Below are 56,544 nucleotides of genomic sequence, written 5' to 3'. Positions count from 1 at the left end.
GCTGCGGGTTGACGGCATAACCCGGATCGGTGGCCGCGACGATGCGGTGCACCTTGATCTTGCCATCCTTGCCCACCGACACTTCGGCACAGGCCGCCACATATGAGCCGAAGCCCATGCATTGGGCCAGGCCACGGAAGATGCCGGCAGGTGCCGGCTTCGACCATTCGACCTTCTCAGCCACCGCGTTCAGCACGGCCAGGTGCTTGGGGTGATTGACCATCAGCTTGCGACGGAATTCCAGCGGATCCGTCTTGGTCTCATGGGCCAGCTCGTCGACGAAGCTTTCCAGATAGATCGTGTTCTGGTTCAGGTTCACCCCGCGCCAGAAGCCCGGCGGCACATGCGGGTTGCGCATGGCGTGATCGATCAGCAGGTTCGGGAAGGTATAGCCGATGGCCGCTTCCGGGCCGCCGGGATTGAGCCCCTGGAACACCACCGGATCGAGCCCGTTGCGGATATTCTGCGGGAAGATGCCGGCGACGATGGACTGGCCGGAGATGCGCATATGCAGGCCGGTCACTTCATTCTTGTCGTTCAGCGCCGCCGTCATCTTGCACTGGGTGATCGGGTGATAGCGGCCATGGGTCATGTCCTCTTCACGCGACCAGATCAGCTTGACCGGCGTGCCGGGCATTTCCTTGGCAATGGCCACGGCCTGCCGGACCCAGTCATGCACTGCGCCGCGCCGGCCGAAACCGCCGCCAAGGTGCAGCTTGTAGACTTCGCATTGCGCCGGCGGCAGACCGGAGGCTTCCGAAGCGGCGGCCAGGGCGGCCTCACCATTCTGCGTCGGCGTCCACACCTCGCAACGCTGCGGCGTGTATTTCGCCGTGGCGTTCATCGGCTCCATGGTGGCGTGATTCTGGAACGGATAGGAGTAGGTGGCCGTGACCTTGCGTGCCGCACCGGCGAGCGCCGCTTCCACGTCGCCGACCTTGTTGCCGGGCGCCGCCTCCTTCGCATCCAGGCCTTCCTTCAGCGTGGCGGCGATGGTGGCGCTGGAGACATTGGCATTCGCGCCTTCATCCCAGACGATGGGCAACTCATCGAGTGCGGATTTTGCCCGCCACCAGGTATCGGCAACCACGGCAACGGCGCTGTCGCCGACCTGCACAACTTTTTTCACGCCGGGCTTTTTCATCACCGCGGTGGCATCGAAGCTTTTCACCTTGCCGCCGAAGACCGGGCAATCCTTGATCGCCGCATTGAGCAGGCCGGGCAGCTGCAGATCGACACCATAGACCTGCTTTCCGGTCAGCTTGTCGACGGTATCCAGCCGCTTGACCGGCTTGCCCACCACCTTCCAGTCCTTCGGGTCCTTGAGCGGCACATCGGTCGGCGGCGTCAACTTCGCCGCCGCATCGGCCACCTTGCCGTAGGAAGTTTTGCGGTTCGACGGCTTGTGCGTGATGACGCTCTTCTCCGCCACGCATTCCGTCACGGGCACTTTCCACTGTTCGGCCGCAGCCTGTACCAGCATCATGCGCGCCGCGGCACCACCCTTGCGGACGTAGTCATGCGACTCACGGATGCCGCGGCTGCCGCCGGTGGAGAAATTGCCCCAGGCGCGGTTGCGTGCCAGGTTCTGGCCAGGTGTGGGATATTCGGTGGTCACCTTCGACCAGTCGCATTCCAGTTCCTCGGCCACGAGCTGGGCCAGGCCGGTGAGCGTGCCCTGCCCCATCTCGGAACGGGCGATGCGGATCACCACGGTATCGTCGGGCTTGATCACCACCCAGGCATTGATCTCGGGCACGGCCTTCGGCTGCGCCAGTGCATCGAAGGGGATATGGAAGCCGATGGTCAGGCCGCCGGCAGCGGCAGCCGATCCGGCGATGAAGCCGCGGCGAGAGACTTTCTTGCGGGACAGGGATGTCATGGCAGTCATGATGGCTCTCCTCCCGCTTAGCTGCGCGTGCGCGGCGCGGCGGCGCCCATGCCGGCGGCCTGATGAATGGCGCTGCGCACGCGGTTATAGGTGCCGCAGCGGCAGATATTGGTGATCTCGTTGTCGATATCGGCGTCGGTGGGCTTCGGCGTCTTTTTCAGCAGCGCCGCCACCGCCATGATCATGCCGACCTGGCAATAGCCGCATTGCGGCACATCCTGGTCAAGCCAGGCCTTCTGCACCGGATGGCCGCCATTCGGCGACAGGCCTTCGATGGTGACGATCTTCTGCTTCTCATTGATGGCGGAAGCCGGCATGGCACAGGAGCGCACCGCCTCGCCATCCACATGCACCGTGCAGGCGCCGCATTGCGCGACGCCGCAGCCGTATTTGGTGCCGGTCAGCTTGAGCTGTTCGCGGATCACCCAGAGCAGCGGCGTATCCTCCTCGGCTCGGAACTCGCGCACTTTGCCATTCACATTGAGCTTGGGCATTGCCGTCCTCCTGGTCCGCCGCGGGGCGCGGCGCTGCTGCTATTCGGGCTTTAGGGCGTCGTCAGTATACAACCGGGACCGGTTGCAGCGCCGAGGCACATGTTTGTGATAGGCGGCGAAACATGGGCCGGCCCGTGTGCACTGCACCCAAACCCTGCGGCGCGCCATCCCGTTTGGATTGCAGTTGACAGGTCTGGGGCAATTTAGATAAATCGATTTAGTAAATCGATACACCAAATCATAAAAAGACCACCAACCGGGAAGGAAACCAACCATGTCGATCACGCGTCGTCACTTTGTCGGCGCTGGCGCCGGCCTCGCCGCCGCCAGCCTGTTCCCCGCGCCTGCCATCCTGGCCCAGGGCGCGCCGATCACCTTCCGCGTTTCGTCCAGCATGCCGATCGACCCCAATGCGGCGCATCATGCCTGGTTCGACATCTTCCAGAAGAATCTGAAGGCCAAGGTCGGCGACAAGATCCGGCTGGATTTCTTCCCCAACGGCCAGCTCGGTAAGGAAGCCGATGTGGTGCAGCAGGTCATCATCGGCTCGGTCGACATGATGATCACCGGCTCGTCGATCTGGGCCACCGCCGTGCCCGAACTCGGCGCGCTGGATCTTGGTTTCCTGTTCGACAACTACGCCCATGGCGCCAAGGCGCTGGATGCCGGCGTGGGCAAGACCTTCGAGGCCATGCTGGATGAGCGCAAGGGCGTCAACGTGCTGGGCTGGGGCTTCCATTTCGGCGCCCGCAGCGTCTACACCCGCACCAAGGCCGAGAACCTGGCCGGCCTGAAGAGCGTCAAGCTGCGCGTGCTGCCGGCGCCGGCCTTCATCGAGACGTTCAAGCTGATGGGTGCCGTGCCGGTGCCGATCCCGGTCAACGAGCTGTATACCGCGCTACAGACCGGCGTGGTCGATGGCTTTGAGCATGATCCGGCCACCGTGCTGTCGAACCGCTTCTACGAAGTGGCCAAATTCTGCCTGCGCACCGACCATCTGTTCAGTCCGATGATCTGCGCCATCGGCAAGCGCGGCCTGGCCAAGGTGCCGAATGACATGAAGGCCGCCTTCATGGCCGCCGCCCGCGACGCCACCGTGGCCGAGCGCGCCATCGCCGATGCCAAGGCGACCGAAGCGATGAAGGAGCTGGAGAAACTGGGCGTCACCTTTACGCCCTTCCCGGCCGCTGACCGCGCCGCGATCTCCAAACCGATCTCGGATACACTGTATGCGCAGTTCATGACCCAGTATCCGGCGACCAAGCCGGTGTTCGACGCCATCGCCAAGGCGCGCGGCTAAACATCCTGGACCCAGGCTCCGGTCACGCCCTGCAAGGCGGACCGGAGCCGACAAGGAAAGTATTGTCATGAACAGCAGTGCGCCGCTTCCCGATGCTCCCCTCCTGTATGCCCGCTACGGCCGCATGGGCGGCGTGCTGCGCCACGGCCTGAGCGTGATCGAACACGCCGCCGGCCTGGCCCTGGCGGTCGACGTGCTGGTGGTCTTCGCCTCGGTGATCTATCGCTATTTCCTACATGACCCCGTCGACTGGGCCGAGGAAGTGGCCCGCGCCCTGATGGTGCTGCTGGTCTTCTTCGGCGCCGCCACGGCGCTCGGTCGCAGCCACCATGCCGGCATCGACGTTTTCCGCGCTGCCTTCCCGCTGCACTGGCAGGCGGCCCTGGTGCAGTTCGGCCGCTGGGTTGTCGTCGGCGTGGCGCTCGCCCTGCTGGCCACGACCTATTCCTTGATCGAGGAAAGCGCCGGCCAGACCACACCGCTGGGCCTGCCGCACGGCATCTATATCTATCCGGTGCTGGTCGGCAGCCTGTGCATGGTGGTCTTCGCGCTGGCCAATGCCTTCGAGGCGTCGCGTGCCCTGGCCTTCGGCACCCTGGCCGTTGCGATCATCCTGGGCGCTGGCCTCTGGCTCTGGCACACGCTGGCCTGGGCCTCGGCACCTTCGCCGCTGGTTCTGCTGCTGGTCGGCTTCATCGGCAGCGTGGTGATCGGTGTGCCGATTGCCTTTGCCCTGGCCTTCGCATCCCTGGCGTATTTCCTCGCCGATCCCTCCCTGCCGATGGTGATCTATTCGCAGCAGGTGTCGGCCGGCGCCGATCATTTCGTGCTGCTGGCGATTCCCTTCTTCGTGCTGGCCGGACTGGCGATGGAAGCGAACGGCATGTCCTCGCGCCTGATCGAGCTGCTGTTGCGCATGATGGGTCGCATGCGCGGCGGCATCAACCTGATCACCATCGTCGCCACCGCGGTTTTCTCCGGCATCTCCGGCTCCAAGCTGGCCGATATTGCCGCCGTCGGCGGCATCATCATGCCGGCGGTGCGGCGCAGCCGGCAGGATCCCAATGAAACCGCAGGCCTGCTCGCATGCACGGCCGTGATGGCGGAAACCATTCCGCCCTGCGTCAACATGATCATCTTCGCCTTCGTCGCCAATGTGTCGGTCGGCGGCCTGTTCGTGGCCGGCCTGGTGCCGGCGGCTTTCCTCGCCTTGCTGCTGGCAGCCGTCGCCATCTGGTTTGGCGGCAAGGTCGATCCGCAGTATCTGAAAGCCAGCGACCGCTCGATGGCGCAACTGATCGTTGGCTCCCTGGTGGCCCTCATCATGATCCTGATGATCGGCCGTGGCGTCATGGCCGGCCTGGCGACCTCGACCGAGATTTCCGCCTTCGCCGTGGTCTATGCCCTGGTCGTCGGCGGCCTGGCCTTCCGCGAGCTGACCACGCGCATAACCATAAAGCTGTTCGTGCAGTCAGCAGCCATGGCCGGCAGCATCCTGTTCATTGTCGCCGCCGCTTCGGGCTTTGCCTATGCGCTGACCATCGAACAGATTCCCACCCTGATCTCGCAGACCATGATCGAGTTCGGTCACAAATACGGCAGCGTCATGTTCGTTCTGCTCGCCACCGTGGTGATGATCTTCTTCGGCGCTGTGCTGGAAGGCGCGCCGGCGCTGATCATCTTCGGCCCGCTGCTCACCCCCATCGCCGCCCAGCTTGGCGTCAGTCCCCTGCATTTCGGCACCGTGATGGTCATCGCCATGGGCTTTGGGCTCTTCGCCCCTCCCGTCGGCCTGGGGCTGTTCGCCACCTGCGCGATGACCGGCACCCGGGTTGAGGATGTGGCGCGTCCGATGGCAAAATACCTTGCCATCCTGGCTTTGGGGCTAATTATACTGGTGCTGTTTCCGACCTTCTCGCTCTGGCTTCCTGCAAAATTCGGCATGAACTGATCCCATGTCCACTATCAGCGATGTTGCCAGACTGGCCGGGGTTTCCACATCGACGGTGTCGAATGTGCTGAACGGCCGTGTCGAGCGCATGAGCAAGGAAACACTCGACCGCGTGCAGCAGGCGGTGGCCGAACTCGGTTTCCGCCCCAACCGCACCGCGCGCCAGCTTAAGACCGGCGAGACCCAGCTGCTCGGCCTGCTGGTGCCCTCGATGGGCAATCCGTCTTACGGCCTGCTGGCCCGCGAGATCGAGCGGGTGTCGCGCGAGCGCTACGGCTATCGCGTCATCGTCGCCAACACCTATCGCCAGCCGGACCAGGAACGCGCTTTCCTCGACGACCTGTGGTCGCAGGGCGTACGCGGCGCCATCGTCATCTCCTCGCTGGCCGACGAAGCCCATTTCGAGGAGCCGGTGGCGCGTGGCCTGGTCACGGTGAGCTATGACAGCCATGCCCGTCGCGACCGTCAGCCGATCCTGGATTATGTCTCGGCCGACAACGTGGCTGGCGCCAGCCTCGCCGTGCAGCATCTGGTGGCCGAGGGCCACCGCACCATCGCCTTCCTCACACCCTCGGGCTGGACCTTCAGCCGTGCTGAAAAACGCGAGGGCTTTCTCCATGCCGCGAAAGAAGCCGGCATACAGGGCGTGATCATCGCCGGCAGCACGGCGTCGCATTACGCCGATGAGGAAATGGCCGAACTGGGCCAGAGCCTGGCCGCACCGCTGGCCGGGCACCCCGATAAACCGACGGCTGCCGTCGCCATCAACGACATGATGGCCATCGGACTGATGGCCGGCCTGCGCGATCTGGGCTTCTCACTGCCAGGCGATATGTCGGTGATCGGCATGGACGGCATTCCACTCGGCGCCTATACGGCACCGCCCCTGACCACCGTCTGCCTGCCGCTGCCGGAACTGGCCCAGACCATGGTCGACCGCATCATGCTGCGTCTCAAGCAGCCCGATACCGCACCGGGCGAATTTCGATTTGCCTCTTCCCTGCTGCTCCGCGATTCCGTTGCCGCGCCAGCCAAGCGGCGCGCCAGCGTCAAGCCATCCCGGTGATCCGACCCATCATGCGTATCCTGCTCACCCACACGCCCGATGCTTTCCAGAACTATTATGGCGAAGATGCCCTGGCCGGCCTGCGCATCCATGGCGAGGTGCGACTGCACAAGGGCGCGACGCCGCTCGACACGGCAGCGCTGATCGCGGCGGCCCATGACTGCGATGTGATCGTGTCCGACCGCCAGACGCCCGGCGAAGCCGCCGTCTTCGAATCCCTGCCCAACCTGGTCGCTTTCCTGCGCTGCGCCATCGATATCCGCACGATTGACCTGGCGGCGGCGAGCAAGGCCGGCGTGCTGGTCACCCAGGCCACCGCTGGCTTCATCGATGCGGTGGCCGAACTGGCGGTCGGCTTCATGGTCGACCTGTCGCGCGGCGTCAGCGCCGCCGTGCACGCCTATCAGACCGGACAGCCGCCCGCCATCCGTATGGGCATCCAGCTGTCGCGCGCCAGTGTCGGCATCATCGGTTATGGCGCCATCGGCCGGCGCACGGCCGCACTGGCCCATGCCTTGGGCATGACGGTTCTGGCCTGCGATCCGTTTGCGCAGATCACCGAGCCTTATGTGGAACAGGTGGCTATGCCCCATCTGCTACATGCAGCGAAATTCGTGATCTGCCTGGCCCCAGCCAATGCCCAGACCGAAAAGCTGATGGATGCGCGGGCCTTCGCCGCCATGCAGCCGGGCAGCTATTTCATCAACCTGTCGCGCGGCGACCTGGTGGATGAGGCTGCCCTGGTGCAGGCGCTGGACAGCGGCCATCTGGCCGGCGCAGCGCTGGATGTCGGCCGTGCACCGGACCAGATGCCGTCACCCCTGCTGGCCCGGCGCAGCGATGTGATCGCCACGCCGCATATCGGCGGCCTGACGCCCGAAGCGGTGTCGCATCAGGCCTTCGACACCGTGAAACAGGTAGCGGCGCTGGCCGCTGGTCAGGTGCCGCCGGGCGCCGTCAATGCTACGGCAGCACGGCGGCTGGTTCGCCTCGGCGTCACCGTCGCGTAATCCGCTCAGCTGCGGCGCTTGGCCCGCAGTTTCAGAGTCTGCAGCAGCATCATATCGCGTTCGGCGCTCAACTCTGCAATCGAGCGGCCATTCGCTTCGGCTTCCACGCCGCGCACGATGGCCTCCTTCACCGCAGGCGTGAGCGATGGATTGCCCAGCGAGGCCCAGCGCTTTTCCTGGCTGGGACCGAGATGGTCGAGATAATGGCGGATGCCGCCGTCGCCGCCACCCAGGTGATAGGTCATATGCGCGCCCTGGATCGACCAGCGCAGGCCCGGCCCTTCCACCAGCGCCCTGTCGACATCTTCGACATCGGCGATGCCCTCGGCGACGATATTGACCGCTTCGCGATACAGCGCCGAGGCCAGCCGGTTGGCGATATGGCCGGGCGCTTCCTTCTTCATGCGCACCGGCACCTTGCCCATCGCGGTGTAAAAGGCGATCACGCGGCGCACCACGGCATCGTCGCTGCCGAAGATTTCCACCAGCGGTACCAGATGCGGCGGATTGAAGGGATGCGCCACCACCACCTGCGCAGCTTTCGCCACGCCTTCGGTCAGATCGGACCAGGCAAAGGACGAGGTGCTGCTGGCAATGATCGTATCGGGCGCTGCCGCGAAAATATCGGCATAGAGCCGACGCTTCAAATCGATCTTTTCCGGCGCATTCTCCTGCACCAGGTCGGCGTCCTTCACCGCGGCTGACAGGCGGCGCAACAGCTTCACCTTACCGCGACCGCGCAGGCCAAGCTGGGCGAGCTGCCTGCGCGCCACCAGCATGCGCGGACGGAAAGCAGCGAGCGCGGTTTCGTCGGGATCCCAGACCGTCACATCGATGCCACCGGCCGTGAACAGCGCCGCCCAGCTCACGCCGATCAGGCCGCCGCCAACGATGGCCACGCGCTGCACAGGCAGATCGATCTGCGTCATGGGTCTTTATCCTTTGAATATTAAGCGGCAGCCGGCGGAAAAACCTGCGCGGCAAAGCGCGGGTAGGTCTCGGCGATCTCTGCGGCAATACGCGTCCGCATCAGCCCCAATACATCGGCATCCGGCGCCGGGGTCTGCGGCACGGTGTCCGGGCAATCGAAATCGAAGCCGGTATTGTCGCGCACCTCTTCCACACTGTGACCCGGATGCACGCTGTCCAGCCGGAACCGCAGCCTGCTCTTGTCGAAGGCAAACCAGCACAGGTTGGTCAGCAGGCCGATGGGGCCGCCGGGCCGATACGTACCGTCATTCTTCGGACCGGCCGAGGAAATGAAATCCACCTTCGGCACCAGCACGCGGCGCGAATGCTCCTCGCGGAACAGGATGACGCGTGGCACCAGGTAATAGAGATAGCCCGAACCGAAGGAGCCCGGCCAGCGCACGTCAGTCTGCGGATATTCGCCGCCGGCACCGACGAGATTGATATTGGCCTGGCCATCAATTTGCCCGCCGCCAAGGAAGAAAGCATCCAGCCGACCCTGGGCTGCGATATCGAACAGCTCGACGCCGCCGTTGCAGAAGAAATCGTTGCGCACGCTGCCCAGGATATTCACGCGCAGCCGACCACCCGACTGCGCCCGCGCCAGCAGCGCGCCGGCACCGGGGATCGGCGAGGAGGCGCCAGTGGCGACAATGCGACAGCCCTGCAGCAGCCGTGCGATGGTGTGGATCAGCAATTCCTGGCGGCTGAAGGACATGGCTTACTCGGCTGCCCGCCGATCATGCACGAAGAGATCGAGATAGCGCCGGAAACCCTCCTCCGTGCGCGCCAGTTCGCCATATTGTTTCAGATGCGCCTCGTCGTAATCGTAGATATCCCAGAGCTTGAGCGGCCATGCGCCGCGCGGCGCCTGGGCGATGCCACCAATGTAAGCTGCCGTCAGCGTACCGGCGGCGCTTTCTTCGGTGGCCAGCAGATCGAGATCACGGATTTCCTCCACCGTCACCAGCGCCTGGGCGGAGGCATGCGCCATCGCCACCAGCTCGCGGCGGCGGCCGATGAACACATTGCCGTTGCGGTCGGCATAGGGCGCGTGGAAGACGGCGAAATCCGGCCGGATTGCCGGCAGCAGCACGATTGGGTCTTGTTCGGTATTGAACGGATTGTCGATCACCTGCCAGTCCGGGCGATTGGCCAGAAGATCGGTACCGAGCAGGCCACGCAGCGGCATGAAGGGTAGCCCCTTGCCGGCGGCCTGGATGGCGGCATGGATGGCCGGACAGGTGGCGTCCATCATGCGGAACTGCTTTGCCTTCAGGCCGACCTGGAAGCGGTGCGCCGTGCCGTATTCGCCGAGCGTGATAGCCGAGGTTTCCACCGTGGCCACGCAGCCGGCGCCGATCAGCATCTCGGTCTGCAGGCCCGAGGCCGGCACACAGACCACATGGAGGCCGCGGATACCGCGGCGGATCATGGCGCGGGTCATCTCCATGGCGACACCGGAATAATCCGGCGGCACGGCGATCTTGGAGCCATCGGGGATCATCGCGGCAAGCTGGTCGAGACCGGTCATGGCGCCTCCTGTTGCTTCCTCCCGTTCTATTTAGGGGCAACAGGGCGCGTCGTCTATCGGGGACGGTGCTGCGCCGCCTCATATGGCGGCGCAGCATGGCGGAATCAGCCGCGCAGCTTGTTGATCCAGGCTTCCAGTGCCACCATCAGCTTCTGGATGAATTCGCGGGTCGGCTGGTCGGTCAGCTTGCCTTCGGCATCGAACTTGGTCTGCGCCATGCCGATAAAGACTTCCGGCTTGTTCACCGGGAAAGCATTCAGGAACACCATCATCTTGCGCAGGTCATACTGCGCGCGGCCGGTACCCAGCGGCCCCATGGCGGCGCCCATGATGGCGACCGGCTTGCCGTCGAACGGCTGGGGCTGCAGGCGCGAGACCCAGTCGATGGCGTTCTTCAGCACGCCGGGGATCGAGAAATTGTATTCCGGGGTGACGATCAGGATGGCATCGGCCTCGCCCAGCGCCTTGCCCAGGCGCTGCACCGGCGCCGGGAAGCCCTGCTGCTTGATGTCGTCATTGTACAGCGGCAGATCGCCAATCTCGGCCGGCGTGATGGTCATGCCGGCCGGCGCTTCCGCGATGGCGACGCGCAACGCCGCGGCGTTGTAGGAAGCCTTGCGAAGACTGCCGCACAGGGCGGCGACGCGGATCGGTGCAGTCATGGGAAACCCTTTCGTTTCTGAAGGCGGTTATTGTTCCGCCTGGAAGATTTCGCTGCGGCGCTTGCCGAGCTGCGGCAGCAGTACCAGACAGGGCACCAGCAAAGCCAGTACGATCAGCGTGGCGGCCAACGGCCGGGTGACAAAGACGCTGGCATCGCCATCGGACAGCGCCATGGCGCGACGCAGATGCTCCTCGATCAGCGGCCCGAGTACGAAACCCAGTACCAGCGGCGCCGGCTCCAGGTCGAGCTTGGACAGCAGATAGCCGAGCAGGCCGAAGCCGACCGCCAGCCAGACCTCGAAGGCGCTGCCATTCACGCCATAAACGCCGATGCAGCAGAACAGGAAGATCGCCGGGAACATCAGGCGATACGGCACCTTCAGGAACTGAATCCAGATCCCGACCAGCGGCAGGTTGATGATCACCAGCATGATATTGCCCAGCAGCATGCTGGCGACCAGGCCCCAGAACAGATCCGGCCGCTCGGTCATCACCGTCGGGCCCGGCGCGATGCCATGGATCATCATGCCGCCAACCAGCAGCGCCAGTACGGCATTCGGCGGAATGCCGAGCGTGAGCAGCGGAATGAAAGACGCCTGGGCCGCGGCATTGTTTGCCGATTCAGGGCCGGCCAGGCCCTCCACGGCACCATGGCCGAATTCTTCCGGATGGCGCGACAGGCGCTTTTCCAACCCATAGGAACTGAAGGAAGCGAGGATCGCGCCACCGCCGGGCAATACGCCCAGGATGGTGCCGAGAATGGTGCCGCGCAGCACGGCCGGGACCGCGCGCCGGGCCTCCTCGCGCGAGGGCCACAGGCGGCCGACCTTCTTCACCATACCGCCCTGCGTCTGGGTACCGTCGAGATTGCGCATCACTTCGGCGATGCCGAACAGTCCAACCGCCAGCGGCACGAAGCCGATGCCATCGGACAGCTCGGGGATATCGAAGGTCAGGCGGGCATAGCCCGTATTGACGTCACGCCCCACCGTACCCAGCACGACGCCCAGGCCGACCATGGCGATGGCTCCCAGCATCGAACCATGCGACATCGCAATCGAGATCGACAGGCCGAGCAGCATCAGGCCGAAATACTCGGCCGAGCCAAAAGCCAGCGCCAGTTTGGCGAATTCCGGACCGAACAGCACGTTCAGCATGGTGCCGACGATGCCGGCAAAGAACGAGCCGAGCGCTGCAATCGCCAGCGCCGAACCGGCGCGGCCGCGCACCGCCATCTGGTAACCATCGAGACAGGTGACCACGGAGGCCGTCTCGCCCGGCACCTTCATCAGGATCGAGGTGGTGGAACCGCCATATTGCGAGCCGTAATAGATGCCGGCCAGCATGATGAGGGCCGCGACCGGCGAGAGATAGAAGGTGACCGGCAACAGCATGGCGATGGTGGCAACCGGTCCGATGCCCGGCAGCACACCGATCAGCGTCCCGCATAACGCACCGAGAAAGCAGAACAGCAGGTTGCCCGGCTGTAACGCAATGCCGAGGCCAGTGGCGAAATGCTCCAGCGATTGCATCATGTCAGCGGAACTCCGGCCAGATCGGCACCTGCAGACGCAGGCCGTAGCCGAACAGCAATGTCACGAAAGCGGCGAGCACGACAGCAGCCGTGACCCGCTCCTTCAGCGACAGGTCACGCGAGGCGAGACCGGCAATGAAAGTGGTTACAGCCGCCGTCAGCGCCAGGCCGAGCCAGGACAGCAGCAGGGCGAACATCGCCATGGCTGCCGGGATGACGAAAGCGCGCGGTGTGAAACCGCCGGTCGAGGCTGCAGTGACGGGAGCGCGGAACAAAGCACGGAGCGCCATCAGAATGCCGAGCAGCAGCAACAGGCCACCGGTCAGTTGCAGCATGAGCCCTGGGCCGATATCCGAGAGATCGCCGCTCGGATATCGCCAGGTCAGAACAAGCACCAGCGCGCCGGCAAGTGTGGAAAACACGCCGGCGCGGAAGTCCCTGGCGGCAGGCAGGCTGGTCACTGCCGGTTCCCGTTTACTGCTGTTGCTGCTGGATGCCGTCATCCTGCATCACCTTCGCCCAGCGCTGGATCTCGGCGCCGAGATGGGTGTTGAAGGCGGCCGGCGTGCCGGTCTCGGGCAGGAAGTAGGCATCTTCCACCTGCTTGCGCACCTCGGGCTTGCCCAGCGCCGTGGTCACGGCGGCGTTCATCTTGGTGATGATGGCATCCGGCGTGCCGGCCGGGAAAGCCAGACCATACCAGGTGGTGACGTCGTAGCCGCGCAAACCGGCTTCGGCCACGGTGGGCGTGTTGGGCAGCGCCGGGAAACGCTTGGCCGACGTGACCGCCAGCGCCTTCAGCTCGCCGCCCTTGATCTGACCGATCACCGGGGCTGCCACTTCCACCAACAGCTCGACTTCGTTGCTGCGCACGGCGGCGATGGCGGCCGGCGTGCCGCGATAGGGAATGTGGCGGATTTCGCCGCCGCTCATGTTGCGGAAGACTAGGCCGGCGAAATGCTGGGTGCTGCCGACGCCGACGCTGGCGAAGCGGATCTTGCCCGGCTGCGCCTTGATCAGGTCGATCAGGGTCTTGCCGTCGGTTGCGGCCACGTCGTTGCCCGCCACAATGATCAGCGGCATGGTGGCCACCAGCGAAACCGGCGCAAACGACTTGTGCGAGTCATAGGGCAGCGATTTGTAGAGGCTGGCCGAAACCGCATGACCATTGTTCATCATGAAGATCGCCGAACCGTCCTTCGGCGATTTGGCGACAAAGTCGGCGCCGATGGTCCCGCCGGCGCCCGGCTTGTTTTCCACCACCACCGGCTGGCCGAGAATTTCCGACAGCGGCTGAGCAATGATGCGGGCGATGATATCGGTGCCGCCGCCGGCGCCGAAGCCGACCACCATGCGGATCGGCCGTGACGGCCAGTCCTGCGCCAGAACCGGCAGAGCGGCAAAGGTCGCGGTGAGGGCAACAGCCAGGGCGGTGAATGTGGTCTTCTTCATGGGTTCCTCCTCTATCGGCCGGCCCTGTGCCGGCTCTCTTTGTGGGTCAGTGCTGAAACTTACTCGCGAGCGGCCAGCCGGAAGTCGTAGTGCAGCCGCGCATAAGGCGTATCCAGTTTGCGTCCGGCCACCGTCTCGCCGGCCGGACGCTGCTCATACGGTGCGACCAGGGCGTCCTTGACGCCGAAGACCACATCGCTGTCGAGATAACTGTCGCCCTGTTCGAAGACATGGGTGACCAGCTTGCTGTAGCCGGGCGCCTCGATCATGAAATGCACATGGGCCGGGCGATACGGATGCCGCCCCTGGACGCGCAGCATGTCGCCGACCGGACCATCATCAGGGATCGGATAAGATGACGGCTTGACGGTCCAGAAATGGAAATGGCCCTGCTCATCGGTGAGGAAGCGCGCACGGCCATTGAGGTCGTCTGGATTCTGAAGTTGCTGCACGTCGTAGAAACCGGCTTCGTCGGCATGCCAGATATCGACGGTGGCACCGGCCAGCGGTTTGCCGTCAGCGCTGCTGACGCTGCCCTCGACATAGAGCGGCTGGCCTTTCATGCGGCCGCCGACATCGGCGCCCAACGGATACTGCGGTGGCTCGTCGACATAGAACGGCCCGAGCACGGTGGACAGCGTGGCGCCGCGGTCGCGGCGGTGGTTGATGGCATCCACCAGCATCGACGCACCCAGCGTATCGGACAGCAGGATAAATTCCTGGCGATGCTGGTCGCACATATGGCCGGTGCGGGTGAGGAACTTGATGCCCTCGAACCATTCTTCCTGGGTCGGCTCGACCTCGCGCAGGAAGGCGTGCAGATGCCGCACCAGCGCCTGGCTGATCTGCCGCGTGCGCGGATCGGCCCCCTGCCCCACCTTCTCCAGCACGGCATTGGTAATGGAGGCTTCGTCGAACTGGCGGGTCGGGGAGGCTTCACTCATCACGGCAACTCCGGGGCTTCGCCGGCATGGGCCCGGCGCAGCAGCGAGAGCAGCGGCGCGCGATCCAGCGGACGGGGATTCCAGTAGGGATTCTGCAAGGCGATATCGGCGGCCCGTTCGATGCCATCGGCTGGCATGCCGATGACAGCCAGCGAGACCGGGGCGCTCAGGCTGCGCGCCAGTCGCCACAGGCCAAGCGACGCGTTGTCGGCATCCAGCGCACGGGCGATGCGCTGCATCGCCTCGGGCATCGCCGGCGCGTTGTAGGCCAGAGCATAAGGCAGGATCACGGTATGGGTTTCGGCATGCGGCAGGTCGAAGCTGCCACCCAGCACATGGCAGAGCTTGTGATGCAGCGCCATGCCCACCGTGCCAAGGCAGACGCCGCAGAGCCAGGCGCCATAGAGCGCGGCAGCGCGGGCATCCATATTCTGCGGATCGGCCTGGATGGCCGGCAGCGCGGTGGCCAGGGCGCGAATACCCTCTTCCGCCATCAGGCTGGTCACCGGATTGGCGTCTTTGGCATACAGCGCCTCGGCCGCATGGGCGATGGCATTCATGCCGCTGGTGACAGAGACATTAACCGGCAGTCCAGACGTCAGATCGACGTCGTAGATCACCGCGCCGGGCCGGATCGACTCTTTCCGCTGAACGGTCTTCAGGCCGTCCTTGGTCTCGCCCACGGTCGGCGTCATCTCCGAGCCGGCATAGGTGGTCGGCACGGTGACCTGGGGCAGACCGGTGCGTAAGGCGAGTGCCTTGCCCAGACCGGTCGTCGAACCGCCGCCGACCGAGACCAGCGCATCGGCCTTCATATTTTGCAGCACGACCAGCGCCTGTTCGGTGACTTCGACCGGCGTATGCATGCGCGCGCCGGCAAAGCGGCCGGCGACCCGGCCGTCGGCAGCCGTTTCGGCCTGGTCGGCCAACCCGCCGCGCCCCGGCGTCGACAGCAGCAGCGCACGCGAGGCGCCGATCCGCACCAGTTCGGCGCCAAGCTGCGACAGCGTGCCCCGGCCGAAGATCACCTTCGACGGCAGGCTGCTGTAGACGAAGCTGCCGGGATTGAGCATCGACATGTCGGCGTCCGCGACCCTCAGGCGGCCGGCGCGAAGAACATCTGCGGCGACACGGTCTCGCCGCGCAGCCAGGCGGCACCGCGGGCATAGAGGGCCGTCACTTCCGGCCCCTTCAGACCCGGCATGTCGCGTTTCACCTTGTAGCCGATCTCCTCCTGGATATAGGCGAGATGGCGATAGCCTTCCGGCAGGGCCGCCAGCTTGGCCGGGTCGATGGCCGGAGCCTGCGACGGATCGATCGGATCGATGCGATCCTTCTCGTAGATCGGCTGGCGGACCACGATACCCCACTTGCCGTTCCGCTTTTCGATGAAGTCATAGAAACGGCCGGTGCAGACCACGTCGCAAGGCACGCCATGCACGGTGGAGCGCTGCGAGATGGTCATCTTGGTCTGCGAGATGGCGCGGCTGCCGTTCAGGTCGACCGAAATGCCGCCCAGGAAATGCAGGATGCTGACACCCTTGGCCCAGCCTTCCTGGCTGACCCGGATGAATTCGGCTGCCGGCCCCTGGAACCAGGTGGCCATCATCCAGCCGTCGTCATGCCAGACCGTGCGGAACCGCTCCCAGTCACCGGCATCGCGCCACACCGCCCAGTTCTGCAACAGCTCGGCGATGGTCAGGCGTTCGATCTGATCCGGATGCATTCTTTGTCCTCCCGCAGGAGCGCCTTGCTTGTCACGGCGCCTTCCTGTAAGTTCACATATATAAACTAGTTCAAATCTATGAAACCCGATAGCCCTGCCACTGTCAAGTCAGCCGACCGCGTCCTCGATATCCTCGAGGCGGTGGCCGCCGCGTCCGGCCGCGCCTCCTTTTCACAACTGATGAGCGATCTGGGGATTCCGCGCAGCAGCCTGTTCCAGCTGCTGGGCAACCTGACGGCGCGCGGTTATCTGGAGCAGGATTCGGCAACCCTGCGTTATCGGCTGGGCGTGAAAATCGGCGAACTGGGTCGACGGCGTCCGGCGCCACCGCTGCAGCAGATCATCCAGCCGCTGCTGAAACAGCTGAGCCAGGACACCAACGAAACCGTCGGCTTTTATGTGCGCGACGGCGACCATGTGACCGCCATTGCCACCCAGACCGGCGGCCAGGCGCTCACCTACACCATGCGGGTCAGCGAGAAGGCACCGCTCTATGCCATCTCGTCAGGCAAGATCGTGCTAAGCCGAATGAGCGATACCGAGGTGAAGGCCTATCTGGCCCGCACGCCATTCGAGAGATTCACGTCGCATACCCTGACCAGCGCCAAGCAGGTGATGGAGCAGCTGCGCAGCATCCGCGAGGAAGGCTTTGCCTATGCCCATGAGGAATTCACCGTCGGCATCATCGGCATCGGCACTGCCGTGCTGGTGAAGGACGAACTCGTCGGCATGGTGAACCTGGCCGTGCCCTCTGCCCGCTTCACCAAGACCAATGCGGCCATGCTGCGCCAGCATCTGCGTCGCGCCGCCGCCGATATGGCCGCCGCTATCGAGAAAGCCGTCTAGTAGCCGAGCGTCTCCGGCAGCCAGAGCACCAGCTGCGGCATGAGGATGAAGGCCACCACCAGCGACAGCATGGCCAGCACGAACCAGATGGCGTATTTCACCGTCTGCTCGATGGGCACACGCGCCAGCTTGGCTGCCACCATCAGGTTGACCGCCATCGGCGGGGTGAACTGCCCAATGGCGACCATGTAGGTCAGCAGCACGCCGAACCAGACGGGATCCCAGGCGAAATTACGCATGATCGGCATCAGCAGCGGCACAAAGATCAAAAAGATCGAGATACCGTCCAGCACCATGCCGACACCGAGCAGCACCAGCACGATGATGGTGAGCGTGCCATAGGAGCCAAGCCCGCTGGTCGCGATCCAGCGCCCCAGCGGATCGACAATGCCCAGCGTGCTGACCGCGTAGGCGAAGATGCTGGCCAGGGCAACAATGAGCAAAATGATCCCCGAGGTCTCGGCCGCTTCGACCAGGATCGGCACGATGTCTTTCGGCTTGATCTGGCGATGCACCAGAATGCCGACGAACAAACCATAGACCACGGCAACCACCGCGGCCTCGGTGGGCGTGAACCAGCCCATGCGCATGCCGCCCAGGATCAGCACCGGCGCGGCGAGGCCCCAGAGCGCGTCGCGCAAGGCCGGCCAGAATGGCGGCCGTTCGGTATCCATCTCGGCTTTTCCAAAACCGTAATGCTTGGCGAGCCAGACCGCCGGAACCATCAGGGCAAAGCCGGCCAGAATGCCGGGCACCATGCCGGCCGCGAACAGCGCCGGCACGGAAGCGCCGGGCACCAGGACCGAATAGATGATGAAGGCAATCGACGGCGGAATCAGGATGTCGGTCGCCGCGGCCGAGCCGATCACGGCAGCCGAATAGCCCGCCGGATAGCCGGCGCGCTTCATGGCCACCAGCATGACACCGCCAACGGCAGCCGCCGTGGCCGGACCGGACCCGGAAATACCGCCGATCAGCATGGCGACGCCGATAGCCACCAGCGGCAGCCGGCCGGGCTTGCGGCCGACAATCGACACGGCCAGATTGACCAGACGCTCGGCCACACCGGATTTCTCGAAGATCACACCGACCAGCACGAACATCGGCAGCGCCAGCAGCGGATATTTGGCGATACCGGCATAGAAGTTGTTCGGAATCGACATCAGGCCGAGATCGGCCAGGGCGATACCGAGCGAGCCGCCCAGCATCAGCGCCACGCCGATCGGCACGCCGGCCAGCATGAGGACCGCGAAGACGATAAAGATCAGGATGCCAATCATTGCGAGCGCCACTTGCGAAGCAGGACCTGCGCACCCCGTGCAGTGATGGCAAAGGCCAGAACCGGCAGCCAGATGCTGTACCACCATTGCGGCCAGCCGATGCCGGGCGAGGTCACATCGTATTTGTAGTCATCCCAGAAGAAACGCACGGCCAGCACGGTAAGAATGCCGAAGGCCAGCACGGTGCAGGCCGCCGACAGCAGCGCCAGGCGACGGCGGCGTTGCGGTGTGCCGCCATCGAAGAAGGCCTCGATGCGGATATGACGGTCGCGCGCCACGGCGGCGGAAGCGGCCACCATGGTGAGGATCACCATCAGCGAGATGGAGAGTTCTTCCGTCCAGGCAAAGGATTCATCGGTGAAGTAACGCACCAGCACATTGGTGAAGGTGATGATGGCCAGCAATGCCATGGCACCGGCGCCAACCCAGTCCTCCCAGCACATTTTCTGGGGTTGCGCCGGATCGATAGCCAGCGGTTCGCTTTCAGTGGGGATGGACACGCTTCACTCTCCGGCTGGTCGGAAAAAGCAAAGGCCGGGATTGCCCCGGCCTCTGCCAATATCAGATCACTCTGCTCAGGCCTTCTTGCGGGTGGCCGCGACGGCGTCTTCCGCCTTCTTCACCAGATCCTTGCCGATCTGGCCGGCCCACTTGTCGTAGGACGGCTTCACCGCCTTCTTGAAGGCGTCCTTCTCGGCAGCCGAGAGCTCGGTGACCTTGACTCCAAGGCCTTCCACTTCCTTGACCAGCGATTGATCGGTCGGCACCAGGCCCTTGCGGGCAATGGCGATTTCCTGCTTGCCGGCATCGATGGCAGCCTGGTGCACGATGTCGCGATCCTTCTGCGTCCAGGAATTCCAGATTTCCTGATTGGCGATGAAGATCAGCGGATCGGCCACATAGCCCCAGCGCGTGACGAACTTCTGCGCCAGCGTGTGCAGCTTGGCGGCCGTGAAGATATGCAGCGGGTTCTCCTGGCCTTCGACCGCACCCGAGGCCAGTGCCGGCTGGGCATCGGCCCAGCTCATCTGGGTCGGATTGGCGCCCAGCGCCGTGAAGGTGTCGTTGAAGATCGGCGAACCGACGACGCGGAACTTCAGGCCCTTCATATCGGCCGGCTTGCGGATTTCGCGCTTGGAGTTGGTGACTTCACGGAAGCCGTTCTCGCCCCAGGCCAGCGGCACCACGCCATTCTTGCCAACGATATCCATGATCTCCTTGCCGACCGGGCCCTGCACCAGGGCATCGAGGCCGGCATGGTCCTGCGCCAGGAAAGGCAGCGAGAACAGATTAAGCTGACGGATCTGCGGCGACCAGTTGATAGTTGAGCCGATGGCCAGATCGATGACGCCCTGACGGACCGCGGTGAATTCACGGGTCTGGTCGCCGTTCACCAGCGACACACCCGGATACATCTTGATGTTGATGCGGCCCTCGGTACGCTCGCGCACGAGGTTGCCCCAGATTTCGCCGCCCTGGCCCCAGGGGAACGGCAGGCCCACCACGGTGGAGAGCTTGTATTCCGGCTTGTAGGCGCCCTGGGCGCGGGCAGAACGGATGAAGATGGTGGGAGCGGCGGTGAAGGCAGCAACGGCCACACCGGCCTTAAGCAGCGAACGACGGTTCATCGGGTCTTCCTCCAGTTATTTTTTATAATTCGTTGAACAGAATATTCAGGACGCAGCGCCAAGGCAATCAGCGACGCAGCAGGGCACGGGCCTTTGCTGCAATGCGGTCGGGCGTGACGCGCACCTCTGCTTCCAGCCCTGGCGCATAACCGACAGGCAAACGCGGTCCCCCGAGGCGCGCGACTTTCGCTACCCCTTCTTCGGCCAGCGACGCCACAATTTCCGCGCCAAAGCCCGCCACCTGCACGGCTTCGTGCACAACAAGCACGCGGCCCGTTTTTGCGGCAGAGGCAAAAACCGCCTCGCGATCCCAAGGCCAGAGCGTCCGCAGGTCGATCACCTCGGTCTCGACGCCCTCCCCCGCCAGCGCCGTTGCGGCCTCCAGCGACCAATGCACAGCCTTGCTCCAGCTCACGACGGTCAGGTCGCGCCCCGGGCGTGCGATCCGTGCCTTGCCTAGTTCAGCTCTGGCAGCGGGATCAACCTCGCCTTCGCTGGCCCACAGCTCCTTGTGCTCGAAATAGGCAACCGGGTCGCCACAGCCGATGGCAGCCTGCAGCAGGGCGTAATTGTCCTGCGGCGTCGCTGGCGCCAGCACCACAAGGCCGGGAATATGGGTGAACCAGCCTTCCAGCGACTGCGAATGCTGGGCTGCCGACGAACTCCAGATGCCGATGGGCATACGGATCACCGCCGGCACACGGCCCTGCCCGCCGAACATGAAGCGGTTCTTCGCAGCCTGGTTGATGATCTCATCCATGGCGCAGAGCGCGAAATCGATCACCCGCATCTCGACCACCGGCTTCAGGCCGGTCAGCGCCATACCAACGGCGGCGCCGACAATCGTGGCTTCCGAGATCGGCGTGTCGATCACGCGCTCGGGACCGAAGGTATCCTGGAGACCGCGATACTGGCCGAAGATGCCGCCGCGCCCGATATCCTCGCCCAGCGCCACCACGGCCGGATCGGCGCGCATGGCCTCGGCGACGGAAGCAGCCGCAGCCGCGGCATAGGTCATTACCGCCATTGGCCCGCTCCCAGGTCCTGCACTTCGGAATAGGCCGCATCGGCTGCGGGCCAGGGCGCGGCATCAGCCGACCGCACAGCCTCGGTCACTTCATCGCGCGCCGCCTGCATGATGGCTTCGACATCACCGGCACTGACGCCGCCATTGCGCAACTGTTGCGCCGTCACCAACAGCGGATCGTCCTTCTGCGCCGCCGCCAGTTCCGCCGGGTCGCGGTAACTGGCCGGATCGACCGAGACATGGCCACTGAAGCGATAGGTGCGGGCATGCAAAAGACGTGGTCCCTTACCGGCGCGGATATCGGCAATCAGTTGCTTCGCCGTCTCACTGACGGCACCAACATCGTTGCCATCCACCATGGCGGCCTCGATGCCGAAGCTGCGCGCCCGCGCTGCTGCGCCCGCACCGGCCGACATGGTCCCGGTCTTGGTGGTCGCCGACCACTGGTTGTCCTCGCAAACGAACAGGATCGGCAGTTGGAAGGCGGCGGCCCAGTTCAGGCTTTCGGCAAACGGCCCGCGGTTGATCGCGCCATCGCCAAAGAAGGTGACGGCAATCGCATCGGCCTTGCGGATCTTGATCGACTGCGCCGCCCCCAGCGCAATCGGGATGCCGGCCGCCACCACGCCATTGGCGCCCAGCATGCCGACCGAGAAATCGGCGATATGCATCGAGCCGCCGCGGCCGCCGCAGAAGCCGGTCGCCTTGCCGAACAGTTCGTGCATCATGCGCGCCAGATCGGCACCCTTGGCCAGCGTGTGGCCATGGCCGCGATGCGTGGAGGTGAGATAGTCGCTGGGCTTCAGATGGACGCAAACACCAGCGGCGACGGCTTCCTGACCGGTGGAGAGATGCAGCGGACCGCGCACCTGCGCCTGGCCGGCGGCCTGCTGGCCGAAAGCGGCGACACCGCCCCGGCTGGCCAGCTCAGCGGCATCTTCAAACGCCCGGATGCGACACATCATCCGGTACAGCGGCAACAACGTGCCGACAGGAATATTGGACTGTTTCACGGGCCTGCTTCTCGGGTGTTTCTTGTTATAAAGCCGACCGTAGCAACGTGTTACCGGTAACGCAACTCAGGCGGCCCGGACCGCTTGAAGCGCTAGCCGCGCGGCTGGAGCGGGCGCTGATCGGCGATCTCGAGGATCAGCTTGCGGCGCACGGCCGCTTCGAAGGAACTGTAGTCGCGCGCCGGCACAATGAAGGCGCCGGGGCCGCCAATGACATGCTGCTCGTAATAGCTGTCGATATCCGGCTCCATATGCAGGATCGGCAGGCCATTGATGATAATGCCGGCCGCCACGGCGGCTGCGCGCGCCTCTGCAGGGGGCGGACCCGTGTTGTTGCGGCCGTCGCCGGAAATATCGATCACCCGCCGGGTGGTTTGCACCGGCGCCTTGTCGAGCAGGCGGTGGCCGAATTCGATGGCACCGGTGGGCGAGGTGCCGCCGCCGAAAATGGTGCGCTCGGCTTTTTCCATCGCGGTGGCAAAACCCGCAATGTCGGTATCGCTGCGCAAAACCGTCCAGGGCACGACCAGAGTCTGCAGCGAATAACCCGACCACTGAAAATAACTGATCGCGATGGCGCCGTGGATGCCGGACCGGATGGCTTGGATCACCTGACGATTGCGGAAGGCTTCGGCATAGCCACGCTGCTGCAGGGCATAATGCTCGGCATGGACACTGCCCGAGCAATCGGCTGCCAGGACCAGCGCCAGATCGACCGATCGTGACTGGCTGTACAGGGGCCATGGCAGAACCGCTGCAGCCACTGCGCTGCCCGCACCGAGCAGGAGTTTTCTCCGGTCGGGTTGGTGGTGCGAGGCAAGATGGTTCTGCCGGGGCAGCATGCCGGGAAACGATAGCAAGAAAACCGGCGCTGCGGCGAAACCTGTCGTTTTACCCGGCCATAATCCGCGATTTTCCTGCAAGCACATGAATAATAACGAGAAAAATCAACATCTTCCCTGTGGATAAACCATTTGGTAACCTTATCGCCATGAGCGTGATCGACGTCATTCCCAAACTGGCAGTCCAGCAGAGCAAGATCTCGCTGGGCGGGGCCGGCAATCTGAAGTCGCTCGCCGAGGTCATCTCGACGGCAACCGGCTCCCTGCCCGGTGCCGAAGCCATGTTTCAGAAGCTGCTGGAAGTTCGCGCCGAGCTGGGCGGCCCGGATCAGGCCAGGGCCGAACGCGACGCGCCGTTGCGCGAGTTTCACTCGCCGCCAATCACCTATAACGGATTCGGGCAGACCTCCCGCAAGCCGCCATCCATGACCGTCTTTATCCTGGCCTGACGCCAGCGGCAGCGCAGGCTTGTACAGCCTGCCGAAAGCCGGTATTCGGCGCATGTCCGTTTCCGCTTCAACCTGCGGCTTTCCGATGCCTTCCCCGTCCGATGCCGGTCCCGAAATCAGTTTCGTCATCCCGGTCTATAACAAAGCCGGCATCTTGCCCCGGGTGATAGAGGCCCTGGCAGCGCAGACCCTGCCTGTGCCGGCAGAGTATGTCTTCGTCGATGACGCCTCGACGGACGGTTCTGCTGTCGTGCTGGAGCAGCATGGCCAGGCGCTGAACGGCCTGACCATTCTGCGCAATGACCGCAACGCCGGCCCCAGCATCCGGCTCAACCAGGGGGCTGCACGGGCACAGGGGCGCCTCCTGTGTCTGCTCGATGCCGATGAACTGATCGTGCCCGATGCCGTGACGCTGATGTATCGCGTCATGCAGGACGGGCAGGCCGATATGGTGCATGGCAAGGTGATCCGGTCCGATCTTGATGCGCAGGCGATCAAGCCGGAACCACTGGGCGCCGCACCGCCCAGCGAAACCAGCGACCGGCCGCTGCACACCGTCACCCATGGCCGCGGGTTCGTGCGCATGGCCTGGCTGGTGGAAACAGCCCTGTTCCGCCGGGCCGGCGGCTGCGATGAGCGGCTGTTCATCCAGGATGAATCCCTGCCGCTCCGCCTCGCCCTGCATGCCAGACGCCTGATCGATTTCCGCGGCGGAGTGACCCATGCGCCGCGTGGTGGTTCGCATCTGTCCGCCGACAAGCGGCAACAGCATCACGACCGTTTTTTCGCCTATTACAATCTGCTGCGCGAAACGCCGGCGCTGCCTGCCGAGATTCGAAACCGGGTGGCAGCGATCTGTGTTTCGATTGCCTGGAAAGCACAGCAGCGCAGCGGCCTGCCCCTTGCGGCACTTGTCGTCTTCCGGGCATATCTGGCGGCGAAACTCGGTTTCGATATCTCTGACGCCTTCCTCGATCGCAGTGCTGATGCTTTTCGCCGCCTGAGCGGCATCCGGTCGCCCCAACCATGACCCTGTTCTACAAATTCGCCGAGCCGTCTTATCTTTCCGCCGACCGCGGCTGGATCGAGATGCTGCGTAAAGCCAATCTCGGCCTGTTCTGCCTGCTGCCACTGCTGCTGCTGTTCTGGCGCGGTGGAGCCGATGCCGCCGCCACGCTGATCGGTATCAGCTTTCTGGCCGTCGTGATTGCACAACGCCAGTGGAGCCTGTGGAAGTGGCCGCCGGTCGCCATCATCCTCGCCCTCTGGCTGATCCTCAACCTGGTCATTTCCCCGCTTGCCCTGCAGCCGGCATTATCTTTCTCGCGCAGCGTGGCCTGGCTGCGTCTGCCGCTGCTGCTGCTGGCCGCCTGCCTGTGGCTGATCCAGTCGCGCCGCGACCTCAAACTGATCCTGCAGGTCTGGAGCGCGACACTGGCCTTCACCGTCATCGACGGCATCGTGCAGTTGTTGTCCGGCGTTTCGCTGAGCGGTCAGCCGATCTGGGACGATCGCCTCACCGGCCCGCTCGATCGCCCCAATATCGGCATGTTCGTTGCCCGTATCGGTTTCCCGCTGCTGCCGCTGGCTGCTCTGCTGCTTTCGGGACGCGAGCATCACCGGCTGGCATGGCCTGCCGTGGTGCTGGCCGGCCTTGTGGGACTGGCGTTCATCTTCCTCACCGGTGAACGCGCTGCCAGCATCCTGACCCTGCTGTCCATCGCTGCCGTGGTCGGGGTGATCATCCTGACGATTCCGCGCTATCGCATCTATGGAATCATCGCCACCCTGGTCAGCATCGCCATTCTGGTCGCCATCGTACTGACCAGCGAACGGATCTTTGCGCGTGTCCTGGCCCTGATCGAGGTGCTTCAGGATATCGGCGCCTCGCATTACGGCGAGATATTCCGCGCGGCCCTGGTGATCTGGCAGGATCATCCGGTCACCGGGATCGGCATGAAGAATTTCCAGAGCGTCTGCGAAGTCGTCACCCAGGCCCAGATGAAGCACCCCTGTCCGCAGCATCCCCATAACACCTATCTCGAATGGCTGGTCGAGACCGGCGTGGTCGGGACAGCGGGATATTGCCTGCTGCTGGCTGTGCTGATCGCCGCACTGTTGCCCATGTTTAGCCGGCGCTCGCATCTGCAGATCGTCGGGGCTGCGGCTGCGGGTGTCATGGTTCTGCTGCACTTCCCGCTGACGGCCAGCCAGAGCAACTTCAGCAACTGGCCGGCGCTGCTGTTCTGGAGCAGCCTGGCCCTGACCATGGCGGTCATACGCCTGGGCCAGCGCGACGAGATGCACTGAACTGCCATGGCCATCCTGGTGATCAAGCATTCGGCGCTCGGCGACATGATCCTCGCCCTGCCGTTGTTACGCGCGATCCGCCGCCACCATCCCGGCGAACATATCGTGCTGCTGACCACGGCGCCCTATGTCGACCTGACCCGGCGCTCGGGTTCGGTCGACGAAATCTGGACCGATCCCCGGCCGAAATTCTGGCAGCCGCTCGCGCTCTGGCGCCTACTGTGCCGCATCCGTAAGGCCGGCTTCAGCCGCATCTACGACCTGCAGGGCAGCCAGCGCACCAAGGGCTATTATCGCCTGCTGGGCAGCCCGCGCGACCTCTGGGTCGGCAATGCGCCCGGCTGCCGCTATCACATCCCCGATCCAACCGCGCCGATCCATATCGCCGAATTGCGCGCCAGCCAGCTGGCCCTCGTCGGCATTCCCGATCCCGGCCTGCCGGATCTGACATTCCTGCAATCGGACATCACGCGCTTCGGCCTGCCCGCGCGGTTCGCCCTGCTGGTGCCGGGCGGCGCACCGCACCGGCCGGCCAAACGCTGGCCGGCACAGCAGTTCGCGGCCCTGGCACAGCATCTGCTGCAACAGGATGTGACGCCGGTGCTGATCGGCCGCAGCGCCGAACGCGCCGAGATCGATTCCATCATCGCGGCCGTGCCAGCCGCGCGCAGCCTGTGCGAACAGACCGCCATCGACGATCTCGCCACCCTGGGGCGGCAGGCCGTACTGGCCGTGGGCAACGACACCGGGCCGATGCATATCATCGCAGCCAGCGGCTGTCCGTCGGTGGTGCTGTATTCCGCCGAGTCCGATCCGCGCAAGGTATCGCCGCGCGGCAACTGGGTGGTGAAACTGCAGCGGCCGAGCCTGCAGGATTTGCCAACTGCCGATGTCATTGCGGTGCTGCCGAAAGTTAGTCCGGCTTAAAACCAGCCCGGCTTAAAACCAACGCAGTGGCCAGCGCGGCCCCGGCCGCAGACGGCTCCACAGGAAGGCTGCCGCCAGCAGGATCAGCAGCGCCGGCAGCAGCGGATAGCCCAGGAAAAGCCAGCCGCTTTTCAGGTTCAGCACGATCAGCGGATTGGCCCCGGCGGGCGGATGCATGATGTTGAGGGCCTTCATCGCCACGGCGATCAAGGCCACACCCAGTCCCATGGTCCAGAGATTGCTGCCGATCAGCTGCAGAAGCGCGATGCCGATGGCGGCACCGAGCAGGTGCGAAACCAGCACGGCGACCGGCCGTGAGCCTTCATGTGTGGGGAAGCAGAACAGCAGGATGGCGGTGCTGCCCAGCGACGTCAGCGCCAGGCCATGCTCGGCGTCGATGATCCACAGCACCAGGCCCAGGCTCGGCAGGATGCCGCAGAGAATCCACAGGGCGTCGAGCAGGCCGGTCCTAGTCATCGCGCTCTGTCTTTTCGCTGTCGCTGAACAGGGGCAGTGTGTTGCGTTCGGCGCCTGAGGCCAGCGTCGCGCGCGGGTCGGCGATCCAGCCAGCCACATCGCGCCATACCGTTTCCGCCTGTAAATCCCGCAGCAGCATATGCCAGCCCTGGGCATAGATGGCGATTCGCAGATCGATGCCGGGCGTGGCCTGCAGCTGCGCGACATAGGCCTCAACCGGCTTCTTCGGGATGACCTCATCCTTCACGCCATAGAGCAACAGGATTGGCAGGCCGGTCGGCTTCGCCACGGCCGCATCATCCATCAGGTTGACCAGGCCATGAATCGCATCGACGCGGGTCGCCTTGATGAACAGCGGGTCCCGCGACAGGCGGCGCAGCATCTCGATATTGTCCGACGCCTGTATCTTCAGACCACTGCCGGTGAAGGTTTTCCATGGGATCGTGTAGCTGGTCAGCCACAGCGCCACCCGGTAATGCACCGGCATGGTGGCGCGCCCCCAGACCGCCGGCGCCACCAGCACCACGCCCTGCGGCCGCTCTGCCGTTGCGCTGCGCGTCAGGGCATGCAGCACTACGGCGCCGCCCATGCTTTCACCCAGCCAGTAAGAAGGCACACCGGGATGCAGTTGCCGCAGCACGGCGCTCAATTCCCGCACGTCATCGGCCATGCGGTCTTCGCCGGCCCATAACCCCACATAGGGTGCACGGCCGAAGCCGCGCTGATCCGGTGCGTAGGTCGCGACGCCGCGCGCCGCCCACCATTCCGCCGCTTCGGTGAAGGCATTGCTGTAATCGTTGAAGCCGTGGATGGCGAGGATCACGGCCTTTGGCGGCTCCCCGCCCTCGGGCAGCCAGCGCCGCAGCGGCAACACCCGACCGTCATTCGCCTGCCAGTGATATGTCGGGCCTGCTATCGTCGTGGGCGTGACAATCTCGCCACCCGGCGGTTGCAGACGTGGCGCGCAGGCCGCCATCAGCAGAAGGCCGGGCAGCAGCAGGATGCCAAGGCGGTGTCGCAGGCCGCGCATTACATTGCCTCGGCGATGGTGCGGACGCGGGCCGCGGGAAAGATCAGTGTCGCAGTGGTGCCCGCGCTTTTGCGGCTGGACAGGTGAATCGTGCCGTCATGCAGCTCGATCAGCCGCCGCGTGATCGGCAGGCCCAGGCCGCTGCCGCCGGTTTCGCGCGCACGCAGGGAATCGCCACCCTGCGAAAACGGCTCGAACACCTGCTTGAGCTGGTAATCGCTCATGCCCACGCCGGTATCGCGCACCCGGATTGCCAGTTCACCATCCGTCAGCCGCGCCGCAGTGATCTCGACACTGCCACCTTCGGGGGTGAACTTGATCGCGTTGCTGAGCAGGTTGAGCAGCATCTGGCGCAGGATACGTTCGTCGGCCTGCAGGCGCGGCAGGATTGCCGGCAGACGGCATTCCAGTGCAATGCCCTTGCCGTCGGCGGTGATACCGACCAGCGTGAGTGCCTGATCCACCGCCAGCGCCACATTGATCTCGCTCTCGCTCAGTTCCAGCCGGCCGGCCTCGATGCGCGACATGTCCAGCACATCGTTGATCAGCGACAGCAGATGCTGGCCGCTTTTCTGGATGCCGTCCAGGTAGTCGACATAGCGTGGATTGCCGACCGGCCCGAACAGGCCCTGACGCATGATATCGGCAAAGCCGAGGATGGCATTGAGCGGCGTGCGCAGCTCATGGCTCATGGTGGCGAGGAAGTTCGACTTGGTGTGGCTGGCTTCTACCGCCTGCCGACGGGCTTGTTCCAGATCGCCAGTCATCGTCCGCATCTCAGCATGGGCCGTTTCGGTGGCTCGCAGCTGACGCATCAGCGCATAGGCAAAACCCAGAACCAGCAGCCAGGTCATCACCGCAGCCCCGATCAGAATCGTATAGAGCCGAGACAGGCGCTCGCGCGTCTCTTCAATGCGCTTGATACCAATGGCATTGATCCCACTGGCAAACAGATTGAAATCCGCGCTCAGCGCTTGCGCAGCCTTGGCGATGCGGCGGCCGGCCTCGGCATCGCCGGCCTGAAAGGCCGCCACTTCCGGAGCCCAGCCGTGGATCACGGGAGCGATCCGCAGCAGTAGCGGAGCAAGATCGCGATCGGTGCGATACACCGTCGTCTCGTCGGCTTCCAGGAGCCGCAGTCGACCAAACAATGCGTCGTAGCGCCGTTTCATCTCTTCTGTATCGGTGCCCGGGATGCCTGCCAGTCTTTCTAGCACGCTGGCGCGGAAAGCCTGATGCTCGCTGCGTAACTGCACACCGTCCCAGACCACCGTCTGGAAAGAAAAGCGGCTGTACTCGGTCTGCTGAATATACAGATAGCTTGCCAGTGCGACCGACAGCGCCACCAGCGTCGCCACCAGCACCAGCACGAAGCGCCGGCCCGCACCGGCCAGCGCGTTCGGATGAGCCTGCACCGTCTTCGGCAGGAAACGCCGCGGCATCAGCCGTGCTCCCGATATCCGGATCGCGGCCGATACCCGCAGGATGAGAATTCCCCAAGAGCTGTCTGTACACGCCTCATTCATCCGGAGTGACATTGCGGCGCAAAAAAATCAATAGCAGTCGCGCTTTTCCGCCCTTACAGGGTGCGAGTCACGCCGCCATCCACGTCGATGATCGCCCCCTGCAGGTAGCCCGCCTGCGGGGAGGCGAGGAAAGCAACGGCCCGGGCAATTTCTGCGGGTTCACCGAATCGCGCCACACCCATACTGCGCGGCAGGGTCTGCGCGGCTTCGGCCTCGCTGATGCCCTGCTCCTTGGCGAAGCTGCGGATTCGCACCTGCAGGCGTTCGGTGGCAATGGCCCCCGGGTTGATCGCATTCACCCGCACGCCGTCCTGAATCCCGCGATCGGCCAGCACCTTGGTCAGGTTCATGCCAGCGGCATTGACCGACCCGCCGATGGCGAATTCCGCCGTGCCGGTGCGACCGCCGACGCCGATGATATTCACGATGCTGCCGTCACGATCACGCAGATGCGGCCAGGCGGCACGGCTGAGCCGCATGGCGCCGAAGAACTTCAGCGCGAAACCGTCGGCCCAGTCCTCATCGGTCAGCGTGAGGAAGTCGCCGCGCTTGGTCGCGCCGGCATTGTTCACCACCAGATCGATGCCGCCAAATTTCTGCACCGCCGCGGCAACCACCTGGGCCGGCACGGCCGGATCGCGCAGATCGACGGCCTGCACCAGGCTTTCAGTCTGCAGGCCGCTGGCAACCGTCTGCAACAGGTCGGCAGACCGTGCGGCCAGTACCAGCTTCATGCCTTCCGCCGCGAGCGTTTCAGCAATGGCCTGCCCGATGCCCTTGCTGGCGCCGGTCACAATGGCAACCTTGCCGGCGAGTTTGAGATCCATGCCGTTTCCTCCTGATGGCGCGCGCAACGCACTCTGGGTTAGTCTGGGACCATAAGAAAACAGGGAGGCAGCATGTTTCGCAACGATCTCTTCCAGGGAAAGCGCATCCTGATCACCGGCGGCGGCACCGGCCTGGGCAAGGCGATGGCGCAGCGCCTGATGGAACTGGGGGCCGAGCTGCATATCTGCGGCCGGCGCGACAGTGTATTACAGGAAACCGCTGCGGAACTCTCCGCCGCCACCGGCGGTCGCATCTTCACCTATCCTTGCGACATCCGCGTGGCGCAGGCGGTGGACGAGATGGTGGAATTGATCTGGCAGACGCATGGCCCGCTGGACGGCATGGTCAACAATGCTGCCGGCAACTTCATCGCCAAGACCGAAGACCTGAGCCCGCGCGGTTTCGATGCCATCGCCAATATCGTGCTGCATGGCAGCTTCTATATGACACAGGCGGTAGGCAAACGCTGGATCGCCGCCAAACGTGGCGGCAGCATCCTGTCCATCGTCACCACCTGGGTCTGGACCGGTTCGGCCTTCGTGATTCCCTCCGCGATGTCGAAAGCCGGCATCGCCGCGATGACCCAGTCGCTGGCTGTGGAATGGGGACCGAAGGGGATTCGTCTGAATGCGATTGCGCCCGGTCCCTTCCCCACCGAAGGCATGACCAAGCGGCTGGCCCCGACGGAAGCGCTGGAAAAGCGCATGATCGGCGCGATCCCGATGCGGCGTTTCGGCAACCTGCCGGAACTGGCTAATCTCGCGGCCTTCCTGCTCGCCGACGATGTGGGCTACCTCACCGGCGAGGTGATCGCCATCGATGGCGGCCAGTGGCTGAATTCGGCCGGCGGCTTCGGCGCGCTGACCGATCTCAGCGATGACGAATGGCAGGATATCCGCGCCAGCATCGAAGCCACCAATGCGAAGGACAAGGCGAAACGGACGGTCTAGCGATAAGACCATCTGATTGCACCCGATACATTGGTTGCATCGGAAACCATAGGTATTTCAATGAAATAAACCTGCACTGAGGCTTCGCATTGCCGCTGCGTCAGCGCAGAATATGCCTCTGTTTCGAGCAGGCAGAAGAGGCAAGGCCATGAGCAGCGATCCGACCACCCGTCTGGAGCATGACAGCCTGGGCGAGATGGCCATTCCGGCCGCCGCCTATTACGGCATCCAGACCCAGCGCGCGCTCGACAACTTCCACATCTCCGGCATCGGCATCAACCATTACCCGAACCTGATCCGCGCCTTCGGCATGGTGAAGAAGGCCTGCGCCGCCGCCAACAAGAAGCTCGGCTATCTGGAAGCCGATAAATACAAGGGCATTGCCCAGGCCTGCGACGAGCTGATCGCCGGCAAGCTGCATGAGTGGTTCACTATCGACGTATTCCAGGGCGGCGCCGGCACCTCCACCAACATGAATGTCAACGAGGTGGTGGCCAATCGCGGCCTGGAGCTGCTGGGCTTCCACAAGGGCGAATACCAGCATCTGCATCCCAACGACGACGTGAACCTGTCGCAATCGACCAACGATGTCTATCCCACAGCCGTGCGCCTTGGCGTCATGCTCAGTCATGCCGAACTGATGAAGGCGCTGGACGGTCTGGCCTACGAGTTCCGCCAGCGCGGCGTCGAATTCGCCGACATCATCAAGCTGGGCCGCACCCAGCTGCAGGATGCCGTGCCGATGACGCTGGGCCAGGAATTCGAGGCCTTCGCCATCAACATCAAGGAAGATGTGGCACGCGGCGACGAGATCGTGAAGCTGTTCCGCGAGATCAATCTGGGCGGCACGGCAGTCGGCACCGGCATCAATACCGAGCCGGAATATTCCAACCTCGCCATCGAAGAACTGACGCGGACCTGCGGCTTCGAGATGGTGCGCGCCGCGAACCTGATCGAGGCCAGCTGGGACATGGGCGCCTTCGTGCTCTATTCCGGCATGCTGAAGCGCATCGCCGTGAAGCTGAGCAAGATCGCCAACGACCTGCGGCTGCTGTCGTCGGGCCCGCGTGGCGGCCTCAATGAAATTGCGTTGCCGCCGATGCAGCCGGGCTCATCCATCATGCCGGGCAAGGTCAATCCGGTGATCCCGGAAGTCGTCAACCAGGTCTGCTTCCAGGTGATCGGCAACGATATCACCGTCACCATGGCGGCCGAGGCCGGTCAATTACAGTTGAACGTCATGGAGCCGGTGATCGTCTACAACGTGCTGAATTCGATGCAGCTGCTGTCGCGCGCGGCGCGCACGCTGGCCGAGAAATGCGTCAGTGGCATCCAGGCCAATGTCGAACAGGCGAAGCGTCATGTCGAAGCGAGCGTCGGCATCGTGACCGCGCTCAACCCCTATATCGGCTACGAGAAATCGGCCTGGCTGGCCAAGGAAGCCCTTAAGACCGGCCGCACCGTGCGCGAACTCTGCATCGAGAAGGAATGGCTGACCGAAGCCCAGCTCGATGACATCCTCGATGTCGCCAAGCTGACCGCGCCGCGCCGCCGTGGCCGCAAGATCGTGGCCCCGCCCACCTGATCCCGGGTGACCAGATATTGCGGCCAACGTGCGGTATTCGCATGCTTTTGCGCTGCGGCATGCAATCGTTTTGACTCATAACAGTCAGGCTCCTACCCTCCTGTGCAAGGTTGCGCATAAGCAGCCGCACAGGAGGAAACCATGTCCGCATTGCCGCGCCTGACGGCGTTCTCTGCCTTATCTGCCACTCTGCTGCTTGCGGCCTGCGCCACGCAGACGCGCGATCCGGCTGCGGCCTGTGCCGCGCTGATCCAGCCGGTCGCCGCCAGCGCTATCGGCCTGCCGACCAAAGGCGCCGTCATCGAAGGCGCGGTGCTCACCGCCGCGTCACAGGCTGGCACGATTCCCAATCCGCCTTTCACGCCGCTGCCGCCGGAACTGATCGTCGCCGCCCTGCCTGAACATTGCCGTGTCACCGGCGCTATCGCCTCGGTTGATCCGCAGGCGCCGCCGATCAAATTCCAGGTCAACCTGCCGAGCGACTGGAATGGCCGCTCGCTGCAATATGGTGGTGGCGGCTTCAACGGCGTGCTGATCACCGGCTTAGGGATGCCGCCCGCCGCACGGCCCGACCGGCCGCATCCACTGGCGCGTGGTTATGTCACCTATGGCACGGATTCCGGCCACCAGAATGCGCCGAATGTGCCGCTGCAGGCCTTTGCGCTCAACGACGAATCCCTGGTGAACTTCTCGCATGCCTCCTACAAGAAGGTGCGCGATGTCGCCGTCGAGCTGATGAAGCGGCGCTACGGCAAGGCGCCGGAGAAGCTCTACTTCTTCGGCAGCTCGGAAGGCGGCCGCGAAGGCCTGACCATGGCCCAGCGCTATCCCAACGACTTCGACGGCATTTTCAGCCGCGTGCCGGTGATCAACTGGACCGGCCTGCAGGCGGCCGGCACTCGCATGGGCATTGCGCTCACGCAGGGCTGGATCAGCCCTGACAAGGTGAAGCTGATTGCCGATGCGGCACTGGCGGCCTGCGACGACCGCGATGGCCTGAAGGACGGCATCATCAGCGACCATGAAGGCTGCAAGCGTGTGTTCGATGTCAGCCGCCTGCGCTGCCCGGCGGCCTCCAATCCGATGTGCCTGACCGACGGCGAAATCCGCGCTGTGCAGACCCTGCATTCGTCCGTGACCTTCAACTTCGATCTCGCCAATGGCGTGCGCAGCTATCCCGGCTTCGGCATCGGCGGCGAAGCGGCCAGCGGCACCGGCCCGGTTGGCGGCTGGGTCAGCTGGCAGACCGGTACCGCGCCACCCACCGTGCCGGCGACCAATGCCAGCAGCCGGGCCTGGCTCTATGGCAGCGGCGCGATCCAGTATTTCCTCGCCCGCGATCCGAACTACGATCCGCGCCAGTATACCGTCGACAGTTTCCGCGAGCGGGCCCAGGTGATTTCCGGCCTGATGGATTCCACCAATCCCGATCTCTCGGTCTTTGCCGGCCGCGGCGGCAAGCTGGTGGTCGCCGAGCAGATGGCCGATTACGCCCAGAGCCCCTATGCCGGCATCCAGTATTACCAGTCTGTCGTGCAGAAGATGAGCCAGCCGGCCACCGACCGCTTCATGCGGCTCTATGTGACGCCGGGCGCCGATCATGTCGGCGTCGGCGCACCCTCGGCCGTCGACATGCTGGAGGTGGTGAGTGACTGGGTGGAGAAAGGCCGCGCGCCCGGCGATCTGGTGCAGAGCGCCCATCAGGGCACGCCGCCATTTGCCGTCACCGCCTCGCGCCCGATGTGCCGTTATCCGGCCTTCCCGCGTTACAAGTCCGGCGACGTCAGCAGCGCAGCCAGCTTCGAGTGTGCGATGCCTTAAGCGAAGGCGGCCTCCGCCGTCATCGCCAGGGCATCGTCGGCATCGGCGATCCACAGACTGAGGCTGCCGTCATGGGCGGTTTTCGCGCGCAGCTGGAACGGCTGGCCATCGATCACTGGCCGACGGCCGCGGAACTGGAAGCGCTGCAAGGTCTGACCCGGCCGCAGGCTGGTGGCGAAATCCACCAGCAGCGTGGCGAGCAGCGGGCCGTGGACGACCAGACCGCGATAACCTTCGACCTGCCGCGCATAGTCGCGGTCGTAATGGATACGGTGACCATTATAGGTCAGCGCCGAGTAGCGAAACAGCAAGACCGCATCGGCGGTGAAATCCGCGCGCCACTGGTAATCGCCCGAGGCCGTGTCCGGCTCGGGCAGGCCGGCATTCGGCAGCTCTTCGCGATAGACGATATCGTGGCGGTCGGTCACCGCGACCGTATCGGCATCGAAGATGTCATGCCGCACGGTAACAAAAACCAGACGGCCGCTGCGGCCGCTTTTCTCTTCCACCGCTTCCAACGTGGAAAGCCGGCGTGTCGGCATACCCAGCATCAGCGGGCGATGGAATTCCAGCCGGCTGCCGGCCCACATGCGCCGCGTCTGGCTGCCCCAGAGCTTGCCGACATCCGGCAGAAAGCCGCCGAGCGCCGGATGACCGTCACGGCCAAGCTGCGCCCGCGGCACGGCATTCCAGAAATAGAGCCAGTGCCGCAGCGCCGGCAGCGGCGCACCATCGGCAAGCCCGTCCTCGGGCTGGTCAAGCGCGCGCGCCAGGGCCTGGCAGCGTTCGGGTAAAAAAAGATCGGCGGCCTCATCCTGGCCGCCGATCCAATCCTTCAGCGATGTCCTGTCAGCCATGCTGACAGTTTAGCGTCACTGCCGCGACTTGCCCACCGCCTCGCGCAGCAGCAGGTAGACCTTGCCGATATCGGCGGTCACAAAGGCCGAGGTCAGCAGCTCTTCATGCTCCACGCCCTTGGCGCCGGCCAGCACACGCTCGAATTCGGCGATGTAGCGTTCAGTGAAGTCGCGGAACTCGCCATTCTCCTGATACTTGTCGCGGATCTTGTCGAGGTCGCGCTGGTCGATCAGCTTGCGGGTGAACAAGCCGCGCTCGCCCTTGTAGTAGCGGCGCCACAGGTCTTCCGACAGGTCGCGGTTGAGCAGGCGGGTGATGTCGATGGCCATCGAGTTGAGATGGCCGGTGACAAACGCCGCCGTCTTGAGGAACTGCTCGCCGCGCAGCGCCTGGGTGGCCTTGCGCAAGGCTTCGGCCTCGATGCTGGCGGTGCGCGCGGCTTCGGACAGCGCCTTTGAATCGGCCTTGAGGCTGGCTTCGGCCGAAGCTGCTTCGCTGGCGGCCCGCGCCGCCGCCGAGGACAGCTCCTGCGCCCGCTGACCCAGTATCTCGGCGGTCTCCACCGCGCGCGCCGAGGCGCGGTCGGTGATGGCGCTGAACTCGTTGCCGGTCCGCGCCATGCGTTCGCCGATCTCGGTGACCTTTTCCGACAGGCGCGAGGAGCGCGTATCCACCTCGTCGGCCTGGCGACGGAAACCGTCGCTCATCCGGTCGGTCTGCTTCATCGCGTCTTCCACGATATTGGCCAGCTCGCGCGTACGGTTGCGCAGCACTTCGCTGGCATCGTCGATGCGGCCCGAGGCATTGCCGACCGCGAGATTGATCTCGCGGGCGCGGGCGTCGAAGGTGGCGCCCACCTGCTCGACGCGGTTGACCGCTTCGTCCGACACGCGGGAGACTTCCTGGGCCTGGCGGCGGAAGCTGTCGCCGATATTGGCGGTCTTGAGGATCGCCGCATCGGAGGCCTCGGCCAGTTCCTGCACCCGGCCGCGGAAATTCTCGCGGATGTTTTCGGCCTGACGCGTAAGTTCGCTCGAAAGAGATGTAAGCGCGCCGGCCTGCTCATGGATGGTGCTACGCAGCTCCAGCGTGCGGTCGACCACGCTTTGCGCCGCCTCGCCCAGTTCCACCGAGCGGACGCGTGCGGTATCGCCGGCGGTGTTGATGCTGCCGGTCGCCTTCTCGGCGGCGGCATTCAGCGCCACCACTTCCATCTGCGCCTTGTCGCTCATCGCGACCAGCGCACCGGTCTGGGCCGACGCCTTCTCGGCCAGCGTCGCCATGGCCTCGGCCACGCTGAGCGCCAGATCCTGCAGGTCCTTGGCGCGGGCCTGCGCGGCACTACCGGCCAGCTGCGATTCCATCGCCGCGCGTTCGGCAGCGGCGCTGAGCGCATGGGCCTGCACCTGCGCGGTCTCGCTCACCTGATGCAGGCGCTGCGAGGCGCGTTCAGCGGCAGCCTGCAGCTGCACGGCATCCTGACCGGCGCTTTCGCCGGCCGAGCGCAGGCGCTGGGCCGTGCGGGCGGCAGCCTGGTCGAGGCCGTCGACCTGATCGCGCACCGAAGTGCCGGTTTCGGCAATCCGCTTGGCAACGCCATCGATGGTGACGCCGAACTGTTCGGCATGGCCGCGCAGCAATGTGCCGGCGGCACCGACCTGGTCGTCGGTGCGCTGGGTGGCCTGGGCCAGCAGCGCATTCGCCTGCGCCATGGTGTCCTGCACCTGGGCCGCCATGTTGAGCGCCTCACGGCCGGCCGCCGCCAGGCTTTCGATGCGCGCCTTGATGCTGTCGTCGGCGTCGCCGATCTTGCCCAGCGCGCGGCCAGCGGTTTCGTCCAGGGTATCGGCGCGCTGCTTCAGCTCGTCACCGGTGCGCAGCGCCCGATCGGAGATCTGCTGCAGGGTCGAGGTCATGTTAGCGCCTTCGCGGCGCAGGGCATCGCCGGCCTGGGCCAGACGCTGGTCGGCCTGTTCGGCCGCCGCGGCGAGCTGGTCGGACTGGTGACGCACCAGGTTGCCGGTCAGCTTCAGGCGCTGTTCGGCCTGGGTGGCGGCTTCAGCGAAGCTCTCGGCCTGCTGGGTGGCGGCTGCACCGGCCTGTTCCAGGGCGTTGGTGCGGGTGCGCATGTCGTCGGCCGACAGGCGCAGCTTCTCGGACACGCGGGCGCCCTGTTCGTCGAGCGCACCGACTTCCGAGCGGATCGTCTCGCCGATATCGCGGATGCGGCCGATGGTGGTGCCAGTGGCATGCTCGATCTCGCGCACGCGCTCGCGCAGCACGGTGCCGGCGGCCTCGGCGCTGTCGATCACCTTCTGGCTGGCGCTGCTGAACAGCTGGCTTTCGCGGCCGAAGCTCTCGCTCGCGGCGGTCGCACGCGCCACGGTGACTTCCGCCGCCGTGGTGATGATCTGGGCGGATTCGGCAAAGCCGAGACCGATGCGGCCGGCTTCGCCGCCGGCGCGGGTGACCGCCTGTTCCAGGGTGACGATCTTCTGCTCCAGCTGGGCGGCGATCTGCTGCGCCACTTCGGCGGCGCGGTTCACTGCCTGGTCCATCAACTCGCCATGGCGGCGCGACAGCTCATCCACGCGCTCGTTCTGGAACTGGATGGCCGAGGTGATGCGCGAAATTTCCGAGGCCTTGTTCTGGAAGATGCCGCGCGCGGTTTCCACTTCGCGCACGATCACATCGGCGGCCTGCAGCAGCACCTGCGCCTGGGTCGAGACGGTCTGGCCGATGCCCGACACCTTGGCGTTCATCTCGGTCCCGACCTTGTCGGCGACATCGACCAGCGCGCGGCTCTGCTCTTCGAAGCGGCCGGCCAGGCCCTTCACGGTATTGTCGAGATCGCGGTTGACCTGGTCGGCAGCCGCCAGCAGCGCCTGCGACGACTGGTTCAGCGTGCCGCCGATCTGGCGGGCCTGCAGCGCCACCTGTTCGCCGGCACCGGCAGCGGCGGCCATCAGCGCCTGCTGCTGGCCAGCCATGGTGTCGCCCAGGGTGGCGATCTTGTCGGTGGCGCTTTGCGCCGCCTCTTCCATCTCGCGGGCCTGGCGGCGCAGCGAGCCGGCCAGCGCGGAGACGCGGCGCTCGGCTTCCGGGGTCGGATAGCTCAGGTCGAGCAGGATTTCGTGCAGGGCGGCGGCCTGGCGCTTGATCGCCATGCCGCGCCACATGTTCAGCAGCATCAGCCACAGGAAGGCCAGCGGCGCGGCCACGCCGGCGATGAAGGCGCCCACTTCATGGGGCAGCGCATGCCAGAGATTGGTCCAGCCGATGGAGTTGTCGATATAAAGCGTGCAGAGCAGCAGCCAGAGCAGGCTGACACCGGCGCCGATGCTCACCAGGATCAGGCGCTGGCGCTCCAGTCCGGGCTGACCGATCAGTGCGGCGGCGCGGTTGCCCGCCTCTTCCAGCGCGGCTTCATGGGCCGGCTTGTTGGCATTCGCGGCCATATCGGCGCGCGGGTGTTTGATCAGCATCGCAGCCTCCCCCGTCAGGCCCGGAAATGAGTTCCGGCCCGGTCGGATCGCGTCATCTTCCGCATTGAAACACACAAAGGCCGGGGCGAGGCGGAAAACCCGCGCCGGTAGCACGCCATATTTAGGGGGCGAATAGTTAACAGCGCCTTGCCCGAAGGCCGGGAAACGGAGTCGAAGAGCACCCTGTGGATAGCGGGGATAACCTTTTTCGCGCCGCCCGAAAAATGCTCGCCGTGCGCGACACGGCATAAAATAAGGGGGTTCACGCTGCGCTGAGTCCGTCAACCGGTTTTTTTACAACTGTGTCACATACACTGTATTGACCCTCTCTTAACTCTGAGTACCATATGTTGTGTTCGTTGGACCTGTTTCGTGACGACGCTGCGCCGCCTTCGAGAGCCCATTCGGGGCTGTTTTTGTGGGGTTTTCGAAGGTGAAAGGGCGGGGTGCGCGGCCGCCGGGACAGAGCAACGGACGGAACCTTGAGATTCACTGATCTACGGCCGGTCCGGCCACTCCCGATTCAGGGACCGACGGACCGCGATAATTGAGGGGAAGCAAATCCGTGCTGGACACTCTGCAAACCGAACGCGGCATCCGCGTTGACGTCGACCGCAGCCGCGACCGCCTGCTGACCGATTTCGGCAAGGCTACGCTCGACGACCGCTACCTGCTGCCCGGTGAGTCCTACCAGGACCTGTTCGCCCGTGTGGCCGGCCACTATGCCGATGACACCGCCCATGCCCAGCGCATCTACGGCTATATCAGCAAGCTCTGGTTCATGCCGGCCACCCCGGTGCTGTCGAATGGCGGCACCAACCGCGGCCTGCCGATCTCCTGCTTCCTGAACGAAGCCAACGACAGCCTCGACGGCATCCTCGGCCTGTGGAACGAGAATGTCTGGCTGGCGGCGCGCGGCGGCGGTATCGGCAGCTACTGGGGCAACCTGCGCTCGATCGGCGAAAAGGTCGGTCAGAACGGCAAGACCTCGGGCATCATTCCCTTCATCCGCGTGATGGACAGCCTGACTCTCGCGATCTCGCAGGGTTCGCTGCGTCGCGGTTCGGCCGCCTGCTACCTGCCGGTCGACCATCCGGAAATCGAGGAATTCATCGAGATCCGCCGCCCGACCGGCGGCGACCCGAACCGCAAGGCGCTCAACCTGCATAACGGCATCCTGATCTCGGACGCCTTCATGCGCGCCGTGGAAGCCGATGAACAGTGGGCCCTGTTGAGCCCGCATGACCAGACCGTGCAGCGTACCGTCTCGGCCCGCGCGCTGTGGATCCGCATCCTCACCGCCCGCATCGAGACCGGCGAGCCCTATCTGGTCTATATCGACCATGTGAACCGTGCCCTGCCGGAACAGCACAAGCTGGCCGGCCTGCGGGTCAAGACTTCGAACCTGTGCAGCGAGATCACGCTGCCGACCGGCATCGATCATCATGGCGTGCAGCGCACGGCCGTGTGCTGCCTGTCGTCGCTGAACCTGGAATACTTCCATGAATGGAAGGAACACCCGCTGTTCATCGAGGATTGCCTGCGCTTCCTCGACAATGTGCTGAGCGACTTCATCGCCAATGCGCCCGACAGCATGAGCAAGGCGCGCTATGCCGCCGAGCGCGAGCGTTCGGTCGGCCTGGGCGTGATGGGCTTCCACTCCTTCCTGCAGGCCAATGGCGTGCCGTGGGAAAGCGTGATGGCCAAGGTGTGGAACCGCACCATCTTCAAGCATATCAAGGACCAGGCCGATACCGCCTCGCGCAAGCTGGCGGAAGAGCGCGGTCCCTGCATGGACGCGGCCGAGTACAACATCATGGAGCGTTTCTCGCACAAGATCGCGATCGCGCCGACCGCGTCGATCTCGATCATTGCCGGCGGCGCCAGCCCGGGCATCGAGCCGAACGTGGCCAATGCCTTCACGCACAAGACGCTGTCGGGCTCCTTCTCGGTGCGCAACCGCTATCTCGAGAAGACGCTGGAGCAGTACGAGAAGAACGACGACGACACCTGGTCGTCGATCACCACCAACGGTGGTTCGGTGCAGCATCTCGACTTCCTGTCGGATGACGAGAAGGCCGTGTTCCGCACCGCCTTCGAGATCGACCAGCGCTGGCTGATCGATCTGGCCGCCGATCGCACGCCGTTCATCTGCCAGGCCCAGAGCCTGAACATCTTCCTGCCGGCCAATGTGCATAAGCGCGACTTGCACCAGATCCACTTCCAGGCCTGGAAGAAGGGCGTGAAGAGCCTCTACTACTGCCGCTCGCTGTCAATCCAGCGCGCCGAGACGGTGTCGGGCAAGACCGACGCCGCCGCGCCGAACGTGGTTTCGATCCCGCTGGTCGGCAAGGTCAATGAAGGCGAGCGCCCGCAGGGCCCGGGCCATCTCGACATGCCGCAGGTCGAACTGCCGCTGGCCGCCATGGCGGCAGCCGGCGGTGGCCCTCGCGAAGCCGTCGATTACGACGAATGCCTGTCCTGCCAGTAAGATTGGCCTGCCAGTAAGACTGGCGTGAAACCAGAAACGGCCCGGGATCGCTCCCGGGCCGTTTTATTTCGTGGGTCTGCTTAGGTTCAGCGTGTCGACGCAACGCGGAATGTAATCGATGCGGTGTACCAGGTGCCGTCTGTTGGGCCCGCTGGTTCAGTTTTCGCGAAATGCTCAATCTCGATGCCGGCCAGCTTCCGGGATGGGACAGTCACTGTCACCATACCTTTCGCGTCGGTTGTTGCTGGCTTGGCCCCGGAACTGTAGTCGAACATGTTGGTCGCGACTTTGGCGCCGGCCAGCGGCTTGCCATTCAGTCGGATCTGCACGCTGAGCTTGTCGCCCGCTTTAAGGGTGGCGGGATCGGACTGCGGCATAATCTCCAGCACATGCCCCAGCGGTTTCCCGAAATTGGGAAACGATGCCAAATAGATCTTAGTGAACTTCACCGACTGACCGGACTGGGAGCCGTCAGGGACTTCGGATCGCGGCAGGTTAACCCAGCCTTTGGACGCTGACTTGGTCCAGTTCTTGTTGTCGTAAACCGTGCTGACGAGAGCCGCACCCATTGCTCTGATCGTCACAGTGGTTTCGTTTTTCTGCACCGATGTCGCAAGTGTTGTGCCGTCAGGCGAGACGGCCCGGATATCGATCACCCTGTCCGGCTTGTAGGGATCGAGGGCGTTCTCGTGACCATACTGTACTTCCAAAGTGTCGGCCGTCTCCACCAGCCACATGGAATGGGCCGCAACATCACCGGTCAAACCAAGCAGAAAACCAACCGCGAGGGCCGACAGCGATATCATCGTCTTCGTCATCTCATGCTCCTGTTGCTCACTAACTCATCACAGCCGAGCGGCGAGACTGGCGTGCCCGGACTTTCATCAGCCATATGGCCACGCCGGTCACCGACAGAACTGCCGTCAGCAGGCCAAGGACCGTCACTGCGATCCGTCCTGGCAAACCCAGGACACGACCAGAATGAACAGGGTACTGCGCCTGAACGAACAAATCCGCCGCCGTGCCTTCGCCGGGCAACCGCTCGCCCAGCAATGCACCGCTCGCCCCATCGAAGAACAGCCGTATCGGGCCCAGCCCGGGTGCGCCACGCTCCTGTCCCGCGGCAAAGAATCTAGCCTGGTAAATACCGGTGCGGGGCGTATAGACGATCGCACCAACCGGCAAGGCCCAGCCGCGCTGCTGCCCAACTGCCGTCGCAATGCCCTGAATATCGGCAAAGGAGAATTGCGGCTCGATCGGAGCACTGGACGGCTTGCGTAGATCAGAGGGTGTCGGCGTAACCTGCGAAACTGTGGACAGCACGGGATAGAATATTTCTCTGTAGAGATTCACAGAAAACCCGGTGAAGGCCATACAGAACAGCAACGGCCAGATCCAAGCGCCGATCGCCCGGTGCCTGTCAAAATTCCAGCGATAGCGTGAACCGCCGCGGACAACCCAGGCACGTCCCCAACGCTGCGCGAAATCATGGAGGTGCGCCCTGCCCGGCATGGTCAGCAGGAAGCCGACCAGACAATCGATTGTCCAGGCCAGTGCGATCACGCCCGTAATCCAGCGTCCGATGCGCTCGATTCCGCCCACCGCCGGCATATGTAGACTGTGATGCAGGCGGTAGACAAAAGGAATGAAGGTTTCTCGCGTCAGCGGCCAGACCGCTTCGCGGCTGCGCCGTCCCAGTACCTCGGCTGTCACCGGATCGATGAAAACCTGATCGAAATCCAGTTGGAAGGCATGACCGGTGATGGGATCGATGCGCGGCTGCACAAAGATCGAGATTGGCCCGCCTGCTTTTGGCGCGAGGAGCAGATAGGTTACTCGCACTCTCCGATCATACTCTTCCAGTCTGCGGGCCAATTCGGCCGCGTCAAAGCGCGGCGCCTCCGAGGCCCGCTTGAGATACGGGTTTAGGTAGGAATCGATTTCGTCATTCCAGGCGATTACCGCACCGCTCAGGCCAGATACGAAGAGAAAGCCTGCAAGCGCCAGGCCGACCCATCGATGCAACCGACCTAACAGTGGGCGCATGCAGCCGGCGCCGACCTAGAAGTCGAAGCTGGTGGAAAGCATCACCGTCCTCGGCAATCCCTGGCCGAGACCGCCGAAACTCGACACGCCCGACCAGTAATTCTCGTCGGTGACGTTACGCACCATAAACCTGAAGGTGGCCGGCGTACGCACGATCTCAGTCGAATAGCGCGCTCCCAAATCCAGCCGCGTCCAGGATGGCACGTTCTGGGTGTTCGCCGCGTTCACATACTGCTGCCCGGTATAGGCGAGACTGGCGCCCAAAGTCAGTCCGCGGATATATGGCAGGTCCCATTCGAGGCCGAGGTTGGCCATTACTTCAGGAACCCCGACCGGCCGATTGCCAATAGTTGTCGCGGAGTTCGTCTTGGTCAGCTCAGCATCGATCAGAGTGATACCGCCAAGCAGACGTACGCTCGGCGTAATCTCACCGAACGCACTGAGTTCCACACCTCGGTTGCGCTGTTCGCCGCCAGCGCTGTAGACGCTGTTTACTAGCTGTCCCGATGGCTTGGTCAGCTGAAACACACTAAGCGTTGTTGCCATCCGGCCAAAATCGAACTTCACACCAGCTTCATATTGCTCCGAGATGTAAGGCGCCAGCACTTCACCCACATTGGTCGAACCCGCCGGCGCCACATCGCCCTTGCTCAGCCCCTCGATATAGCTCGCGTATAGTGATACATCCTTCCACGGCTTCACCACAACACCAGCGAACGGGCTGTTAGCCTTATCATCATACGCCGATGTGGTAATCCCGGTTGCCGCAAAGTTGTTGCCTTCGATGCGCTGACTTCTCATGCCAAGCGTCAACTGGGCCCGCTCATCGAGAATGGACAAAGTGTCGGACACAGCGGCGCCAACCAGGTCGGTCTCCGAAAGCTTCGGTACCGCGGCGGGTCGCGCCACACTCTGCGCCGGTCGGTCGATCGGATTGTAAATATTCGTGGTGTAAGCCGTTCCATTGGTGGAGCCGCGTGAGATGTCATCGTGGTATCCGGTCACCTGCGCCGTTGCCGTGTGGTTGACCGTTCCGGTATCGAATTTCACCCGCGTCCCCACATCAGCGACAACGCGATTGATATCGAACAGGAAATATTGCGGCGTCACGGTGGTGGCCCCGTTTGCGGTGGTGACTGACGGCGTTCCGAACAGCCGCGCAACCTCGGAATGTCCGCCGCCGAAATTGGCAAAGACCAGAACATTTTCTGAAAGATTGAAATCAGTCTTGAGCAGCAGCGCCTGATCTGAAAGTTCAGACCACTCCCACTTCTGCGTGATGTTGCGGCGGGCGTCCGGCGCGGAGGGAACCACTCCCCCAAGACCGGCAGCAAGGAAAAGCGGACGCGACGGGGCATTCCATTTTTCTTCCTGCGCGATCACATCGGCGGAAAAGCGGATCTTCTCGCCGCGATAGTCAAATGCCACCGCGCCAACGGTGGATTCCTTTGACTGGTTGTCGAGCTGCGTATCACCCCCATGGTAGCTGGTATTAGCACGGATGCCGAATTCACGGTTCTCGCCATAACGCCGGCTTACATCCGCCTTGCCACCAAACTGCGAGTCTTCTGCGAAATCCAAGGTTGCACGGGTGAGGTCGCTGTCAAGTGCACGCTTGGGAACGATGTTGATCGCGCCGCCGACAGCACTGTTCGGTGCTAGGCCATAAAGAAAAGCGGTGGGGCCTTTGACCACTTCAATACGCTCGGCGTATTCGGTCAGAATGCGGTAGGTCGGTGCAACGCCGTAAACGCCATCGAAGGCCATGTCGCCGATATTGCCTTCATTGACGGGGAATCCACGGATGAAGTAAGCGTCCAGCATGCCGCCCGAATGACCGCTCACCCGAACCGAAGGATCGTTACCGACGACGTCGGCAGCAGTGGTCGCCTGCTGGTCCTCGACGAACTGTGAAGTGAAGCTTGTAATACTGAGAGGCGTATCCATGAAATCGCGGTTGCCAAGAACCCCAAGTCGAGCCCCGCGTGCCGCCTGCCCGCCCGCATAAACATCCGGTGCAGCCTGGGCAGCATTCAGGGGATTCGTTCGTTTTCCCTCGATCACGACCGGCGGCAAGACTGCGGCATCGCTGCCCGGCGGCACCTTGAACAGCGAAACCGTGGTGGTTGCGGTATAACGCGAGGCAATGCCGGTTCCCTGCAACAGGGCGTTTAAGCCGGCATCGACGGGATAGGCGCCGGTCAGGCTTCGGGTGGTGACCCCTTGCAGGTCTTCGGTTGCGTAAGTGAACTGCAACCCTGACTGCTCCGAGAACTGGCGGATGGCGCTGGCCAGCGGCTGCGCCGGAATATTGAAGGATCGTGGCTGCTGCGCGGTCTGACCCGGTGCCGGTTGGGCTAGTACAAATCCCGGCTGGAGCGTGATCAACATCGCCGTACTGGCAAGCAGCAAAACGGCATAGGCTCCACCACACCGCCGAGCCATATCGCGGGTGACCACTCTCTTCGACTTTTCCATAACTCTTCCCCAAAAAAGCAGTGGCCCCCTAGAGGGCCACCACTAATGCCTTGCATTCGCAATTTGCATACAGGATTTGCAATTTATTCGCAATAGCGTGTCGTCATCCCCTTGCCCACTATACGGCTTCAAATCTTGCTGGCTCGCAGTCCCGATTTGCGCCGCTATTGGTTCCCTCCAGCAAACATACCGTCAGACAGCGTCGAGCTTCTCCGACTGCCAGACCTCGTAGGCAGCGATCAGCACGATGGCGAGACCGAGCAGCAGATGGGTCAGCGTCGCCACGTCATAACGGGTGAAGCCGATCAGCCAGGGTGACAGCGCCGCCCAGATGCCGAGCAGGCCGCTGATATAGGCTTCCCAGCGGTCCAGCAGGGTCAAGGCCAGCGCCGAAAGCGCGAAGATCAGCAGGCCGATGATGAGGGCATTGATGGTGGCGCCGTCCAGCCCGGTATAGCCGAGCAGCCAGGGCGAAACCGCCAGCAGCGCACCGAGCGCCATATTGGCCCAGTCCTGCCAGCGACGCGATTGCGGTTCGCGATGCGTGATATGGGCCACGACAACCTCCTGCAGGATGACAGCAAAGGCCGGACATCCGTTGAAAAGGCCGTGCAGCGACAGGTCCCCCCGTGCCTGCGGCACGGCGTCATGATTCAGATAGGGCGCGCCGGGCTGTTTCGCCAGAGGGCATACTGCCCTCCGTCAGTTTCCGGCCGATTTCCGGTCAAAAGCCGGCGATGGCCGCACGGTCGAGGCGTGGCAGCACATCGAAAGCCAGCATGGCATGCACGCCCTTGTTGCCATCGACCAGCTGGGTGATGTGCAGGTCGCAGGCCAGGCTGCACAGCGCATAGGCGTCGTTCGCCGCCATGCCGGCCGCCGCACCCAGCAGGTCGATCATGTCTTCCAGCGCGCGGGTCGCCGCATCGTCCAGATCGGGATCGAAGGCCATGGTGATGAGATGCGTCGGCGTCACGGCGCGCGGCCGCGGCAGGCTGCGGCCCTTGTGCAGCACCAGGGTGAAGTCGCCTTCCAGTGCGGTTTCCAGGGCTGTGAGATTCACCTCGCCATCGCCCTGGCAGGCATGGCCATCGCCGGTGGAGAACAGCGCACCCGGCACGAAGACCGGCAGATACAGCACCGTACCGGCGATCAGTTCGCGATTGTCGATATTGCCGCCGTATTCGCGCGGCTCGATGGTGGAGACGCGGCCATAGGACGGCCGCGGCGACACGCCCATCACGCCGAAGAACGGCCGCAGCGGTACAACGGAGCCCCAGGGACAGGTGGCGGTCATCGCATTGCGGTTGATCGGGATATGCAGCAGGCGGCCATCGGGAAAGCGATGCGGCAGCGCGCCGCGCAGCGGCCGGTTGACGTTCCAGCCCCAGTCCTGGATCAGCCGCACGTCGTCGATGCGCACCTCCAGCACGTCGCCGGGTTCGGCGCCTTCCACCGCCACCGGCCCGGTGAGGATATGGCCCGGCAGCACCGGCTTCAGCGTTTCGACGATGGTGCGATGTTCGGGCAGCACGGCCAGGCTGGCGCTCTGTGGCGGAATCACCTCGGCGCCGCCGGAAACCGTGCGGATGGTGACGCTCTGCCCCGATGCGACGGTGAGCACCGGCTGCAGCGTGGCGTCGAAAAAGCCCCAGTGGACGGTATCGGGAGTGGGATCCAGCCTGTGATCGGTCATCGGCCTGTCTGCTGTCTGGGTTGAATGATCGCAGACTAGCCGATCCATCCGCAGGCCGACTACAGCCGGTGCCGCTAAACGTCCACCGACCGGGACGGATCTCGGGGCGAAAGATCGCTCTCCTGCGACTTGTAGGTGAAGAACGAGACGATGTGATCGATGGTCTGCCCGTCATCCGCCAGCGGGCAGTGGGCATATTCGAGGATGGTCATCTTGAAGGTGAAGGGCATGGTCGGCGGCCCCTGCCGCAGATAGGCATGGCCGGTATCGAGGACCGCCTGCCTGCTCCGGATAATGATGGAGGAGTTGGGCAGTTCGGCGACGATGTCATCGAGATAGCGGTTCGCGTTGCGGACCGGTGAGGCATCCATCACATCCTGGCCGACGACCTTCATCTTGAACCGCGTCCGGCCGTCTTCGCGATGCACCGTGACCAGGACGACGCCGGACAGCAGCGCGGGGATGCCCAGCGGGTCGAAGTCGCGGCGCGCCGGCAGGCGGTCGACGGGATGGATCGTCAGCATGTAACGAATGAACGCGGCCAGCCGCGGCGACTGCACTTTCGGCAAAAAGCCCTGCAGCGCTGCGATATTGCGCTGGGACAGGTCGGGCAGCATGGGAATGGCGTTCATGAGGCTGGTCTAAAGGATCGATCGACGGTCCGGTAGTTACGTCTTGGTAATCCTGCCCCGGACCCGGCCACCGCCATACTGTTACCGGCCTGCTTCCCTTGCGCAAACTTGCAATCCGGTCGCACTCGCTTCTAATCGCTGCAGCAAGCGGAGGCGACGACGATGAATTTATGGTTCCGGCTGATCTGGATGCTGCTGACCGTGTGGCGGCGCGGACGCGTCAGTCCGCTCGATACCAGCACGATCCGCATGACCGTGCTGCCCAATGATCTCGACTTCAACGGCCATATCAACAACGGCCGCTACCTGACGCTCGCCGATGTGGGGCGCATGGACTACGTGCTGCGCAGTGGTGCGGGCAAAGCGGCCTGGCGGATGCGGGCGCTGCCGATCGTGGGCGATTCCATGGCGAAATTCCGCCGCGACCTGAAGCTGTTCGAGCGCTTCGACCTGACCACCCGGATTCTGGGCTGGGACGAGAAATGGACCTTCATCGAGCACCGCTTCCTGCGTCAGGGCCGGGTGCTGGGCGTGGTCGTCATCCGCGGCCTGTTCAAGGCGCCCGGCGGTCCGGTGAAACCGGGCGACTTTGCCGCCGTCATCGGCATGAGCCCGATCTCGCCGTCCCTGCCGGAGTGGCTGCTGGAATGGAACCGCAGCTGCGACAGCCTGAGCCAGACCCTGCGGCAGGAGGAACAGGCGGCAGGATGACGGCATCAGGGGCCGTCCAGGTCCCCGGACACTGGCAACGGACGGGTCCTCTCCCTAAGGTGTGACGTGATGTTTGTGTCCAGAACCGGCGATCCCGCCGCGCAGGCCTTTGGCCATACCGGCTTCCGTCTTTACTGGTTCGGAACCCTGGCGGTGCGCTTCGCCATACAGATTATTTCCGTTTCCGTCGCCTGGCAGATCTACGACACCACGGGCGAGCCCTTCCTGCTCGGCCTTGTGGGGCTGAGCCTGTTCCTGCCATCGCTGCTGCTGTTCCTGGTGACCGGCCTGATTGCCGACCGCTACAACCGCCGCATCATCATGGGGCTTTGCCTTACCCTGATGCTGGCCTGCGCCATCGGCTTCTTCATCCTGGCGACCGCCCATACCGACAAGGTCTGGATGATCTTTGCCCTGCTGCTGGCTTTCGGCCTGGCGCGTGCCTTCTGGAATCCGGCCTCGCAGTCGCTGCTGCCCAATCTGGTGCCGGCAACCGCACTCGCCAATGCAATAAGCATCAATGCCTCCGGCATCCAGTTCGCCGCGATCCTTGGCCCGGTCATGGGCGGCCTGCTTTATGCGGTCGGCCCGGCCTACACCTTCCTGTCCTCTGCCGCGCTCATCGCGATCGCGCTGGCCTGTATCGCCTGCATCCCGAGGCCGGCGCAGCGCCAGTCCAGCCAGGCCCGCAGCATGGATGACGTTCTGGCCGGCGTGCGCTTCATCTTCGCCAACCGGATCATCCTCGGTGCGATCTCGCTCGATCTTTTCGTCGTCCTGATGGGCGGCGCCGTGGCGCTGCTGCCGGTCTATGCCAAGGATGTTCTGCAGGCCGGACCGGTCGAACTCGGTCTGCTGCGTTCCGCTCCCGGCGTCGGCGCCATTGCGATGACGCTGGTGCTCGTCGCCTTTCCCATCCGCGACCATGCCGGACGGCTGCTGTTCATCTTCGTCTCGCTGTTCGGACTTTTCACCGTCATCTTCGGCCTCTCCACATCGATCTGGATTTCGGTGCCGGCACTGGCGCTGGTCGGCGCGGCCGACATGATCAGCGTCACCATCCGTCAGACCATCATGCAGCTCTGGACACCCGATGACGTACGTGGACGGGTGAATGCGGTGAACTCGGTGTTCATCGGCGCCTCGAACGAAGTCGGCGAATTCCGCGCCGGCACGGTCGCGCATCTGTTCGGCCCGGTGGTGGCGGTGGTGGCCGGCGGCTTCGGCGCCATCGGTGTGGCCATCCTCTGGGCCCGCCTGTTCCCCGACCTGCGGCGGCAGCGCAATCTGGATCGCGCGACCGGCTAGCGATTGATCCGATCTGGATCGGGCATACAGCTATCTCTCATTCAGATAGCTGGCATCGGATCAAACTATTTCAGCAAGATGCGTGAGCTCTCTAGGCTAACAAACAGCCACAAGCGCGACCTGCATAAATCTTATGCAGATACTCACAAGCGCCCCAGACACCCCAGAGAGGTCTCCATGTTCTCACGTTTCCATTCCGCGCTCTGTGCCGCACTGGCCGTCCTGGCAGTCAGCCCCTCTGCGATGGCGGTCGATTGGCCGCCGGCCGGCACCACCACCATCGTGGTTCCCTACACCGCCGGCAATATTGCCGATATCGCGGCGCGGACGATCGGGCAGAAACTGAACGAACGCACCGGCAAAACCTTCATCATTGAAAACCGGGCCGGCGCCAGCACCCAGATCGGCACCAGCCTGGTCGCCCGCGCGCCGGCCGATGGCCGCACGCTGCTGCTGACCGGCGCCATCTTCGCCACCAACCCGGCCCTCTTCCCCAAGCTGCCCTATGATTCCGAAAAAGATCTCGCGCCTGTGGGCCTGGTGGTCTCCAACCCGCTGGTGCTGACCACGGCCAAGAGTAAGCCCTTCCCCGATTTCGCCAGCATGGCGACCTACGCCAAGGCCAAACCCGGCCAGCTCGCCCTGGCCTCGGGCGGTTCCGGCACGCTCACCCATATCGCGCTGGCGTTGATGGCGATCAACCTCGGCACCGAGATCAACCACGTCCCCTATAAAGGCGGCAGCGCTGCCGCGATGGACACCCTGTCCGGCCAGGTCGATGGCTTCTGGGACAATCCCAGCTCGGCCATCCCACAGATCAAGGCCGACCGCATCCGTGCACTGGCGGTCTCAGGTCGCCAGCGCAATCCCGCTTTGCCGAATGTGCCGACCATGGTGGAACTGGGCTACAGCGATTTCGAAGCGATCAACTGGTTTGGCGTCTTCGCCCCGGGCAAGACCGATCCGCAATTGCTCGACGCCATCCACAAGGAAATCCGCACCATCCTGGAACTGCCCGATGTCAGGGAGCGCTTCGCCCAGGAAGGCGTGACGGCCAGCGGGCCGGGCCGCGCCGAATTTGCCGCCTTCGTGGCGAGCGAAATGAAGAAATGGGGCACGCTGATCCGCGAGAAAAACATCCAGGCTGAGTGATCGACGCTCAACCCGCCCGTCGGCCAGAGTAAACAGAAGCCAGAGTCCAAAAAGATGGCATCCGCAGTGCAAGACCCGTCAGGCGCCTTTGCCGAGCTGATGGCGATCCGCGCCGGCCGCAGGCTCGCGGCCGGCGAAGTCACCATCACCGGTCACGACCCGCTGTTTCGCAGCCCCTTCCGCATCGGTGAAACGCTGGCGATGGCGCTGGCCGCCAGGGGCGTGGCGGCCAACGATCTCTGGGAATTGCGCACCGGCGCGCGGCAGACCCTCAGCGTCGATGCCCGTGCGGCGGCGGCGACATCACATTCCGGCCGCGCGGTGACCCTGATCCGCGACACGGACGGACGCTATCAGCCCATTCCGGTGTCGGCGGCATTGCAGCATATGGTGTCGATGACGCAGCCCTGGGAAACCGCCGATGGGCGATGGGTGCTGCCCCATACCAATCTGCCGCATCTCCAGCGTCGGGTGTTCGATGTGCTCAAATGCGAAGACACTGTGGAATCGATCAGGGCCGCCGTGGCGCGCTGGCCTGCCGACGCACTGGACAGCGCAATCGCTGATGCCAATGCCTGTGCCGCCAGGGTGCTCACGCCGGAGGAATGGCTGGCCCATCCGCAGGGCGCGTATCTGGCATCCCGCCCCGTGGTCGAGATCACCCGGGTTGCCGACAGCGCGCCGGAACCTTTGCCCGCAGGTGGCGATCAACCACTGTCCGGTATCCGTGTCCTCGACCTGACGCGCATTCTCGCCGGCCCGACGGCCGGCCTGGGTCTGGCCGAACATGGCGCCGATGTCCTGATGGTGACGGCGCCCGACCTGCCGCAGGTGCCGTCCTTCGTGCGCGACACCAGCCATGGCAAGCGCAGCTGCTTCCTGGATTTCACCCGCGCCGACGAGGCCGAAAAACTCCGCGCACTGGTGCGCAACGCCGATGTGCTGGTGGAAGGTTATCGCCCCGGCCGACTGGCGGCGCATGGCTTTGGCGTCGAAGACCTGACGGCGCTGCGGCCGGGGCTGATCTATGTGAGCGTGAACTGCTTCGGCTCCGGCGGGCCGCTCGCCGCTCGCGCCGGCTGGGACCAGATCGCGCAGGCGATCACCGGCATCTGCCATACCCAGGGTGTGGCGACGGCAGCCGGGCAGCCGAAGCTGACGCCTGTCCCGATGTGCGATTTCCTCACGGGCTTCCTCGGCACCTTCGGCGCCATGCTGGCCCTGGCCCGGCGCGCGCGCGACGGCGGCAGCTATCATGTACAGGTGTCGCTGTGTCAGGCCGCCATGCTGTTCCAGCGCCAGGGACTGATCGACGATTTCAACGATGCGCCGGGCCAGCTCACGCCCGATGAATTCGAAGCGCTGGCGGTCCGCGTCGACAACACCTGCTATGGCGACCTCAAGACGCTCGGCCCGGTGCTGCGGATGTCGCACACGCCCTGCCGCTGGTCCCGCCCCACGCCGGCGCTGGGCAGCGACCGGGCGGAATGGCTGGCGCGCTAGGCTTTCTGGACCTGAACGTCAGACCGTTCTCCGGCGGCCTGCTGGCGATGCCGCTTCTGCACCATCGCCTCATGCAGCATGCGGATCTGGTCGCTGCCGGTCGTGGTGAACAGGAACGGAAAAATGCCGTGCAGAAGGCAGGCGATCCCGCCCCAGACCATGCGCAGGGCGAAGGACGACGCCGACAGCAGATGCTGCGCGTAGGTTTCGCCAACAGAAGCGGGATGTTCGGTAAAGACCTGCACAGGATGCCCCCTCGCATCGAATCACATGCCAGGATGATACCGGGGCCAGGGCAACAGCTTTCCCAAAAACCACTGTTTAATAGCCATAAAATGGGATATTATTCTATTTATGGCGAAAGAAATAAAACTGGATTCCATAGATCGGCGCATCCTCGGCCTGCTGCAGGATGACGCGGCCATGCCCATCCAGCAGATCGCGGACCAGGTCGGACTGTCGGTGAATCCCTGCTGGCGCCGCATCAAGATGCTGGAGGAAGCCGGGGTCATCGAGCGCCGGGTCGCCCTGGTGAATGCCGCGGCGGTGGGCCTGGGCATGACCGCCTTCGTCTCGATCCGGACCAACCAGCATAATAAAACCTGGCTGGAAGCCTTTGCCCGCGGGGTGCAGCGCATTCCCGAAATCGTCGAATGCCACCGCATGAGCGGCGATATCGATTACCTGCTCAAGATCGTCGTCGGCGATATCGCGCATTACGACCGGGTCTACCAGAAACTGATTTCAGAAGTCCCCGGCCTGTCCGACGTCAGCTCCACCTTCTCCATGGAGCGTCTCAAGCACGGGGTGAAACTGGACCTGCAGTCGCTGTCCTAGGCCCAACGCCACCCCCGGTGACGCCTGTCACATTCATTTAACTTGTACACAATCTAATTGCCCGCTACCTTCTGTCCTGTAGCAACGAGCACCCCCGCGCTACCCAACAGGAGACGAACAATGTCCATCACCCCGCTCTACACCACCACTGCCACCGCCACCGGCGGTCGTTCGGGCCAGGTCAAGTCGGCCGACGGCATCATCGACATGACGCTGGCCATGCCCAAGGAACTGGGTGGCCCCGGCAATGCCGCCAACCCGGAAACCTTCTTCGCCAGCGGCTATGCCGCCTGCTTCCAGGGCGCTCTCGGCCTGGTCGCCCGCAACCAGAAGATCACCCTGCCGGCCGGCAACACGGTCACCGTGACCATCGGCATCGGCAAGGACGAGACCAGCTTCGGCCTGAACGCCAAGATCTCGGTCGCCCTGCCCGGCATGGACAAGGCCCAGGCCGAGGCGCTCACCGCCGCCGCCCATCAGGTCTGCCCGTATTCGAAGGCGACCCGTGGCAACATCGAAGCCACGCTCGAGACTGTTGTCTAACATTGTGCCGCGACGCCGGGCTGCAAGGCCCGGCGTCGCCTAACCCCGCGGTTTACGCATGTCCGCCGATACCCAGCTCAAGCTCGACCACCAGCTCTGCTTCGCGCTTTACGCCGCGTCCAATGCGATGACGCGGCTCTATCGCGACCGGCTGGAGCCGCTCGGCCTCACCTATCCGCAGTATCTGGTCATGCTGGTGCTGTGGGAGCAGGACGGGCTGAGCGTCAAAAACCTGGGCGAGCGCCTCTATCTCGATTCCGGCACGCTGACCCCCATGCTCAAGCGCATGGCCGAGGCCGGGCTGCTGACCCGCACCCGCGCCGAGGACGACGAACGCCAGGTGGTGATCCGCCTGACCGACCGGGGCCGGGACCTGAAAGCCGCCGTGGCCGAGATGCATGCCGGCCTGGGCTGCCTGCTGCCGCTCGAACCCCAGGAAATCGGCCGCCTGCGGGCCGAGCTGCGCGGCCTGGCCAGCGGCCTGATCGCGGTGGCGGAATAATCCACAGGCGGTTGCCCGGGCTGTCATAATTCTGACCGTCGAATCCGGCATAATCCACAGGTTCAGCCACTACCCTTGGGGTTTTGGCTTGCCTTGGGCCACCAGATATTGCGATAGTCCCGCACTCAGAATCAGAGTGAGGAACCCATGTCGCTGCTCGACTCCAAGCCCGTCTACAAGCCCTTCAAGTATCCGTGGGCCTACGAAGCCTGGATGACCCAGCAGCGCGTGCACTGGCTGCCCGAGGAAGTGCCGCTCGCCGACGACGTGAAGGATTGGCAGAAGAAGCTGACCCCGGGCGAGAAGAACCTGCTGACCCAGATTTTCCGCTTCTTCGTCCAGGCCGATGTGGAAGTGAACAACTGCTACATGAAGCACTATGCGCGGGTGTTCAAACCCACCGAAGTGCAGATGATGCTGGCCTCCTTCTCCAACATGGAGACGGTGCATATCGCCGCTTACTCGCACCTGCTCGACACCATCGGCATGCCCGAAGAAGAGTATTCGGCCTTCCTCCGCTACAAGGAGATGAAGGACAAGTACGACTACATGCAGCAGTTCGGCGTCGAGACCAAGGCCGATATCGCCAAGACGCTCGCCGTGTTCGGCGCCTTCACCGAAGGCCTGCAGCTCTTCGCCTCCTTTGCGATCCTGCTCAACTTCCCGCGCTTCAACAAGATGAAGGGCATGGGCCAGATCATCTCGTGGTCGGTGCGCGACGAAAGCCTGCACACCAACTCGATCATCAAGCTGTTCCGCACCTTCGTGGACGAGAATCCCGAAGTCTGGAACGAGGAATTCCAGCGCGACCTCTATGTCGCCTGCTCCACCATCGTCGACCATGAAGACGCCTTCATCGATCTCGCCTTCGAGATCGAGGGCGTGCAGGGCCTGACCGCGCAGGAAGTGAAAGACTACATCCGCTGGACCGCCGACCGCCGTCTGCTGCAGCTCGGCCTGCAGCCGATGTATCGGGTGGCCAAGAACCCGCTGCCCTGGCTGGACGCGATCCTCAACGGTGTCGAACACACCAACTTCTTCGAGAACCGCGCGACCGAGTATTCCAAGGCCTCGACCCAGGGCAACTGGGAAGACGCCTTCGCCTGATCGCCTGTCACGCGTTTTACAGATCATTATGGCCGGGCTTGTCCCGGCCATTTTGTTATGATGGCCGATGACCTACAGCATCCGTCCCGGGCGTCGCGCCGAAGCCGGCCACCTGCGCGACA

At 64.1% G+C, this 56,544-nt stretch carries 53 protein-coding genes (2 of these 53 only partly in view); 22 read left to right on the top strand and 31 right to left on the bottom strand.

The features are described 5' to 3' along the window. Positions 1-1,891, bottom strand: the 5' portion of a protein-coding gene (locus tag AC1ROB_RS10810; RefSeq protein ID WP_492971167.1) for a xanthine dehydrogenase family protein molybdopterin-binding subunit. 299 nt of this gene lie to the left of the window's left edge; only the first 1,891 of its 2,190 coding nucleotides appear in the window; the start codon lies at positions 1,889-1,891; its stop codon lies beyond the left edge, outside the window. Between the two features lie 17 nt (positions 1,892-1,908). Continuing rightward, entirely contained in the window at positions 1,909-2,385 is a 477-nt protein-coding gene (locus tag AC1ROB_RS10805) for a (2Fe-2S)-binding protein (protein WP_492971168.1), read from the bottom strand. A gap of 274 nt (positions 2,386-2,659) precedes the next feature. Here AC1ROB_RS10805 and AC1ROB_RS10800 point away from each other — a divergent pair, with 274 nt between their 5' ends. From AC1ROB_RS10800 to AC1ROB_RS10785, 4 genes are all read left to right on the top strand, one after another. Further along, complete coding sequence (locus AC1ROB_RS10800; RefSeq protein WP_492971169.1) at positions 2,660-3,685, top strand: TRAP transporter substrate-binding protein; 1,026 nt, start codon at positions 2,660-2,662, stop codon at positions 3,683-3,685. A gap of 67 nt (positions 3,686-3,752) precedes the next feature. Next, the gene (locus AC1ROB_RS10795; protein ID WP_492971170.1) at positions 3,753-5,636 is read left to right on the top strand and encodes a TRAP transporter large permease; all 1,884 of its coding nucleotides are present in this window, start codon (positions 3,753-3,755) and stop codon (positions 5,634-5,636) included. 4 nt (positions 5,637-5,640) lie between these two features. Next, on the top strand, positions 5,641-6,702 hold the full coding sequence (locus AC1ROB_RS10790) for a LacI family DNA-binding transcriptional regulator (RefSeq protein ID WP_492971171.1): 1,062 nt from the start codon (positions 5,641-5,643) through the stop codon (positions 6,700-6,702). Positions 6,703-6,713: 11 nt separating this feature from the next. Then, positions 6,714-7,712 carry an NAD(P)-dependent oxidoreductase gene (locus AC1ROB_RS10785; protein ID WP_492971172.1) on the top strand — a complete coding sequence of 333 codons (999 nt, stop codon included), beginning with the start codon at positions 6,714-6,716 and terminating at the stop codon, positions 7,710-7,712. A gap of 5 nt (positions 7,713-7,717) precedes the next feature. Here AC1ROB_RS10785 and AC1ROB_RS10780 read toward each other — a convergent pair whose 3' ends face one another. The 10 genes from AC1ROB_RS10780 to AC1ROB_RS10735 form a co-directional block, all read right to left on the bottom strand. Beyond that, on the bottom strand, positions 7,718-8,641 hold the full coding sequence (locus AC1ROB_RS10780; protein ID WP_492971173.1) for a 3-hydroxyacyl-CoA dehydrogenase NAD-binding domain-containing protein: 924 nt from the start codon (positions 8,639-8,641) through the stop codon (positions 7,718-7,720). A 20-nt stretch (positions 8,642-8,661) separates the two neighbouring features. Next, positions 8,662-9,399: a CoA-transferase gene (locus tag AC1ROB_RS10775; RefSeq protein ID WP_492971174.1), complete on the bottom strand. Its 738-nt coding sequence runs from the start codon at positions 9,397-9,399 to the stop codon at positions 8,662-8,664. Positions 9,400-9,402: 3 nt separating this feature from the next. After that, positions 9,403-10,215 (bottom strand): CoA transferase subunit A, encoded by an 813-nt coding sequence (locus AC1ROB_RS10770; RefSeq protein WP_492971175.1) that lies wholly within the window; start codon positions 10,213-10,215, stop codon positions 9,403-9,405. Between the two features lie 104 nt (positions 10,216-10,319). Next, positions 10,320-10,877, bottom strand: coding sequence for an NADPH-dependent FMN reductase (locus AC1ROB_RS10765; protein ID WP_492971176.1), 558 nt, complete (start codon positions 10,875-10,877; stop codon positions 10,320-10,322). Positions 10,878-10,904: 27 nt separating this feature from the next. Beyond that, positions 10,905-12,413, bottom strand: a complete 1,509-nt coding sequence (locus AC1ROB_RS10760; protein ID WP_492971177.1) for a tripartite tricarboxylate transporter permease — start codon at positions 12,411-12,413, stop codon at positions 10,905-10,907. A gap of 1 nt (position 12,414) precedes the next feature. Then, positions 12,415-12,873, bottom strand: a complete 459-nt coding sequence (locus tag AC1ROB_RS10755) for a tripartite tricarboxylate transporter TctB family protein (protein WP_492971178.1) — start codon at positions 12,871-12,873, stop codon at positions 12,415-12,417. Between the two features lie 13 nt (positions 12,874-12,886). Then, on the bottom strand, positions 12,887-13,864 hold the full coding sequence (locus AC1ROB_RS10750) for a Bug family tripartite tricarboxylate transporter substrate binding protein (RefSeq protein WP_492971179.1): 978 nt from the start codon (positions 13,862-13,864) through the stop codon (positions 12,887-12,889). A 59-nt stretch (positions 13,865-13,923) separates the two neighbouring features. Beyond that, on the bottom strand, positions 13,924-14,808 hold the full coding sequence (locus tag AC1ROB_RS10745) for an intradiol ring-cleavage dioxygenase (RefSeq protein WP_492971180.1): 885 nt from the start codon (positions 14,806-14,808) through the stop codon (positions 13,924-13,926). Then, positions 14,808-15,887 carry a maleylacetate reductase gene (locus AC1ROB_RS10740; RefSeq protein WP_492971181.1) on the bottom strand — a complete coding sequence of 360 codons (1,080 nt, stop codon included), beginning with the start codon at positions 15,885-15,887 and terminating at the stop codon, positions 14,808-14,810. Before AC1ROB_RS10740 ends, AC1ROB_RS10745 begins: the two co-directional genes overlap by 1 nt. Before the next feature lie 17 nt (positions 15,888-15,904). Next, positions 15,905-16,534 (bottom strand): nuclear transport factor 2 family protein, encoded by a 630-nt coding sequence (locus AC1ROB_RS10735; RefSeq protein ID WP_492971182.1) that lies wholly within the window; start codon positions 16,532-16,534, stop codon positions 15,905-15,907. A 78-nt stretch (positions 16,535-16,612) separates the two neighbouring features. Between AC1ROB_RS10735 and AC1ROB_RS10730 the strand changes: the two genes are divergently transcribed. After that, positions 16,613-17,380, top strand: coding sequence for an IclR family transcriptional regulator (locus AC1ROB_RS10730; protein ID WP_492971183.1), 768 nt, complete (start codon positions 16,613-16,615; stop codon positions 17,378-17,380). On the opposite strand, the gene AC1ROB_RS10725 is transcribed toward AC1ROB_RS10730, so the two are convergent. The 6 genes from AC1ROB_RS10725 to AC1ROB_RS10700 form a co-directional block, all read right to left on the bottom strand. Then, positions 17,377-18,660, bottom strand: coding sequence for a TRAP transporter large permease (locus AC1ROB_RS10725; RefSeq protein WP_492971184.1), 1,284 nt, complete (start codon positions 18,658-18,660; stop codon positions 17,377-17,379). The two genes, AC1ROB_RS10730 and AC1ROB_RS10725, sit on opposite strands and share 4 nt — an antisense overlap. Further along, positions 18,657-19,160 (bottom strand): TRAP transporter small permease, encoded by a 504-nt coding sequence (locus AC1ROB_RS10720; RefSeq protein WP_492971185.1) that lies wholly within the window; start codon positions 19,158-19,160, stop codon positions 18,657-18,659. The genes AC1ROB_RS10725 and AC1ROB_RS10720 overlap by 4 nt, the downstream gene beginning before the upstream one ends. Positions 19,161-19,235: 75 nt before the next feature. Continuing rightward, positions 19,236-20,288 carry a TRAP transporter substrate-binding protein DctP gene (dctP, locus tag AC1ROB_RS10715; protein ID WP_492971186.1) on the bottom strand — a complete coding sequence of 351 codons (1,053 nt, stop codon included), beginning with the start codon at positions 20,286-20,288 and terminating at the stop codon, positions 19,236-19,238. A 67-nt stretch (positions 20,289-20,355) separates the two neighbouring features. Next, entirely contained in the window at positions 20,356-21,315 is a 960-nt protein-coding gene (locus AC1ROB_RS10710; protein WP_492971187.1) for an alpha-ketoacid dehydrogenase subunit beta, read from the bottom strand. Beyond that, positions 21,306-22,328 carry a thiamine pyrophosphate-dependent dehydrogenase E1 component subunit alpha gene (locus tag AC1ROB_RS10705; RefSeq protein WP_492971188.1) on the bottom strand — a complete coding sequence of 341 codons (1,023 nt, stop codon included), beginning with the start codon at positions 22,326-22,328 and terminating at the stop codon, positions 21,306-21,308. The genes AC1ROB_RS10710 and AC1ROB_RS10705 overlap by 10 nt, the downstream gene beginning before the upstream one ends. Positions 22,329-22,420: 92 nt before the next feature. Beyond that, positions 22,421-23,092 carry a DUF1194 domain-containing protein gene (locus AC1ROB_RS10700; protein WP_492971189.1) on the bottom strand — a complete coding sequence of 224 codons (672 nt, stop codon included), beginning with the start codon at positions 23,090-23,092 and terminating at the stop codon, positions 22,421-22,423. A gap of 227 nt (positions 23,093-23,319) precedes the next feature. Between AC1ROB_RS10700 and AC1ROB_RS10695 the strand changes: the two genes are divergently transcribed. From AC1ROB_RS10695 to AC1ROB_RS10680, 4 genes are all read left to right on the top strand, one after another. Continuing rightward, positions 23,320-23,619: a hypothetical protein gene (locus AC1ROB_RS10695; protein ID WP_492971190.1), complete on the top strand. Its 300-nt coding sequence runs from the start codon at positions 23,320-23,322 to the stop codon at positions 23,617-23,619. Between the two features lie 85 nt (positions 23,620-23,704). Then, positions 23,705-24,649 (top strand): glycosyltransferase family 2 protein, encoded by a 945-nt coding sequence (locus AC1ROB_RS10690; protein ID WP_492971191.1) that lies wholly within the window; start codon positions 23,705-23,707, stop codon positions 24,647-24,649. After that, complete coding sequence (locus tag AC1ROB_RS10685) at positions 24,646-25,929, top strand: O-antigen ligase family protein (protein WP_492971192.1); 1,284 nt, start codon at positions 24,646-24,648, stop codon at positions 25,927-25,929. Before AC1ROB_RS10690 ends, AC1ROB_RS10685 begins: the two co-directional genes overlap by 4 nt. A gap of 6 nt (positions 25,930-25,935) precedes the next feature. Then, on the top strand, positions 25,936-26,856 hold the full coding sequence (locus AC1ROB_RS10680) for a glycosyltransferase family 9 protein (protein ID WP_492971193.1): 921 nt from the start codon (positions 25,936-25,938) through the stop codon (positions 26,854-26,856). Positions 26,857-26,868: 12 nt separating this feature from the next. Here the strand turns inward: AC1ROB_RS10680 and AC1ROB_RS10675 are convergent, their stop codons facing one another. The 4 genes from AC1ROB_RS10675 to AC1ROB_RS10660 form a co-directional block, all read right to left on the bottom strand. Next, entirely contained in the window at positions 26,869-27,333 is a 465-nt protein-coding gene (locus AC1ROB_RS10675) for an HPP family protein (RefSeq protein ID WP_492971194.1), read from the bottom strand. After that, positions 27,326-28,363: an alpha/beta hydrolase gene (locus tag AC1ROB_RS10670; protein ID WP_492971195.1), complete on the bottom strand. Its 1,038-nt coding sequence runs from the start codon at positions 28,361-28,363 to the stop codon at positions 27,326-27,328. The genes AC1ROB_RS10675 and AC1ROB_RS10670 overlap by 8 nt, the downstream gene beginning before the upstream one ends. Next, positions 28,363-29,805, bottom strand: a complete 1,443-nt coding sequence (locus tag AC1ROB_RS10665; protein ID WP_492971196.1) for a sensor histidine kinase — start codon at positions 29,803-29,805, stop codon at positions 28,363-28,365. The genes AC1ROB_RS10670 and AC1ROB_RS10665 overlap by 1 nt, the downstream gene beginning before the upstream one ends. Positions 29,806-29,942: 137 nt before the next feature. After that, a complete protein-coding gene (locus AC1ROB_RS10660; protein ID WP_492971197.1) occupies positions 29,943-30,716 on the bottom strand; it encodes an SDR family oxidoreductase in 774 nt (257 codons plus the stop codon). A gap of 72 nt (positions 30,717-30,788) precedes the next feature. On the opposite strand from AC1ROB_RS10660, the gene AC1ROB_RS10655 reads away from it, so the two are divergent. The 3 genes from AC1ROB_RS10655 (at position 30,789) to AC1ROB_RS10645 (ending at position 35,073) form a co-directional block, all read left to right on the top strand. Continuing rightward, the gene (locus AC1ROB_RS10655) at positions 30,789-31,667 is read left to right on the top strand and encodes an SDR family oxidoreductase (RefSeq protein ID WP_492971198.1); all 879 of its coding nucleotides are present in this window, start codon (positions 30,789-30,791) and stop codon (positions 31,665-31,667) included. A 148-nt stretch (positions 31,668-31,815) separates the two neighbouring features. Continuing rightward, entirely contained in the window at positions 31,816-33,252 is a 1,437-nt protein-coding gene (locus AC1ROB_RS10650) for an aspartate ammonia-lyase (RefSeq protein ID WP_492971199.1), read from the top strand. A gap of 141 nt (positions 33,253-33,393) precedes the next feature. Beyond that, a complete protein-coding gene (locus AC1ROB_RS10645) occupies positions 33,394-35,073 on the top strand; it encodes a tannase/feruloyl esterase family alpha/beta hydrolase (protein WP_492971200.1) in 1,680 nt (559 codons plus the stop codon). Here the strand turns inward: AC1ROB_RS10645 and AC1ROB_RS10640 are convergent. Beyond that, entirely contained in the window at positions 35,070-35,930 is an 861-nt protein-coding gene (locus AC1ROB_RS10640; protein ID WP_492971201.1) for an HTD2 family dehydratase, read from the bottom strand. The genes AC1ROB_RS10645 and AC1ROB_RS10640 overlap by 4 nt on opposite strands. A gap of 15 nt (positions 35,931-35,945) precedes the next feature. Beyond that, positions 35,946-39,416 (bottom strand): coiled-coil domain-containing protein, encoded by a 3,471-nt coding sequence (locus AC1ROB_RS10635; RefSeq protein ID WP_492971202.1) that lies wholly within the window; start codon positions 39,414-39,416, stop codon positions 35,946-35,948. 565 nt (positions 39,417-39,981) lie between these two features. Here AC1ROB_RS10635 and AC1ROB_RS10630 point away from each other — a divergent pair. Next, positions 39,982-41,907, top strand: a complete 1,926-nt coding sequence (locus AC1ROB_RS10630) for a ribonucleoside-diphosphate reductase subunit alpha (protein ID WP_492971203.1) — start codon at positions 39,982-39,984, stop codon at positions 41,905-41,907. Positions 41,908-41,993: 86 nt separating this feature from the next. Here the strand turns inward: AC1ROB_RS10630 and AC1ROB_RS10625 are convergent, their stop codons facing one another. The 6 genes from AC1ROB_RS10625 to AC1ROB_RS10600 form a co-directional block, all read right to left on the bottom strand. After that, a complete protein-coding gene (locus AC1ROB_RS10625) occupies positions 41,994-42,725 on the bottom strand; it encodes a DUF4198 domain-containing protein (protein WP_492971204.1) in 732 nt (243 codons plus the stop codon). 19 nt (positions 42,726-42,744) lie between these two features. Next, positions 42,745-43,953, bottom strand: a complete 1,209-nt coding sequence (locus AC1ROB_RS10620; RefSeq protein ID WP_492971205.1) for a PepSY-associated TM helix domain-containing protein — start codon at positions 43,951-43,953, stop codon at positions 42,745-42,747. A 15-nt stretch (positions 43,954-43,968) separates the two neighbouring features. Then, positions 43,969-46,431, bottom strand: a complete 2,463-nt coding sequence (locus tag AC1ROB_RS10615) for a TonB-dependent siderophore receptor (protein ID WP_492971206.1) — start codon at positions 46,429-46,431, stop codon at positions 43,969-43,971. Positions 46,432-46,623: 192 nt separating this feature from the next. Beyond that, positions 46,624-46,989 (bottom strand): SPW repeat protein, encoded by a 366-nt coding sequence (locus AC1ROB_RS10610; RefSeq protein ID WP_492971207.1) that lies wholly within the window; start codon positions 46,987-46,989, stop codon positions 46,624-46,626. A 166-nt stretch (positions 46,990-47,155) separates the two neighbouring features. After that, on the bottom strand, positions 47,156-48,127 hold the full coding sequence (locus AC1ROB_RS10605) for an acetamidase/formamidase family protein (protein WP_492971208.1): 972 nt from the start codon (positions 48,125-48,127) through the stop codon (positions 47,156-47,158). Positions 48,128-48,201: 74 nt separating this feature from the next. Then, complete coding sequence (locus AC1ROB_RS10600; RefSeq protein WP_492971209.1) at positions 48,202-48,744, bottom strand: PAS domain-containing protein; 543 nt, start codon at positions 48,742-48,744, stop codon at positions 48,202-48,204. A gap of 177 nt (positions 48,745-48,921) precedes the next feature. Between AC1ROB_RS10600 and AC1ROB_RS10595 the strand changes: the two genes are divergently transcribed. The 4 genes from AC1ROB_RS10595 (at position 48,922) to AC1ROB_RS10580 (ending at position 53,433) form a co-directional block, all read left to right on the top strand. After that, a complete protein-coding gene (locus tag AC1ROB_RS10595; RefSeq protein WP_492971210.1) occupies positions 48,922-49,470 on the top strand; it encodes a thioesterase family protein in 549 nt (182 codons plus the stop codon). 69 nt (positions 49,471-49,539) lie between these two features. Continuing rightward, on the top strand, positions 49,540-50,778 hold the full coding sequence (locus tag AC1ROB_RS10590; protein WP_492971211.1) for an MFS transporter: 1,239 nt from the start codon (positions 49,540-49,542) through the stop codon (positions 50,776-50,778). Between the two features lie 177 nt (positions 50,779-50,955). Continuing rightward, entirely contained in the window at positions 50,956-51,930 is a 975-nt protein-coding gene (locus tag AC1ROB_RS10585) for a Bug family tripartite tricarboxylate transporter substrate binding protein (protein ID WP_492971212.1), read from the top strand. Positions 51,931-51,984: 54 nt separating this feature from the next. Then, complete coding sequence (locus AC1ROB_RS10580) at positions 51,985-53,433, top strand: CoA transferase (RefSeq protein ID WP_492971213.1); 1,449 nt, start codon at positions 51,985-51,987, stop codon at positions 53,431-53,433. On the opposite strand, the gene AC1ROB_RS10575 is transcribed toward AC1ROB_RS10580, so the two are convergent. Further along, positions 53,430-53,678: a DUF6356 family protein gene (locus tag AC1ROB_RS10575; protein WP_492971214.1), complete on the bottom strand. Its 249-nt coding sequence runs from the start codon at positions 53,676-53,678 to the stop codon at positions 53,430-53,432. The genes AC1ROB_RS10580 and AC1ROB_RS10575 overlap by 4 nt on opposite strands. 109 nt (positions 53,679-53,787) lie before the next feature. On the opposite strand from AC1ROB_RS10575, the gene AC1ROB_RS10570 reads away from it, so the two are divergent. From AC1ROB_RS10570 to AC1ROB_RS10550, 5 genes are all read left to right on the top strand, one after another. After that, positions 53,788-54,270, top strand: coding sequence for an Lrp/AsnC family transcriptional regulator (locus AC1ROB_RS10570; RefSeq protein ID WP_492971215.1), 483 nt, complete (start codon positions 53,788-53,790; stop codon positions 54,268-54,270). Positions 54,271-54,390: 120 nt separating this feature from the next. Next, entirely contained in the window at positions 54,391-54,813 is a 423-nt protein-coding gene (locus AC1ROB_RS10565) for an Ohr family peroxiredoxin (RefSeq protein WP_492971216.1), read from the top strand. Positions 54,814-54,871: 58 nt separating this feature from the next. Then, a complete protein-coding gene (locus tag AC1ROB_RS10560; protein ID WP_492971217.1) occupies positions 54,872-55,315 on the top strand; it encodes a MarR family winged helix-turn-helix transcriptional regulator in 444 nt (147 codons plus the stop codon). A gap of 147 nt (positions 55,316-55,462) precedes the next feature. Next, positions 55,463-56,422 (top strand): ribonucleotide-diphosphate reductase subunit beta, encoded by a 960-nt coding sequence (locus tag AC1ROB_RS10555; RefSeq protein ID WP_492971218.1) that lies wholly within the window; start codon positions 55,463-55,465, stop codon positions 56,420-56,422. A gap of 67 nt (positions 56,423-56,489) precedes the next feature. Further along, positions 56,490-56,544 carry the 5' end (the start) of a GNAT family N-acetyltransferase gene (locus tag AC1ROB_RS10550; protein ID WP_492971219.1) on the top strand. 467 nt of this gene lie beyond the right edge of the window, so 55 of the gene's 522 nt are visible here — the first part of the coding sequence; it begins with the start codon at positions 56,490-56,492; its stop codon lies beyond the right edge, outside the window.

This window comes from Ferrovibrio sp. GW821-FHT12F09, assembly GCF_058806775.1.
This window is presented reverse-complemented; position numbering and strand designations above follow the sequence as displayed.

What these genes read in the sequence shown, in the direction of transcription:
- AC1ROB_RS10805 (WP_492971168.1), bottom strand. Translation starts at nt 2,385, where the DNA reads ATGCCCAAGCTCAATGTGAATGGCAAAGTGCGCGAGTTCCGAGCCGAG.
- AC1ROB_RS10800 (WP_492971169.1), top strand. Translation starts at nt 2,660, where the DNA reads ATGTCGATCACGCGTCGTCACTTTGTCGGCGCTGGCGCCGGCCTCGCC.
- AC1ROB_RS10795 (WP_492971170.1), top strand. Translation starts at nt 3,753, where the DNA reads ATGAACAGCAGTGCGCCGCTTCCCGATGCTCCCCTCCTGTATGCCCGC.
- AC1ROB_RS10790 (WP_492971171.1), top strand. Translation starts at nt 5,641, where the DNA reads ATGTCCACTATCAGCGATGTTGCCAGACTGGCCGGGGTTTCCACATCG.
- AC1ROB_RS10785 (WP_492971172.1), top strand. Translation starts at nt 6,714, where the DNA reads ATGCGTATCCTGCTCACCCACACGCCCGATGCTTTCCAGAACTATTAT.
- AC1ROB_RS10780 (WP_492971173.1), bottom strand. Translation starts at nt 8,641, where the DNA reads ATGACGCAGATCGATCTGCCTGTGCAGCGCGTGGCCATCGTTGGCGGC.
- AC1ROB_RS10775 (WP_492971174.1), bottom strand. Translation starts at nt 9,399, where the DNA reads ATGTCCTTCAGCCGCCAGGAATTGCTGATCCACACCATCGCACGGCTG.
- AC1ROB_RS10770 (WP_492971175.1), bottom strand. Translation starts at nt 10,215, where the DNA reads ATGACCGGTCTCGACCAGCTTGCCGCGATGATCCCCGATGGCTCCAAG.
- AC1ROB_RS10765 (WP_492971176.1), bottom strand. Translation starts at nt 10,877, where the DNA reads ATGACTGCACCGATCCGCGTCGCCGCCCTGTGCGGCAGTCTTCGCAAG.
- AC1ROB_RS10760 (WP_492971177.1), bottom strand. Translation starts at nt 12,413, where the DNA reads ATGATGCAATCGCTGGAGCATTTCGCCACTGGCCTCGGCATTGCGTTA.
- AC1ROB_RS10750 (WP_492971179.1), bottom strand. Translation starts at nt 13,864, where the DNA reads ATGAAGAAGACCACATTCACCGCCCTGGCTGTTGCCCTCACCGCGACC.
- AC1ROB_RS10745 (WP_492971180.1), bottom strand. Translation starts at nt 14,808, where the DNA reads ATGAGTGAAGCCTCCCCGACCCGCCAGTTCGACGAAGCCTCCATTACC.
- AC1ROB_RS10740 (WP_492971181.1), bottom strand. Translation starts at nt 15,887, where the DNA reads ATGTCGATGCTCAATCCCGGCAGCTTCGTCTACAGCAGCCTGCCGTCG.
- AC1ROB_RS10735 (WP_492971182.1), bottom strand. Translation starts at nt 16,534, where the DNA reads ATGCATCCGGATCAGATCGAACGCCTGACCATCGCCGAGCTGTTGCAG.
- AC1ROB_RS10730 (WP_492971183.1), top strand. Translation starts at nt 16,613, where the DNA reads ATGAAACCCGATAGCCCTGCCACTGTCAAGTCAGCCGACCGCGTCCTC.
- AC1ROB_RS10725 (WP_492971184.1), bottom strand. Translation starts at nt 18,660, where the DNA reads ATGATTGGCATCCTGATCTTTATCGTCTTCGCGGTCCTCATGCTGGCC.
- dctP (WP_492971186.1), bottom strand. Translation starts at nt 20,288, where the DNA reads ATGAACCGTCGTTCGCTGCTTAAGGCCGGTGTGGCCGTTGCTGCCTTC.
- AC1ROB_RS10710 (WP_492971187.1), bottom strand. Translation starts at nt 21,315, where the DNA reads ATGGCGGTAATGACCTATGCCGCGGCTGCGGCTGCTTCCGTCGCCGAG.
- AC1ROB_RS10695 (WP_492971190.1), top strand. Translation starts at nt 23,320, where the DNA reads ATGAGCGTGATCGACGTCATTCCCAAACTGGCAGTCCAGCAGAGCAAG.
- AC1ROB_RS10690 (WP_492971191.1), top strand. Translation starts at nt 23,705, where the DNA reads ATGCCTTCCCCGTCCGATGCCGGTCCCGAAATCAGTTTCGTCATCCCG.
- AC1ROB_RS10685 (WP_492971192.1), top strand. Translation starts at nt 24,646, where the DNA reads ATGACCCTGTTCTACAAATTCGCCGAGCCGTCTTATCTTTCCGCCGAC.
- AC1ROB_RS10680 (WP_492971193.1), top strand. Translation starts at nt 25,936, where the DNA reads ATGGCCATCCTGGTGATCAAGCATTCGGCGCTCGGCGACATGATCCTC.
- AC1ROB_RS10675 (WP_492971194.1), bottom strand. Translation starts at nt 27,333, where the DNA reads ATGACTAGGACCGGCCTGCTCGACGCCCTGTGGATTCTCTGCGGCATC.
- AC1ROB_RS10670 (WP_492971195.1), bottom strand. Translation starts at nt 28,363, where the DNA reads ATGCGCGGCCTGCGACACCGCCTTGGCATCCTGCTGCTGCCCGGCCTT.
- AC1ROB_RS10665 (WP_492971196.1), bottom strand. Translation starts at nt 29,805, where the DNA reads ATGCCGCGGCGTTTCCTGCCGAAGACGGTGCAGGCTCATCCGAACGCG.
- AC1ROB_RS10660 (WP_492971197.1), bottom strand. Translation starts at nt 30,716, where the DNA reads ATGGATCTCAAACTCGCCGGCAAGGTTGCCATTGTGACCGGCGCCAGC.
- AC1ROB_RS10655 (WP_492971198.1), top strand. Translation starts at nt 30,789, where the DNA reads ATGTTTCGCAACGATCTCTTCCAGGGAAAGCGCATCCTGATCACCGGC.
- AC1ROB_RS10650 (WP_492971199.1), top strand. Translation starts at nt 31,816, where the DNA reads ATGAGCAGCGATCCGACCACCCGTCTGGAGCATGACAGCCTGGGCGAG.
- AC1ROB_RS10645 (WP_492971200.1), top strand. Translation starts at nt 33,394, where the DNA reads ATGTCCGCATTGCCGCGCCTGACGGCGTTCTCTGCCTTATCTGCCACT.
- AC1ROB_RS10640 (WP_492971201.1), bottom strand. Translation starts at nt 35,930, where the DNA reads ATGGCTGACAGGACATCGCTGAAGGATTGGATCGGCGGCCAGGATGAG.
- AC1ROB_RS10635 (WP_492971202.1), bottom strand. Translation starts at nt 39,416, where the DNA reads ATGCTGATCAAACACCCGCGCGCCGATATGGCCGCGAATGCCAACAAG.
- AC1ROB_RS10625 (WP_492971204.1), bottom strand. Translation starts at nt 42,725, where the DNA reads ATGACGAAGACGATGATATCGCTGTCGGCCCTCGCGGTTGGTTTTCTG.
- AC1ROB_RS10620 (WP_492971205.1), bottom strand. Translation starts at nt 43,953, where the DNA reads ATGCGCCCACTGTTAGGTCGGTTGCATCGATGGGTCGGCCTGGCGCTT.
- AC1ROB_RS10615 (WP_492971206.1), bottom strand. Translation starts at nt 46,431, where the DNA reads ATGGAAAAGTCGAAGAGAGTGGTCACCCGCGATATGGCTCGGCGGTGT.
- AC1ROB_RS10605 (WP_492971208.1), bottom strand. Translation starts at nt 48,127, where the DNA reads ATGACCGATCACAGGCTGGATCCCACTCCCGATACCGTCCACTGGGGC.
- AC1ROB_RS10600 (WP_492971209.1), bottom strand. Translation starts at nt 48,744, where the DNA reads ATGCTGCCCGACCTGTCCCAGCGCAATATCGCAGCGCTGCAGGGCTTT.
- AC1ROB_RS10595 (WP_492971210.1), top strand. Translation starts at nt 48,922, where the DNA reads ATGAATTTATGGTTCCGGCTGATCTGGATGCTGCTGACCGTGTGGCGG.
- AC1ROB_RS10590 (WP_492971211.1), top strand. Translation starts at nt 49,540, where the DNA reads ATGTTTGTGTCCAGAACCGGCGATCCCGCCGCGCAGGCCTTTGGCCAT.
- AC1ROB_RS10585 (WP_492971212.1), top strand. Translation starts at nt 50,956, where the DNA reads ATGTTCTCACGTTTCCATTCCGCGCTCTGTGCCGCACTGGCCGTCCTG.
- AC1ROB_RS10580 (WP_492971213.1), top strand. Translation starts at nt 51,985, where the DNA reads ATGGCATCCGCAGTGCAAGACCCGTCAGGCGCCTTTGCCGAGCTGATG.
- AC1ROB_RS10570 (WP_492971215.1), top strand. Translation starts at nt 53,788, where the DNA reads ATGGCGAAAGAAATAAAACTGGATTCCATAGATCGGCGCATCCTCGGC.
- AC1ROB_RS10565 (WP_492971216.1), top strand. Translation starts at nt 54,391, where the DNA reads ATGTCCATCACCCCGCTCTACACCACCACTGCCACCGCCACCGGCGGT.
- AC1ROB_RS10560 (WP_492971217.1), top strand. Translation starts at nt 54,872, where the DNA reads ATGTCCGCCGATACCCAGCTCAAGCTCGACCACCAGCTCTGCTTCGCG.
- AC1ROB_RS10555 (WP_492971218.1), top strand. Translation starts at nt 55,463, where the DNA reads ATGTCGCTGCTCGACTCCAAGCCCGTCTACAAGCCCTTCAAGTATCCG.